Source organism: Bifidobacterium santillanense (genome assembly GCF_018555385.1).
GTDB lineage: Bacteria > Actinomycetota > Actinomycetes > Actinomycetales > Bifidobacteriaceae > Bifidobacterium > Bifidobacterium santillanense.
Window position 1 is genome coordinate 1 of the sequence record NZ_JAFEJS010000007.1, and the last position, 57,671, is coordinate 57,671.

Sequence of the window (57,671 nt, forward strand, 5' to 3'; positions counted from 1 at the left end):
CACCGGAGCGGACCCGATGACCTGGGTCTCGCCGCCGTCGCGCCCTCGTTCCCGTCGGCCGATTCCGGCTCCGAGACGACCGTGCTGCCCCCGCTCAACGTGAACGTGCCCGTTCCGGGGCGCGACGGCGGCGAGACCCAGGTCATCGGGTCCGCTCCGGTGCTCGCGAAGGGCGCGCTGAACCTCGGGAAGGTCGACGACGAGACGCCGCTCGAGGATCTCGAGGAGGTGTCGGACGAGCCGGAGGCCGAGGAGCTCGGTCCCGACGCGTTCGCGGCCCCCGCCTCAGGCGACGATTCCTCCGATCGCGGCGGATCGCGCGGCGGCCGCGCCGCGACGCGCACCGCCCCCAACCGCAAGCCGCTGTTCATCGGCATCGCCGCGGCGGTGCTGGTCGCGGCGGTCGCGGGCGGCGTGTTCGCCTTCCAGCGTCATCAGCAGCAGACGTCGTTCAACTCCGCGATCTCCGCGTGCGAGGCGGCGGCCGATTCCGCGACCAAGGCGAACGACACCCTCGCCGCCGCGCTCAAGAAGGCCGACGCCGCGTCCAAGCTGAGCGTCTCCCAAGTGGAGGACGCCACGACGATCAGCAAGCTCAAGAGCGCCGTTTCCGACGCGACCGGCACGGACAAGGCCAGCTCGTGCGATTCGAGCCTGTCGACCGCCGAGCTCAAGAGCCGCACCGATGAGAACACGAAGCTCGCGAGCACGCTCAACGACCACGCCGATACGGTGACCTCCGCGGTCAAGGCCGTGACCGACAGCCAGCAGAAGAAGACCGACGCCGACGTCAAGAGCGCGAAGGACAGCCTGCAGTCGGCCGTCGACGAGGCGCAGACGCTGATGACGAACAGCGAGGGCGCGGTGTCCGACGACTCGACCCGCCAGACCCTGCAGTCGGCCATCGACGCGGCGAACAAGCTCATCAAGGCGTCCAGCCCGAAGCTCGACGACCTCAAGACCGCGCTGAGCGCGATCCAGGACGCCACGAGCGCGGTCAACGACTCGATGAGCTCGTACTCGTCGTCCCGCAGCTACTCCTACTCGAACTCCGGCTCATCGTCGTCCGGCTCCTCGAACTCCGGTTCCTCGAGCTCGTCGTCGTCCGGCTCGTCGGGCAACCGCTACTACAACTCCAACCGGTACAACGGCTCCTCCAGCTCGGGCAACCGTTACAACGGCTCGTCGTCGTCCGGCTCGAGCTCCTCCCACTCGGGTTCGTCGTCGGGCAACTCCGGCACGTCGAACGGTTCCGGTTCCAACTCGGGCAACTCCGGCAATTCCGGTTCGGGAAGCGCTTCGGGCTCCGGCAGCGAGTCCGGTTCCGGATCCACCGGCAACGGCGGATCCGAGTCGGGCGGCAGCGAAGGCGGCTCGGGATCCGGCTCCACCGGCGGCACCGGCGAGTGACATGCATCGGGGCCGGGCGATTCCTCCGGGATCCGCACGGTCACCGTCCACTCATCCGCTCTGCAATGGCCCTTCCTCTCACGGGAAGGGCCATTTCACGTCCATACGCACCTCATGGCATCATCCATGCATCCCTTCCCCGCATCGTCACGGTTCCGACATGCCACCGCACCGGCATATCCCCGGTCAACGGATTGGCATGCGGTTCCATAATGCGGTCTCATTTCAAGGACGGACCACTAGCCCCCACGACGTCCTCGCCTCGGTCACGGCCCGTGACGATACCGATCGGCGACGGACATGCACCCCATTGCTCCCATCGAGAACCCCCGAGTCACGAAATCCACACCTGTGGGGTAAGATGATCGGCAGTATGTGAGATCGGCACCGTCACATCGCCGATCGGAATAACAGATGTGCCACACAGCGAACAGCTATCGGTTTAAGGAGCGTAATGGCGAATCATCGCAGGAAAACGCCTACACTGAAATCCCTGAGCAGGCGCCAGTGGATCCGTATCGTTGCCGTCATCGCGGCGGCGGCCATGCTGGTCGGCGCGGCGGTCGTCTCGCGCAACTTCTACCAGCAGACGCAGCACACCACGCCGGTCACCGAGTTCTCCGCCACCGACACCGCGGCCGCCTCCCGTGGCGGCGCACGCGGCTCGCTCGGCGACGACACCTCGTACGTGACCGTGAAGATCAACGGCAAGTCCCGCACCGTGCTCGGCACGCACTTCACCGACGTCAAGTCCGTCCTCGAGCAGGGCGACATCGTCCTCGACCCGAGCGACGAGGTCACGCCGTCGCTGACCACGAAGGTCACCGAGTCGACCGTCATCACGATCGAGCGCGCCGGCGCCACCCTCGAGACCAACGACACGGACATCGCGTTCAACACGGTCAAGAAGGAGACCGCAGCGCTGCCCAAGGGCACGGAGAAGGTCCAGCAGGAGGGCAAGGTCGGCACGATGGAGACCACGAGCCTCGTCACCCGCGCGGGCGGCAAGATCGTCGAGTCGAACGTGTTCGCCTCGTGGGTGAAGACCGCCCCGACCGACAAGATCATCCTCGTCGGCACCGGCACCTCGTCCTCGTCGTCCTCGTCGTCGTCCACCAGCTCGCTCGGCACGACCGTGCCCGCCTCCGAGATGCAGTCGTGGGCCCACGACTACCTGATCTCCAACGGCTACACGGAGAACGACTTCACCGCCGCCGTGTACATCATCAACCACGAGTCCGGCTGGAACCCAAGCGCGACGAACCCGTCGTCCGGCGCGTACGGCCTGCCGCAGGCCCTCCCCGGTTCGAAGATGGCCTCCGCGGGATCCGATTGGGCCACGAACTACCAGACCCAGTTCAAGTGGTTCGTCGGCTACTGCAATTCCCGCTACGGCGGCATCACCGGCGCCTACAACCACTGGCTCAGCGCCCACAGCTACTGATCCGCGTGGGTCTTCGCGTCTTTCGCCCCCGGCCGCCGCGACCCACACGCACCCCTTCCAAGCCCCGCTCCCCCACGAGCGGGGCTTTTTGGTGTCCGCGAGCGTCGCCGGACTGCCTCGCGGTCGCACGTATTCCCGTCCAATCCTGCAGGATGAGACGTTACGGGCCTTCAGCGTGCTCCCGAAACGTCCGATACTACAGGATCGGACGTTATAGCCCTTCAACGCGCCTTCGAAACGTCCGATCCTATAGGATGTGACGTTTCGGGCCGTCTAACTACCGCGCAAAACGTCCGAACCTATAGGATCGGACGCGCTGATTCCCCAATCCACTTCAATAACGGCCGAACCTATAGGATGTGACGTATCAGGCCGTCATACTACCGGCAATACGTCCGATTCTTCAGTATCGGACGTTATAGCTCTCCAGCGCGCCTCCACAACGTCGGATCCTATAGGATCGGGCGTAATGGGCGAAACGACCGATTCTATAGGATGCGGTGCTGTTCGATTCCGTATGTGACGCGGCCAAGGCCGCGGGGCGATCAGTGCTCGGAGGTTTCGCGCTTGTATTGGGCGACGACTTTGAGGAGGACGGCGTTCAGGAGGAGGCCGAGGGTCACGGCGGAGAGCACCGCGGGGGCGCCGACGCCGGTGACGGCCAGCTCGCCGTTCTGCAGGGAGCCGGCGACGGTGTCGGAAGCGGACCCGTTCGAGGCGGAGGCCGCCTCGGAACCGGTCGACGTAGAGCTGCCTGACTCGGAGTCCGCGGAACCGTTCGAAGAGGTATTTGATGCGGAAGATACGGAGCCGTTCGTCGCGGTCTGCGCGGCGTTGGTCACGGTGCCGGTTGTGCCGGACGCGTTCGTCACGGTCGAACCGGCGGCCGCGCCGCCGTTGAGACCGGAGCCGGACGAGAGCGAGCCGGACAGCGCGGCCTGAAGACTCTTGTGCCACTGGTCGCGCACGGAGACCCACTGCAGATGCTGCTGCTTGATGAGGTCGTGCTCGGTCCTGAGATCCGCGTGCAGCTGATTCAGATGCGTCTGGGTGTCGACCATGTCCTGATGGATGGTCTCGTGACGGTCGTGCGCGCGGTCGTAGGCGCCGTCGATGGCGTTCTTGATGTCGTCGTGCGCCTGCTGCGCGTCCTGCCACGCCTGTTCGTGGTGCTGGCGCAGGTCGTCCGCGTCCTGATGGATCTGGCTGTGGATCTGCTCCATGTGCTGGTGATGCGTGGCGATGTCCTGCCGGATCTGCTCGTTGGTGTCGTGGATGTGCCCGATCGCGTCGCCGAGGCCGCGCGTGGTGCCGGCAAGCCCGCTCGTTCCGGACAGGTCGACGTTCACGTCGATGGAGGCGCCGGAGAAAGTCGAGGACGTACCGGAGACGCCGGCGGAGGAGCCCGCAGGATCGGGCGCCGCATCCAGAGCGAACGCCGCGGACGGCACCGCGAACACCAGTCCGCACGCCCCGATGGCCGCGATCGCGGCCGTGACGACATGATGACGACGGCCGCCGTGGCCGTCGGTCAGCTGCGTTCCGTGTTCCCTGTCCTCGTTCATCCGATGCTCCACCGTTTCTCTGTGAACTTTCGATTCCCTTGCATCAACGCGCGACCACTCATCGGTCGCGTCGTTCGGCACCCACACATACTAGACGGGATGTCAACAAGGGTAAATCGACAACAGGTAGACAGGCTGTCTATATCGGAGCGAATACGAAATCCCGGATACGCGTCATCGCCCACCCGACCGGGCGGAACCGCGCCATGCACACAACGCCCGTGCGGCGATCAGAACGGGCCGCGTCCCGGGTGCAGGCCCTTCCATCCGAACCGGCGCAGGAATCGCCCGACCAACGCGCGGGCGTGCTTCCAGCACCATCGCGCGGGCCACAACGCGAGCCACGTACGCCAGTAAAGACGGTAGACGCGAGAGGAACCGCACGTCACGTGCCGCGAACCGCGGTAGAACTCGTCGAGCCGACCGAGCACCTGTGCGTCGCGCACGTGTTCGGTCGTGATGCAGTTGTCGCCGCGAATCGCGTACCATCCGTCATGCACGCCGACGACGCGGTGCAGCACGTACCGTCTGTGCCCGGCGATGTCCGCCCGGTAGAGCGGCACGTCGCCGACCGACAGTCGTTCGCCGCCGGGCAGCGGGCGAATGACGATGGTGTCGCGCCGGTTGCGCAGCATCGGCCACATGCTGATGCCGACCGTGGTGCTGACGAACAGCCCCTCCTCGCGCAGCACGCGTTCGATGTCACCGCCCGCGACGGAGGTCGATTCGGGGTCGCGACCGAACGCGTCAGTCATCCAGGAACCCGTTCTCCCGCATCTTGCCGATGAACGTCTCGACGTCGGCGGCGGCCTTCGCGCGTTCCACGTCGAATTCCGCGGTCACCTTGTCCACTATCTGGTCAACCGTCTGTCCGTCGGCCAGTCCGCTCCAGACGATCTTGCCGGTCTCGTTGACGCGGATCATGCCCTGGAACGTCTTCGACGCCTCGCCCGTGGCGATGATGACGGTCTGATCCGCCACATCGCGCATCACGAACCCCTGCTTGACCTTCATGACGGTTCCTTTCTCACTCGAACCATCGGGGACACCCCCGAAACGCACCTATCCCCATCCTACCGACGTCCGGGGCATGGCGGGAGACGGCACACGGCAACGAAAAATCCCCTCGAACCGAAGTCCGAGGGGATTTGCAAAGCCATGCGGCGACCGAATCGCAGATCAACGAATCAGCGGTTCAGTGCAGCGGGCGCATTCAGCGGGCGCTCTTACGCACCGCGAACAGCGCGGCGCCGGCGGCGGCCAGCAGCACGACGGCCACGGCGTACGGCATCACGTTCGCGCCGGTCTCGGCGACCGTGGCGGCACCGTTACCGGAGCCGTTGGAGGACACGGCGGCCTCGGACACCTTGCAGGTGGCCGGGAAGTGGACCGTGGTCTCGCCGACCTCGACCGCACCGGCATCCTGGGCGTTCTTGGCGGCCAGCACCTCGACCGTGGAGTCCTTGCAGTTGAGCGTGGTCAGCTTGACCTTGGCGGTGAAGGTGGAGGCGTCGGCCTTCCACCAGCCGTAGGTCTTCTGGGCGGCCAGCGTGACGTTGCTGATGTCGTCGGAGTTCACCGTGACACCAACGTACTGGTAGCCGGCGTTGTAGGTCGCGGCGTCCAGAGTGACGGTGATGGTCGCGGTGCCATCCTCGTTGGCGGCGGAGCTGATCGTCGCCGAGTAGTCAGCGGCCATGGCCGACGGAGCAAGCGCAAACACCGAAAGCAGCACCGTGGCGATCGCCGCGAAAACAGCGGAAATCTTCTTCATTTTCATTCCTCCCCAGTGCGTAATCCTCTTGCGCACAGACAAGTCTTTACACTGCAAGACGACCGTTGCCTTATCTCCCGCTTCTTTTGTGAAGAATACGGGCCGATCGCCTTGGCTACCCCCTACCGTAGCACGAGGGGGGACAAACGGACACCCCTTACGGTTAACGGCGGGGTAACATTGTACGGGAATCCCGCGGGATACGGCAACCGGCGATAACCGGTCATCGACAACGATGATACCCAAATACGCCGCAACCGGCGGCAATGCCGGACACACGACGGACACACGACGGGCAGGGGGAGCACACGTTGGCCAGCAACACCGATCACGGCAAGGACACGAACGACGCCGAACGGCTCGACACGCCGACCGCACCGGAGACGATGGACGTCTCGGATGGCACCGGCACCGAGGCCACGGACATCGAGAACACGTCGGTCATCGACCTCAAGGAGATCGACCAGGACGTGCCGCTCATCCACATCCAGGGCGCGAAGCACCGCAAGCACGGGCAGAAGATGAGCAAGGAGCACATCGCGCGCATCAAGCGCCGTCACCGCCGCGAGCGCTTCCTCGTCAAGCTGGATCTGGCACTGTTCGCCATCGTGTGCCTGGGCGGCGCGGCGGCGCTGATCGGCGTGCAGGCGCTGCAGTAGTAGGCCCGGCCGGTCCTTCCATCATCGCACTCGACCAAGGCGACCGTCTGTGCCTTGGCCGGACCGCACCTATGTCGATACCGTAACCGGACTTCGCCCATCCGCGCTACCGGATCGTCGGCGTCTGGCGCACGACCGTCTGACCGGCGAGCGCGCCCGGCGCGGTGTACACCGTCGCCTTGATCGTGTAGCTCTCCCCCGGCGCCAGTGAGATCTGCTTGGCGATGGCGGTGAGCCCGTCGTGGACCGCGTACGCGTCGCCCTTCTCGCCGTTGGGCCCGGCCTGGTATTCGGGCGCGGAACCGCCGGCGGGCACGTACAGGTAGTTGATGAACTGGATGTGGCCCTTGACGGCGCCGTTCTCGAGCGTGCCGATGATGTAGTCGGGCAGCGAGGCGACGTCCGCGTCGGACAGCGTGTTCCTCATGCGGATCGTGATCTCGTGCTGCTCGCGGCCGTTGGGGTACGTGGCGACGAGCTTGTCGTCGACGGAGCGTTCGAGGTACCAGTCCATCTTGGAGGCCATCGCGTCGTTGTAGTACACGCCGATCACCTGCTGCGGGGCGGAGCCGCCCATGTAGCCGTCGGACGAATCGGCCGTGACGAGCGTGCCGCCGACCGTGGTGCCGTCGAGCAGCTTCTGCTCGTCCTCGTGCGCGCTCCACACGTACAGGTGCCCGTCCTGCGCGGATTCGAGCATCCGTTTGGCGAGCTGCGTGGAGTTGGCGCCGGAGTTGTGCAGGATCTGGTCGAAGCTCGCCTTGGCGGCGGCGGCGAAGAACGCGTCCTGGTCGGCGTTGTCGGGGATGTCGAAGTAGACCTTGTTCAGGAGCGAGGAGGCGGTGTTGGAGCCGTCGAGCGTGACGTCGACGCCGGCGAAGCTCATCTTCACCGGACCGGCGACGGCGAGCATCTGCTGCAGGAACACCGGGTCCATGCTGATCACGCCGTCGATCGAGCCGCCCTGCTTGGCCTCCCACATGGCTTTGGCGAGCTGGCCGCTGCGCGCGAAGTCGGGTGTGAAGTTCACGTCCTGCATGAATTCGCCGAGTCGTTCGCCGAAGAGCGCCTGCTCGCCGTCGGTGAGTTTGGTGACGGGCTGGTCGAACGAGCCGAAGTCGGACGTGGACATGAAGTCGTGCATCTCGATCGCGCCGTTCTTCACCGTGACGAGGCCGAACGAGCCGGCGATGCCGCCGGTGGCGCGGATCTCGGCGTTGTTCTGCGCGAGCACGAGGTACGTGCGCGTGGCGTTCGGGTCGTTGAGGCCCAGCATGCGCGGCAGGAGCTGCGCCCCGCGCAAGACGCCGTCGCTCAGTTTGGCGAGCGTGATGAACTGCCCCTGCGCGGGCTCGATCTGGCGCCGCAGCGCGCCGAGCGCGAGGCTTTCGGCGTCGATCGACTGGAATCGTTCGTTCGCGGCGGCGATGATCGTGTTCGCCTTGGAGAGCTTGGGCGCGGCCTGCTCGATGCCGGGCACGGAGATGGTGCCGTCAGACACTGAGATGCGGGAGACGTCGACGTCGCCGGCCGCATCGGCCATGAGCGGCAGGGCGTCGTCGGCGACCTGATGCAGGACGTCGACCGACGTGCGCACGGCCTCGACGTCGCCGCCATACTGCGGCAGCTTGCCGGCGAGCGCCCAGATCGGATTGCTTGTGTGCGCGTACGCGGCGTCGGCATGCTTGCGCAGTTCCGCGGCGGCGGTCTTGAGTTCGCCGGCCGCGCCGTCGGCGGTGAGGTCGACCGATTTCAGGGTCGAGACGGTGGCGGCCGCGGCCCTGACGTTGGTCGCGACGATGACCGCGGAGATCGCGAAGTACGCGCTGACGGCGATGATCGCGGACAGAACCACCGCGATGACGATCAGGATGATGTCGCGGATGGTGCGCTTGACGCGATGACGCAGGTATCGTTTCGTGTCGAGCCCGCTGTGGTCATCGTTCCTGATGACGTTCGGTCCGCTCCCCGGTTTGATGTCAAGTTCCTCGATCTCAGCCACGTTGCCACTCTACTCCAAGGGGCCGTACCCCGATTCCGCATCTTCCGGCCGCCGGCCCGCGTCGGTCGCCGTGGACCAACGCTCCCGCCCGGCGACGGGCACTTTCCGAAACCCCGTGCCATGCACGCAGTGGAAACCGACTCCGTCCTTATCGGCACTTCGGTTCGGGATTCGGCTGCGGCGATCGTGACGGACCGCACACACGGGGTTACCGCGTCGAGATCGGTCTACCTCGCGCACGTCAGTGACGGACCGCACACACGGGGTTACCCCTCCTTTGTGCGGAGGGCTCCTACAATGGGCCGCATGCGTATCCTTTTTGTCTGCACCGGTAACATCTCCCGTTCCGCGATGGCGGAGCTGCTCGCCCCGCACATCTTCAAGGACGACTCGCTGACGTTCGAGTCGGCGGGCGCGCGTGGCCTGCACGATCACCCGATCTCCGAGGAGGCCGCGGAGCTGTTGCGCCGCGACGGCATCGACGGCGCGCTGATCGACGCGTTCCGTTCGCGCCGCGTCTCCCCGCAGGTCACGGCCGGGGCCGATCTGATCCTGTGCTTCGAGACGGCGCAGCGCAGCGACATCGTGGTGGAGTCGCCGCTCAAGGCGCGTCGCACGTTCCTGATCACCGATTTCGCGAACATGTGCGAGACCGCCAAGGCGCAGGGCTGGCTGACCGGAAGCACCATCGAGGAGCGCATCGACTCGGTGGTCGACAACGCGGGACTGCTGCGCCCGGAGCTGCCCGACGCCGAGAACGTCGACGATCCTCAAGGCCGCGGCATGGACGCCTTCGTCACCGCCCACAACGCCCTCGTCCGCGTCCTCAAGCACATCGCCACCGCGCTGGAGTAGGGCCCCGCCCGCTTCGTACGCTTCGCCCCCCTCGCGTCCGATCCTATAGGAACGGACGTTTTTGATGCGATACGAGCTCTCGGGGTGTCCGTTCCTATAGGATCGGCCGCCACAAGGCCGGATTCCGCACACGAAACGTCCGATCCTACAGGAACGGACGTTCATGACCCGATACGGGCCCCGGAAACGTCCGATACTACAGAATCCGACGCAATGAGGGCGGATTCACGCATGGAAACGTCCGATCCTATAGGAACGGACACGGAACGAACGCATCCGCACCGTCGCGACGTCACATACTATAGGATTGGATGTTTTTGGCGCGATACGAGGCCCTGAAACGTCCGTTCCTATAGGATCGAACGCCGCAAGGCCGGATTCCGCATACGAAACGTCCGATCCTATAGGAACGGACACCCCGACATCACACGGAACCGGCAAACCAACCGAGCACGCGCGCGCTTTGTTCCGCAAGCCCCGAACCGATGCGCCTGATCAGTTCACGTTTGTCAATCTCGGATTGCTTATGCGATAAGCGTCCCTTTGTTTCACCGGTCATACGCTCTCCGCAGAACCTCTTCCTACAATGAAAGAGGACAAGGAGACTCAAATGCACATATATGACTACTACGAAACCGGCGATGGGACCCACGTCACACATTCCGATGTCCAATCGGACGGTAGTGTGCTCGTCTTTTTCGACAACGGCAACAAGCACGCCGAAGTCAAACTGCCCGACGGCACCGTATCCGACAGTCATGGATTCACCAAGCAGGAAACAGCAAATTTTCTCCTCAGCACCGTTCGAGGCATGAAATCCATTATGCGCTACGCGCGAGAAGGCGGAATCCAGCATGCCTGGGCTGTTTAGAATCCACGGATTCCTGATCTACTTCTGGGCGAACGAAAGCAATGATCCCATTCATGTCCACGTTGCTAAAGGCCGTCAGTCACCTGCATCAGCCAAGTTCTGGATTCTTGAAGACGGCACGGTGAAACTTGCCAAGCAAGGGCTCGACATGACCAACAAGGAACAACAAGGCATCACGGAGTTCCTCCGGTCGGTCTCCCCGGAAATCATCATGGCATGGCAGGAGATGTTCGGATATGTCCGGTTCCATGACTGAGCTGCTGACGATCGGGCACTGCCGTGGATATGACCTACTGCTCAACCCCCTCAATCAGCGTATCATCGCCGAAAGGAAGGAGGATCTTGCGACGGCTCTATTTGAGAGTCCGTCTCTGATGCTGGTTCACCAATGGGGATGCCCGGACGAAGACGTTCAGGCGCTGAGAGAATACCTACGGCATTTGAGGCTCCGAGCCAACTCCGGTGCCACGTTGACACCATCAGAAAGCTCCGACCGCTGATACTGAGATCGGACCCTCACTCCACAATCCGCGTTCCGCGGAATCCATCACCGCGATTCGGTTCGCACCATGCGGCAGATAGGTACTGCCACATGAGTCTCCCGGCAACGGCAAAGGGCGGGATTCGCACCATATTCAGACCTGAAACCGAATATGTTGCGAATCCCGCCCTTGCATAGTGCGGCCAGCCGGATGACCGGGACAACGGCCACGCGCAGCCCGGCCGGGACTCCGATCGGCGGCCGGCAAATCAGCCGAACCGAACCAAGCCGAACCGAGCCGACGGAACCGTTACTTGGCGGCGGCGCGCTTGCCCTTGGAGGGCTTGGCCTTGCGGCCCTTCTTGCCGCCCTTGCCGCCGTCGGTGTCATCGGCACCGTAGCCGTACTCGCCGTAGTTGTAGTACGAGCCGTAGTAGTAGTACGAGCCGTAGCCGTTCTTGCGCTTCTCGTCGGCCATGTTGAACACGAAGCCGAGCACCGGCACGTCGAGCTCGCCGAGCTCGGTGACCGTACCGCGCAGCGCGCGCTTGAACGTCACGCCCTTGCCGGATACGAGCACCACGCCGTTGCCCTGCTGGCCGAACACGGCGGCGTCGTTGGCCACGGACATCGGCGAGGTGTCGATGATCACGTAGTCGTACTGCTGCACGGCCTGCTTGACAAGCGTGTGCATGATGGACGAGTTGAGCAGCACGGACGCGTTCTGGATGCGCGGGCCGGCCGGCAGCACGTGCAGGTTCGGCTTCCAGTAGCGCTGGACGACGTCCTTGACCGTGGCCTGGTTGGACAGCACGTGCGCAAGGCCCACGTTGCCTTCCACGCCGAGTCGCTTGGCGACGGACGGGTGGCGCAGGTCGGCGTCGATGAGCAGCACGGCCGCGCCGTTCTCGGCGAGCGTGGCGGCGAGGTTGCACGAGATCGTGGTCTTGCCTTCCTCCGGCATGGAGGAGGTGACGACGATGAGTCGGCCCTTGTCGCCGTCCTTGGACGTGGTGAACGACAGGTTGGTGCGGATGCGTCGGAACTCCTCGGCGATGGAGCCGTCGGGCTTGGACACGACGATCGGCTTGGTCTCGTTGAGCGATTCGTCCTTCGGGATGATGCCGACGATGGTTGCGTTCTGCGCGATGGTCTGCAGATCGGAGACGTCCTGCACGCGGCGCGACAGCAGGTCACGCAGGACGGCGGCGATGATGGCGAGCACGAGGCCCGCGGCGATTCCGGCGGCGAGGTTGAGCTTGACGTTCGGCGAGCTCGGGCCGGCGGGCTTCTGCGCCTTCTGCACGACGGACAGCTTGACGATCGACTTCTCGCCGGAGGAGTACAGCTCGGAGCCGACGACCTTGGACAGGGATTCGGCGACCTCGTTGGCGAGATCGGCGGCCTTCGCCGGATCGGGGTCGACCACGGCCACGCTCACCATGTAGGTGTCCTCGGGGTTGTCGGCGGTGACCATGGCAGCCAGCTTGCTGACGGTCAGGCCGTTGTCGTTCTGCTGGTTGATGACCGGCTGCAGCACGGCGGAGGTCTTCACGAGCGACGGGTAGCTCTTGAGCTGCGTGCCGATGTACGTGCTGGCCAAGTTCTGAGCACCGGCCACACTGTAGCTATTGCTGCCAGCATCCGACGAGGCCGACGCGCTGTTGTTGTAGCTGGCGAACAGCTGCGAGGTGGCCGTGTACATCTTGGTGCGGGTGAACGTGTACCCCGCGACCGCGGCCACGGTGATCACGAACACGATGACCGCGGTGAGCCAGTGCTTACGCACCGCCATGAGCAGATCGAGAATCGTCATGCCCTGCTCCTGGGATGCCGAATCGTCACGTTCGACGGGCTGGGCGGTGTTGACCACGATCGGACGATGCTCCGTAGCGATGATTTCTTTCTGTTCAGGGGTATCCGAAGCCACGGGCTTCTCCTCTTCCTCTATGTTCACAATTTGTTTTGCAGTATAGACGCAGGGGGATACCCCCTCATCGACGCTTCCGTTTGCGCAGCGTGAGGCCGATCTCCCGCCTCAGCTGCTTCGGCCGTTGGGATGCGCTCAGGTACAGCCGGTAGAAGATGGACAGGAACCGGGTGAACCCGTTGCGCGACCACTCCGGGTAGTATGCCTGCATCCATTCCTTCGAAGGGAACAGGCGACGCCACCAGTACCGCAGCAGCGACAGATCCTTGTCGTTCTCCTGCGCCATGCGCATGGCCACGCGATGTTCCAGCGAACCGTACACGCCTCCGGACACGATCTCCTCGAGCAGCACCTTCTCCGCGATGCTCGCACATTCGCACCATCGTCCGGTTCCGTCGCCGAACAGCGTCAGGGACAATCCGCGCACGGATTGCTCCAATTCCGACAGACCGAGTTTTTTCAGGGTACGCGCCACATGTTCGGAACGCACGGCATCGGGGAATTTCACACAGTACAGGTATTCGTCGGCAAGGAAACGCAGACCGAATCCGGCACCGTGATAATGCTTGGACATATGCGATACGTGGAAGATGTATTCCTCTTCGGAATCGAAGAGGAATTCCCCGGGAATCCCGTTCGACGGCTTCGCCAAACCCCAGGGATTATCGTAGTAGGCAACCTCCTTCGCATCGGACTGCCCCATGGTTGATTCGGCGGCGGACACCATCGAACGATGCATTTCAAAATACAGCGTTCCCTTCATGAACGAATGCTCGCGACCATGGTTGGATTTCTCCGCGAATCCATGCTTGTTCATGATGTCCGCCACCGTGGCATCGGCCTTGTTCAGCCATTCCCGGCGCTGCTCCCCCGTTTCGCCACGAGGCACGAAACCGCCGTTTTCCTCCCGGTCGACGTATCCGAAGACGATGTCCTGATCCCCCATAGAACGCATGCCGGGCCGGGGATAGTAGGTCGCCACCAGAATGCCCTTCAACGGCAGCCACGACAGGCCAGCCCTACGGAAATCGGCGAGAATCCCCTCGCGCTCGATGTCGAAACTCACCTGACGATACAACGCCAGTTCGGCATCATGACGCCATTTCCTAGCCATTTGCTCCGGCATATCCGCAAGCATATCCGGCGACAATGCCGGAAATACCAGCGATTGTATGGTATGACGGGCAATCAGACGGTACACCCGCTCCCACGTGATGCCCTCGGGCTTGGGCGATGCCGTGCGCCCATGCAGCGCGGCGGACATCAATTCGACGACATAATCTTCCAGCACGGTGCAAACCGCCTTCTTCATATCTGCGGCATCAGTTGGTCAATAGTGTACTAGAACGGCTCTATAAGAGCACTAAGACGTAAATTCGCACTCAATTCCACGGAAATGCATACACAAAAACGGCAGTCGACATCAGCATGTCATGGAAATACCCGTTACAATGAAAATCGAATACGTTCATCGAAATATCGCAATAAGGAGTCAATCATGGCATTCGCTCTCCAGGGATTCGAAGAGGTCAAGCTGGTCAAGCCGGTCGGCAAGATTGTGATGACTTTCACCGGCAACGCGGTGCGCTTCAACAAGGCCACCGCCCAGGCGCTGGGCTTCCCGGCGTTCGTGCGCGTGCTCGTCAACGAGAAGACGAAGCAGATCGCCCTCGCCGTGACCACGTCCAAGGCGAACAACGCGGTGAAGTTCAGCAAGACCGAGGAAAAGCAGAGCGCCTCCGTGAGCTTCAAGGAGAAGGCCGTGGTCGAGGCCGTCGCCCAGTTCTTCACGCTGGGCGAGGCCCCGGAGGGTGAGGTCGCCTACATCTCCGTGCCCGGCACCTACTACCCCGGCGACAAGGCCGTCATCTTCGACGCCGAGGACGCCACCGCCGGCACGATGAAGCGCCGCGGCCGCAAGAAGGCCTCCGAAACCGAATCCGCCGAGTGACGGCACGGATTCGCCGAACACCGATTCATGGGCAATGGGCTTGTGCCGAGAACGACTCTCGACGCAAGCCCATTGCCATAGGGCGCTGATCGCCCCCGCATATGTGCGAGAATGGACCGACGATAGACGAAAGGATGCGACGGGCATGGCATCGGTGAGACTTGTGGATTGGCTGAGACGGGAGCGGGACCAACGTACCGGCGGCGGGCTGTACTACAACACGCAGATCCTGTTCGCCTACAACTCGAATCACATGGAGGGATCGACCCTCTCCCCCGAGCAGACCGCCCAGTTGTACGACACGGGCGCGCTGCTGCCGAACGACGGCAGCGATCAGATCCGCGCCGACGACGTGGTCGAGACGCGCAACCATTTCCATGCGCTCAACTGGATCCTCGATCATGCCGACGAGCCGGTCGACAAGACCATGGTCTGCACGCTGCATGCGATTCTGAAACGCGGCACCAGCCAGGAGCTGGATCCCGACCGCAACGTGGGTGGGTACAAGATCCTTCCCAACGTGATCAACGAGCTCGTCGGCGTGCACACCGTGCTGCCGGCCGATGTTCCGCAGGCAATGGAACAGGTGTTCGCCATGTATCGCGAGCTCACCGATAACCCGTATGCGATTGCGAAGGCGCACTGGATGTTCGAGACCACGCATCCGTTCTCCGATGGCAACGGCAGAATCGGGCGGCTGATCATGTTCAAGGAGCTGCTGCGCCTCGACACGGTCCCGGTGATCGTACGCGACGCCAACAAGCTGCTGTATACGCGAGGACTGAGCCGATTCAGCGATGAACCCGGCTACCTCGTCGACACGCTGCTGACCGAGCGCGACTATTATCAGATGCTCATCGACCGGCTCGCCCCCGACCGCATCCGGTACTCGTACGTATCGCAGTGGGATCCCGACGCCGTGGAGGAACGGAGAGACCATCGGTCCATCGTCAACCCGTTCGTCAAGCGGAACTGGACCGACGACGATATCCGTTCCCGTGGGGTCACGAAATAAAGCGCGATTCCCGACACTTATCACAAACACGTGGAGGGTTCCGGCGATCGTTCACCGGAACCCTCCACACATCCGCAATCCGCGAAACTCAGTACTGGTTGGGGATGAGGACGACGCGGCCTTCGGCCACGTCCTTGAGGTGCTTGCCGTAGGGGGGACTTGCCGTAGCGGTCGGCGGACTCGAGGAGCTCGTCCTTGGTGATCCAGCCGTTCTCGTAGGCGATCTCCTCGACCACGGCGATCGGCAGGCCCTGCGCGCGCTGTACGGTGCGCACGAACTCGCCCGCCTCGTACAGCGAGTCCATCGTGCCGGTGTCCAGCCACGCGTAGCCGCGGCCGAGGGTGCGCACGTTGAGCGAACCGTCCTCGAGATACATCCTGTTAAGGTCGGTGATCTCGAGCTCGCCTCGCGCAGACGGCTTGACCGCCTTCGCGAACTCGGTGACGCGCTCGTCGTAGAAGTACAGGCCCGTCACCGCGTAGTGCGACTTCGGCTCCTTTGGCTTCTCCTCGATGCTCACGGCCTTCTTGTGCTCGTCGAACTCGACCACGCCGTAGCGCTCCGGGTCGTCGACGTAGTAGCCGAACACGCTTGCGCCCTCGCCGTTCTCGGCCTTGGCGACCGCCTTGCGCAGGGTGTTGCCCAGACCGTTGCCGTAGAAGATGTTGTCGCCGAGCACCAGCGCGCACGGCTCCCCCGCGATGAACTCCTCGCCGAGGATGAACGCCTGCGCCAGACCGTCCGGGCTGGGCTGCACCTTGTAGCTGAAGTTCACGCCGTAGTGCGAGCCGTCGCCGAGAAGCCTCTCGAAGTTCGGCAGGTCCTTCGGCGTGCTGATGATCAGGATATCGCGGATGCCGGCGAGCATGAGCACGCTCAGCGGGTAGTAGATCATCGGCTTGTCGTACACCGGCAGCAGCTGCTTCGATGTGACCGTCGTCAGCGGGTACAGGCGCGTGCCGGATCCACCGGCGAGAATGATGCCCTTCATGATGATTCCTTGCTTACTGCTCGTAACCGATGCTTACTTGTTGAGTTCCTTGGTGACGTAGGTCTTGAGGGATTCCTCCCAGTCGGCGGGCGTGTAGCCGGCGTCCGAGATCTTCGTCAGGTCGAGCGCGGAGTGCGTCGGGCGGGGGCTGACCGGGTTCTTGGCGTTGGCGAAGTACTCGGCGGTGCTGATGGGCTTGACCTTGTCACCGTTGCCGTTCGTCAGGTCGAAGACCTCCTTGGCGATGTCCGCCCAGGACTTCACCGCGCCGCTTCCGGTGAGGTTGTACGTGCCGTACGGGGCGTGGGAGTCGAGCAGGTGGAAGATCGCCTCCGCCATGTCCTTGGTGAACGTCAGGCGGCCGAACTGGTCGTCCACGACCGTCACCTGGTTCAGGCCGTCCTCCGGGTCGGAGACGCGGTTCGACAGGCTCATCATGGTCTTGACGAAGTTGCGGCCCTCGCCGATCACCCAGGAGGAGCGCAGGATGTAGTGCTCCGGGGCGTTGGCCACGGCGATGTCGCCCGCGGCCTTCGTCTGCCCGTACACGCCCAACGGGGCGAAGCTCTCGGTCTCCGTGTGCCGTTCGGCGGCGCCGTCGAACACGTAGTCCGAGCTCACGTGCACCAGCGTGATGTGATGGTCCCTGGCGACCTTCGCGAGCAGGGCGGGGCCCTGCGCGTTGGCCTTCCACGCGACCGGACGGCCCTCGGCGGTCTCCGCCCTGTCGACGGCGGTGTAGGCGCCCGCGTTGATGATCGTCCCGTACAGGCTCCAATCGTACCTGTCGTACGCCTTGGGGTTGGAGAAGTCGAACTCGTCGATGTCCGTGTACTCGAAGCCCTCCAGATGATGCGCCTCCGCGTACTGGCGGATCGCATGGCCCAGCTGGCCGTTGCACCCGGTCACCAGCGTGCGCTTGGGAGCCATGGGCTTGGCGTCCCTGAGCATCGGGTGGTGCAGGTCCGCCTCGGACCGCTCCGACTCCTCCAGCGGGATCGGCCACCGGATGTCGAGCTCGGGGTCGGCGAGGTTGACGAACGTGTAGGTCCTCTTCTGCTCGAGGCTCCAGTGGGCGTTGACCAGGTACGTGTACACGGTCCCGTCCTCGAGGGCCTGGAAGCTGTTGCCCACACCACGCGGCACGTAGATCGCCCTCGACGGGTCCAACCGGGTCGTGAACACCTGGCCGAACGAGTCGCCCGGACGCAGGTCCACCCACGCGCCGAAGATCTCGCCCGCCGCGATCGAGATGTACTTGTCCCACGGCTCCGCATGGATGCCCCTCGTCACGCCCTTGGTGGCGTTGAAGCTGATGTTGTTCTGCACCGGACCGAAATCCGGCAGACCCAACGCGGTCATCTTGGCGCGCTGCCAGTTCTCCTTGAACCAGCCCCGGTTGTCCCCGTGAACCGGCAGATCGAACACCAGCAGGCCCGGGATGTTCGTCTCCGTGACCCGCAGTTCCTTCTCGAACTCAAAACCCATCATCGTTCCTTCCGTCTTGATTCCCTATGACGTCCTGGCCATGCCGCGGCCCCGCATATGCGCACGGCTCCCCTCACGCACGTAAGGGGAGCCGAAAGCGCTCACTGGCCCTGCTGCTTGTACTTGGCCTCGGTGGCGGCCTTGGCGGGCTCCCACCACGCGCGGTTGTCCGTGTACCACCTGATGGTCTGCTCGAGGCCGGACTCGAAGTCGGTGTGCTTCGGCCTCCAGCCCAGCTCGGTCTGCAGCTTGGTCGAGTCGATCGCGTAGCGGCGGTCGTGGCCGGGACGGTCCTTGACCCAGTCGAACGCGTCCTCGCTCTGTCCCATCATCCTGAGGATCATGCGCAGCACGGTGATGTTGTTCCTCTCGCCGTTCGCGCCGATCAGATACGTCTCGCCGATGCGCCCCTTGGTCAGGATCGTCCACACGCCCGTCGAGTGGTCGTCCGTGTGGATCCAGTCGCGCACGTTCAGGCCCTGACCGTACAGCTTCGGACGCAGCCCGTCGAGGATGTTCGTGATCTGACGCGGGATGAACTTCTCCACATGCTGATACGGGCCGTAGTTGTTCGAGCAGTTCGAGATCGTCGCGCGGATCCCGAACGTGCGGTGCCACGCGCGCACCAGCAGGTCCGAGCTCGCCTTCGTGCTCGAGTATGGGCTGGACGGATGGTACGGGGTCTCCTCGGTGAACTTCGCCGGATCGTCCAAAGCCAGGTCGCCGTACACCTCGTCGGTGGAGACGTGGTGGTACCTGACGTCGTACTTGCGGCACGCCTCGAGCAGGCGGAACGTGCCCTCCACGTTGGTCTTCAGGAACGGCTCCGGGTTGGCGATGCTGTTGTCGTTGTGCGACTCGGCCGCGTAATGCACGATCGCGTCATGCCCCGGCACGATCCGGTCCAGCAATTCGGCGTCGCAGATGTTGCCGTGCACGAACTCCACACGATCGCCCAGGATCGAACGGATGTTCTCCAGATTGCCCGCGTACGTGAGCGCGTCCAGGACCGTGATGTGGACGTCGGGATGGTTGTTGTACACGTAGTGCACGAAGTTCGAACCGATGAAGCCGCAGCCACCGGTCACAATGATGTTATGAGGAGTGAACGTATCTTCAGCCATACCCCCATAGTCTACAAGGGGGCATTCTCCGCACACGCACACGCAACCAATAACGCGAACGAATAATTCAGGCTCGTCGTCGCCCATGTGGACGATGACGGAACACCCGTTCACACACAGACTGCCGTGCACCGTAATATGCCTTATCCCGATCCCCAGCAGGCACCCGGATTCGACAATGGCATTGCCCCTCCCCTACACTGGTGTTCACAACGTCGTGATCGCCAAACCCCTCGTCTTCCCTGATTTTTCAGCGATTTTCAGCACTTCATAGACACCTCTCACACCCTTAAAAGCCGATAACGGCGGTTATGTCAGTTTTGCCTCTGCACACCTCGATCGGAGACGTGTGCGATGATGAAACCGTTACGAGTAGTACAGGTGGTCGGGCGCATGATGGGTGGTGGCGTCGAGGCCACGGTGATGAACCATTACCGGCATATCGACCGTGATCGTATACAGTTTGACTTCATAGCGCAGGATGATTCTACGTTCATTCCCGTCGATGAGATCACCTCATTGGGTGGTCGCGTGTTCACAATTCCTTCCTATAAGCGATTGCCGCAGTACATGAAGGCCTGTGAAAATCTGTTCCACGAGCTGAACCCTATAATCGTGCATTCTCATATGAATGCACTGAGCGTCTTTCCGTTGAAGGCTGCCAAGTCCGCCACTGTACCTATACGCGTGGCGCACAGCCATTCAACAAGCAATCCGCACGAGTATGTGAAGACCGCCATGAAGATGGCTCTGCGTCCTTTCTCGAAGATGTACCCCACCCATTTCGCGGCATGCTCTACATACACCGCACGCTGGTTGTTCGGTGATAGTTTGGTCGATAAGGGCGAAGTACGGATCATACGTAATGCCATTGAACCGCGAACGTTCTCGTTCAACGCCTCTGTTCGTGCTGTCAAACGAGCAGAACTTGGAGTGTCTGACAATCAGCTGCTCATCGGACAGGTTGGGCGTATGTGCTTCCAGAAGAATCAGCTATTCACGCTGGATGTGTTTGCCGAACTGCTGCGGCGGCGCCCAGACGCTGTGCTTGTCCTTGCCGGTGACGGTGACATGATGAATGAGGTCAAAGCACGCATCCATCAACTCGGTATCGAACGTTCTGTTCAAGTGTTGGGAATGCGTACTGACATGAATGAATTGTGTCAGGCGTTCGACGTACTGGCTTTGCCGTCCACGTACGAGGGTCTGTCGGTGGTGGCGGTCGAGGCGCAAGCATCTGGCCTGCCGATTCTCACCTCAGATCAAGTATCCAGAGAGACCTCAATAATTCCGGGACTGATGCAGTTCCTGCCCATTACCAACACCGAACCATGGGTGAGCGCATTACTGAAGGCACGGCCCACTCCTATTCGCCCCGATAAGCAGGCTGCAATACAAAGTGCCGGATACGACATCACAGACAGTGCTACTCAACTCGGCAAATGGTACATGCAACTTGCCGGCTGACATCGCTTTTGCGGACGTCATTCGCAAGCACCATCACCTTGCACATCACCATGGCGAAGGGATACCCACTTATATGACTGGCAATATAGATAAACGCCCCCTGATCACAGTGGTAGTTCCCGTGTACAACGTGGAACAAGTACTTCATGAATCTATCGACTCACTAATCGATCAGACTTACACCAACATAGAAATCATTCTCGTCGACGATGGGTCCACCGATTCCAGCGGATCCATAGCAGATGACTATGCCCGTAAGGACTCGCGTATCACTGTGATCCACCAAACCAATAGCGGCCTATCCGAAGCACGCAACAGTGGTATCCGCAAGGCGTGTGGACGATTTATCACGTTCTTGGATAGCGATGATGTGCTAGCCAAAGAATATGTCGAACATTTATATGACACCATGATTGAGACCCATGCCGATATCTCGGTTTCAGGTATTCTTCCATTCGATGACTCAAAAGGTGTCGCGTCCGCGTATGCAAGAAAAAAGCGCGATACAGCACGTAACAACGGGACAATCATTACATTCGATTCGGAAACCGCTCTTATCGACATCTTGTATATGAATCACATGGCGGTCAATGCATTCGGCAAACTCTACAAAATTGAGCTCTTCGATGATATATGCTACCCACCAGGGAAACTCTATGAAGACATTGGCACGACCGTTCGTCTGTTCAACAAAGCGCATTGTATTTCCTTCGTAGAGTACCAAGATTGTTTCTACCGGATACGCAAAGGCAGCATCCAACATTCCGGGTTCTCCGTTAAACAGTTAGATCTTATTGACAACATTGAGGATTTTTATCCTCTCATCAGAAAACAATATCCAAAAGCTATACCCGCGTATAAGTCAAAAATGGTTTCAGCGGCATTCAACATATACATGAAAACAAGCGAGCACAGTACGGAACAACGTCTCTGGCGTAACCGACTTTGGACCATTATCATGACCTACCGCAGAGCAGTCATTCGTGATGCTGACGCAAGGCCTCTCGCGCGTATTGCGTGTTTGCTTAGCTATCTAGGCCCTCACGTCACACGCATGGTTTATCTCCTGACTCGCTGAGAGTTGTCCCCACCCATGCCGACATACGCTCACTCTCATTTTTATATAAAAACTAGGGAACGAGATTCAAAACAAAGGATTTGCCAGAAACGCCCATAGTAGATTATCAAGAAATCTCAATTTGATGTCATCTGCAATTTTAAAAGAGAAGCGGGACGAATCACATCAGTCACCCCTCATATGGATCCTACCGCAATGCGGAATCTATATAAAATAAATCATAAGTACATTTAGATGGAGTGATTCATGCTAACAATATTAGGCACCATATTCATAAGCGTATTGTGCATTCTCTTTAAAAGAAATAGAGCCATATTTATATTAGCATTAGTATGGCTCTGGATATTGATGGCATTCTCAAGCGGAAACGCAGACGCAGGAATCAACGAATATCGATATAACGATTATGAAGAGACCAAGGGGATAACCGAAGCTGGGTATTACCTTCTTATGAAAGTTTTCTCTGGTTCCGGGATACCATTTGCCACATACAAGCAAATCATAGCAGCGATTGAATTATCCTTAATAGGAAGTACGATACTCAAGCTGGCGACTAACACTAATGTAGTATTAGCATTATATATATTATACCCATTCTGCATGGATGTTGTTCAGATGCGCTATACACTCGCGCTCTCTATCGTAATTTTTTCCTTCCGTTTCCTGTTGGATAACAAGAACAAAATAAGAAATAGCATCCTGTTTGCAATCCTTATAATCGTCGCATCGTTATTCCACTCTCTTTCGATATTTTATATTTTCCTACTTGCGGTAAAAGTGCTTTCCGTGCGCAATACAGTTTTTATCGCAGCAATTATTGACTGTGTTGGAATTGCTATCTTTAACCCGTTATCGTTGCTAACGATTGCCAATGCGATCAATATGACCGATAAGCTTAACACCTATCTTGCCAACCCAACAACATTTGGAGCATATAGAGGCGCAATCATACTGATTTTTTCATTTTTGCTGACGTTTGGATTTGCATATGCATTTTCAATAAAAAGAATACCTCTGCATGAAATATCGGATTTTGACATAAGTGTCATAAAAATAAACATTTTGGCACTGTGTATAATACCTTTCCTCACTCTTGCCCCGGATTTCTTTAGAATTCAAATCGGGATTTCGTTATTAAACTATATAACCATCACCAATCACCTATCCAAGACGTCTTCGCACGAGTATTCAATACTGCTTAAACCAGTCAAAAATATATATATGATTTGCCTTTTATATGTAATGGCGTTTATAAATCTTTATATTCTCGTATTGGGAAACACTAATATCGACACTGTATTTATTCCGCTATGGTTTAGTAATACTTTACTGAAATAATAAGATTAAGGGAAACCCATTGAACCTCAATAAGCTTTTCAGAAATTTTGGTTTTGCCACTTTAGCGCAAGCCCTATCAATGGTATTAAGTTTTGTCATTTCGTTTCTGGTTCCCAAGCTGCTGGGAGTGGAGGAATTCGGCTACTGGCAGTTGTTCATCTTCTACATTAGCTATTGCGGATTCTTCCTACTTGGATCTAATGATGGTGTATATCTGATTCACGGTGGCAAAACCTATGATGAGCTGAATAAGCGCTCCGTTGCGTCCCAGTTCATGGTCACATTGGTGCTGCAAGCGGTATTTGCCTTGGCTATCGCATTATGTTCGCTGTTCTTTATGCATGAAGAAAAGCGAATGTTTGTCATCATTTTTACCGGAATATATTTAATCTTTAACAATTTGACTTATTATTTTGGATATATATTCCAGGCGGTCAATGAGACAAAGACCTTTTCATTCCTGAACGTTATCGACAAACTTATTTTTCTTGTTGTCCTTGTTCCGCTCCTGTTGTTGGGAACTGATGTCTTTTACCCCTACGTCATTCTATATACCGTAGCCAAAACTATAGCTTGTGTATGGAGTTTCATGCTTAGTCGCCAATTGTTCTCATGTGGTTTTCTCCCAATCCGTGAGGCAATACGAGATACATGGGAAAGCATGACTGTAGGCATCAAACTTACGGTTGCGAATATCGCGGGCATGCTCATATTAGGTGTTGCGAGATTCGTAGTCGACGCACAATTCGGCATTGCTGAATTCAGCCAGTTCTCGTTCGCTATCACCTTAGAGAACTTCTTTATCACATTCATCACGCAGCTCTCCATGGTGTTATTCCCTGCTTTGCGCCAAACTTCGTCCGAGGAACAAAGGCGTTTCTTCTGCCATCTTAGAGATTTATTATCTATAACACTGCCAATTGTGTATGTTCTCTATTTGCCCGTCAGCATTATTATCGCTTGGTGGCTCCCTGCGTATAGTAAAGCTCTGCAATATTTAGCAATTCTTATGCCGGTTTGTCTATTCGAAAGCAAAATGGACCTACTTGGAACCACTTATTTCAAAGTTTTGAGAGAAGAGCAAAAATTACTTCGAATCAACATTGGTTCCGTAGCATTGAGTACAGTGGGCATCGTCATTGGAGGAGTGATAATGCATAACATGAACATCGTCATCATTGCCGTGTTGTGTGCAGTAATATTCCGAAGTATTTATTCGGAATTCACAATCTCGGGAAAGCTGGGCGTCGGCAAAGCATCCATGTCCATTCTGGAAATTGCGCTGGCGGCGGTATTCATCTTCTCCTACAGGTACCTCCCTACCATTGTCGCTTTAGTCGCTGTTGTAATTGCATATGTAATGTTTATATTGTTGTATCGAAATACTGTTAAAGAATTTATTGACATTCTCCAAAAACTATTCAAGAAGTCACATCCCCATCACAAGCATTGACCGCAATGTACCACAACCCAAGATAAGGAGAAGATAAATGATTATTGATGCATATGCTGCCGGTATTGTACTCTATAAGCCTGATTTAGATAGGTTGAAGGATAGCCTGAATGCTATAACGCCACAAGTGAAATTCGTCTACTGTTTTAATAATGGATTGGGAGATAATCCCGGGGCCATTAATACGGTGCTCCATACATATAGCAATGTCATCGTGATTGGTGATGGACAAAATATAGGTATTGCCAGCGCGTTGAATGCACTAGTGCAGCGTGCTCATGATGATGGCATGACTTGGATTCTGACCTTGGATCAAGACTCAGTCGTAAGTGAAGACACAATAGCATCTTTGGCAAAGCTCACCAGCGAAGACAAGGTTGCCATCATTTGCCCGCAAATTGAGGATGAGCGACGGAAAAACGAGCCAATTTCACACGATTTTCCACCAATTGAGGATATCGATGACTGTATCACCTCCGGAAGCTTTATGAATATCGATAAGACACTTTCCGTCGGTGGCTTCGATAGTAGGCTATTCATTGATCTTGTCGATGATGAAATCTGCCATCGTATCAAATTATCGGGATATAGAATTATTCGCAATAATTCCGTTATCCTAAATCATGAATGCGGCATCTTGGCGCCCTCCAAGTATGAACATTTCTGGCTCAAAATGGGCATGCTCATGCATAGTGATATTTTACAAAGGCTATCTCACAAACGGGAAGTTAACCCAATGAGACTTTATTACGTCACTCGAAACATGGTGTATCTTAATAGAAAATATAGAAAAAATTCTAATCCAATGTGGTCGACAAAACGTTTGATTCGTAATTCTATTTCCAGTATCTTAAGAGGTAAAAACAAAATTGTGCTGATTAAAAACATAATTATTGGCATAAGAGATGGTAAGACAATGAATATTGAATACTGATTTCAACTAGAATGGTGGTAACATGCGGCATGCATATATGATCATGGCTCACGGTCAGCCAGAATTACTTCAAATTCTTTTACGCCGTCTTGATGATGAACACAATGATATCATTGTTCACATTGACAGCAAAAGCCCCCTCACACCCGAAAGCATTCTTGAGACAAATCCGGTAAAGAAGGGGCATATTCGCTTCATTCATCGAATACCCTCAACTTGGGGCGGGTACAGTCTGATTCAGGTAGAGCTAAATTTACTGCGAGAAAGCCTGAAAATGGGTACTCATTCGTATTATCATCTCCTTTCTGGAAGCGATCTCCCACTGTATCCGATATCGCAAATAAATGCTTTTTATGAGCGTCGTCAAGGAAAGGAATTTCTTAATTTTTTTGACAAGGAAGAATGCTTAAAGCAGTATAATCTGCGTTTGAAATATAAGCATTGGTTCCGTGATAAGTGTGGACGAGATAAGAATGTTTACACTATATTAAACAAGCTTGGTTTATGTATTCAGCAATTACTAAGAATTAAAAATTCAATTCCGTCTGAAAATTTCTATTGCGGTAGCCAATGGTGGGATATTACAGAAGATTTAGCACGCTATGTTCTTGATCATGAATATTCTATACGTCGAACATACCAATATTCCAGCTGCTGTGATGAGGCTTTTGTGCAATCTCTTGTGTGGAACAGTAAGTTCCGAGAACAACTATTTGTGCCCGAACTCGGCAACGGCACCAAGGGCAACATGCGCTGGATCGACCTTGCTCGAGGAATTAACTCAGGTGCCTACGTTATTAAGACAGCCGACCTACCGAATATTATGGAATCCGGTATGCTTTTCGCGCGAAAATTTGATTTCGAGCATCACCCTGAGGTAATTAATGCTCTTCAATCATTTTGCGCTTCATTGAAAGATTAAGGCTATGACAAACGAATTGGTACTCGCTGGAATTGTTCTATTTAATCCGGAAATTGATAGGTTAAGAGCTAATATCCAAGCGATAAGCCCGCAGGTTAATACTGTTCTTCTCGTCAACAATGCTTCCTCCAATATGTCTGAGGTTCGGACATTAATTAGTGATTTCCAAAATATTGAAGTACTTGACAATACTTCCAATATGGGCGTTGCTCATGCGTTGAAACAAGTTTTGGAATACGCCATGGAACATGGTTATTCTTGGGCTTTGACGTTAGATCAGGATTCCGTTTGCTACCCGGGATTGATTAATACATATTCCAAGTTCTTCGGATTGCCCAAAGTCGGTATTCTGACCTGCAACATCATCGACCGCAATTTTGCGGAGGATAACGGATTTGCATCAGGACAGCAGTATCGTGAGATATCGCAGTGTATTACTTCGGCATCCCTGATTAATGTGGATGCCTATAAACATACGGATGGATTCGATGATAAGTTATTCATCGATTCCGTTGATTTTGACATCTGTATCAATATGCGTCTGCATGGGTATCGAATCATTAAGGTAAACTTTGATGGATTGCTGCATGAGGTAGGTCACGGCAAGAACGTTAAGCTACTGATGAAGGACTATATAGTCTATGGTCATTCACCATTCAGACAGTACTACATTGCCAGAAACCACATGTACCTCGTAAGAAAATATCCAAGTCAATTCTCAGTTTTAAAAGAATGGCTTCGTGAATTTCGTGATGAATTACTCATCATACTCTATGATAATAGCAAATTCGCAAAGCTTGCAAAGCGCTGGCGTGGATTACATGACGTACGTCATATGTAGCAAATACTTCATCTCGCATAGCTTTTCCTTTACAAGGATTAAACATATGAGATTCACAATTGCATCTGTTGTTTCCACTGCAAGAGATACTCGTTTCGAATTACTGCGCATTGTCGCGATGTTTCTTATTGTCAGTTGTCATTTTGTTGCTCATATTGATTGGAATCTAGAAAACGCTGGTGGTTCTACTCAAGCGATTGCCTATACAATAGATCAATATGGTGGACAAATAGGCGTCTGCATATTCTTTATACTCTCAGGATATTTTCTCATCAATAAGCCGTTTCGCATCCAGCGTATATTGCGCACCGTATTGCAAACGCTTGTTTACGCGATGCTAATGTTTGTCATTTCATTTGTTGTACCATTGGTTGGCTTATTCCCAAGACCGATGTCCATTGTCAGAGAGATTTACTTATCCGCACTTCCTGTCTTCAACGGCACATATTGGTTTATTACGTCATACGTATTTCTATTACTATTTTCTCCTTTTATAAATACAACTTTTCATTACATGAGCAAGGGAGATATTTCACGCATGCTTGTCCTTCTTCCCTTCTTGGGAATTATGGCAACCTTTGCATTAGGTCCATTAATGTGGACGAATTTAACATATGCAATAACCGCGTATATTTATGGCGCATACATCAGGCTCTATGGGTCAACAATCCAAATAGCCAAGAGATTGAATATGTTCGTTGAGGCTATATTGATTGTCGTTTCATTTACCGTAATGTCAATCTTTTATTATATATTAGACATATTCACCGATAGTAAACAATTTATACAGAGCGCTCATCATATTACCGGAACTTTTCCGATTCTGGCTATATTGTCAGTCTCAGGCATTTTTCTAATTCTTCATAATTCCGGCTCTTCGCGACATGCATTGAGGACATCGCCAAGGTTTTCAAATATTTTTTCCAGGCCGGCCAAATATGTATTTGGCGTTTATTTAATTCACGAAAACCCGTGCATCAAGGATACACTTTGGAATACCGTTTCGTCAATCACGCCGTTCCCTCAATCCGGAATTATGATGATTTCGATTGGTGTTATCTGCATCCTCATACTTTATGTTCTATTATTATTTGTGGCATTCGTTATAGATTCGATATTGGTGCACCCTCTTGAGAGTCTTATGATTCCGGCTTTATCTCGGTATTTTCAATAAATACGATATCAAGAAAAGTGTCATATGCCGTATCTTTATTACCCAATATCTATGATGAGTCAGTACAAGACTTTCGGCATATTACGACTCAACTAAGCGTCGCCGTTATTTCCTTGTTCATCTTGCCATGAGGAGTCCTTCATGGGCTCACATTCCAAGAAAACGGCATCATCTCACGCCATACAATACCGCAATCATCTTCTTGGACCGGCCTCCCATCAGTCCAACAAAATCCCCTATTGATGCTCGTGAGTGAGTGCCCATATGAGTAAGGGTATGGCAACAAGGCAGTATCCTTCGAATTGGATATAGAGGTATACGACTAGGACGAGCCAACACACGGTGCGTTTGGTCCACATGTGTTGGCTCGTAATGAATCGCAGGGCAATAATCAGGAACTGGACTAGTCCGATGGCCCCGTATTCTGTGATGAAGCTGGTGTAGACACTCATCGTCCATATGGTGTCTGGATTCATGGATTGATACCAGCCGGATGCGGCATTCATGTTATCTGCGGACGTACCTGTTACTCCGAGCAGCCATGTCGCCATGTTTGAACCAATCTGGGTGGCGGCATTAATATTGCCTGCGCCGAAACCGGTAAGCAGGGTCCACGGCCTCTCGACCAGCCCACACAATGGTCCAAGCGACTGGTAGATGCGTGCGAAGAACGAGCCATCGCCTTCGGCTCCGTCGTTGATGATGGCGCTCAGTCGCGAGTTCGCGATGAAGCAGACAACGGTTGCCGCGAACGTGCCGAGCAGCTGCCAGATGCCCCGTCTGCGCTGCGCGGCATCATGCCACCGGTTATGAATGACGATGATCACCGCGAGCGCGACGAGGCAGTCGAGCACGATCCTGGTGCCCGCGCCCATGACCACACTGCCCGCGGCGAACACTACAATCAACCACTCGAGTTGTTTCCGGTACACGCTATCACGGTCCCGCATCATCCAGGACAACGGCAGCAGAACGCCGAACAGGTGCATGCCGATGTAGCTGGGCTCGGCGAACAGGAACTGCGGGCGTAGTCCACTTCCCGCCCATGGCGAGTCAGGTGTGAGGTACGAACGGTACATGAGATGCCCGAAGTACCCCTCCACGTCGGACAGGTCCAGCCGGATGGCCAGCCACTGGAACACGCCCACCGCGAACGCGAACCAGTACGCCGCGAGGATCGTGCGGATCATCCACCGCCAGTCGAGTTGCTTGTACACGAGCGCGATCTCCAACGCCGCGATCGTCAACGGCACCGCGATCACGCCGCTTAGGGACATGAGCACCGCGTTGGGATGGAACCCGAACGCCGCCCACCCCGGCGCGGACAGGTAGACCAGCACCACGGGAAGCACCATGAACGGCGCATACCGGTGCGCGGCCCGACGCAGCGGACGCGGATTGCACAACGCGTACAGGGCGAACAGCCACGGGCTGATCGGCGTCCAGAACGGCTGGTAGACGCCCAGCACCGTGCCGTCCACCGGCAGCGTGAACAGGGCGAACAGGAACAGATAATCCGTGACATCACGCGGCGTGAACCAACGCGGAGTCAACGCGGGAACACCACAACCCCACCGGACATGCGCGACATCGGTCGCCGCTTCGGCGACGTATGCGGATTGTACGCTTGACTCGTTTCTCGACATCCCACCAACCCCAAACCCGTACTCTGCGATCGTCCGTACGGGGGACGGCACGGGTTACGCACCCATACCCCCTAACGCGGAACCGCAACGACCATACCAGCCCCACAAGAACAACCAATCCCCGTCATCGAGACAAGAAGCATCGAAGACCGGCTCAGCGCGTCTACTGCGCTATTGTGGATAGCGAAGAATCGTCGTCGATGGAAACAGGAGGACAATGGTGGATATCCCAGTTGATGTCGGACAACTTCTTCGTGGTCGTGTGGTGGAGCAGGCGCGTATAGAGTACAAGCAAGGATGGAACCCGAGGTGGTGCTGCATTCGCTATGTGCGTTCGCGAACGACATTAACAACCTCGGTGGAGGCTATCTGGTCATTGGTGTCGATGAACATGAGGGGATGCCGGTATTGCCACCTGCCGGGTTGCCGAAGAACTCTCTGGATCGTATTCAGAAAGAGCTCATTTCCCTATGCCACCGCATCGAGCCGTTGTACATGCCCGTGTGCGAGCCGGTTGAGTTCGAAGGTCAATGGTTGCTGCTGATATGGGCTCCTGGTGGGTATGACCGTCCCTATCGTGCACCAATTGAAATCACCAAGAAAGAAACCGGCAAAGCGTATTACGTACGACGATTTTCCAATTCGGTCCGAGCCTCGAAATCCGAGATCGAGGAACTAATGGACATCGGGGGCAGCATCCCATTTGATGATCGCATCAACTATCAGTCCTCCATGAATGATTTGCGTATTGGGCTGATGATGGAGCATCTGGGCAAAGTAGATAGTGTGCTTGCTCAGGAGGAACTTGATAGTCTGTCGATGGCGCTTGATCTGCGTGTAGCCGATGGACCGAGGGAGAACCGGCACCCTCTGAATGTCGGCCTGATGTTCTTCAACGAGGATCCGGAACGATTCTTCCGCGAAGCGCGCATCGAAGTGGTCGACATTCCAGATCCTACTGGCGAAGGCATGACGGAACGCGTATTTCATGGTCCCCTGAACCGTCAATTATCTGATGCTCTGCAGTATATCCACAATACTGTGCTCGCTGAGAAGATTTTCAAACTCGAAGACAGGGCCGAAGCGATTCGTGTGTTTAACTATCCGTACGCAGCGGTGGAAGAGGCATTATCCAACGCGGTTTATCACAAGAGCTATCAGATTCCAGAACCGATCACTGTACGAATCGAACGGGACAGGATGATTATCCTCAGTTTTCCAGGGCCAGATCGGTCAATTTCGGATGAAGATCTCAAGAAGCACAGATTGGTGTCCCGTCGCTATCGAAATCGTCGAATAGGTGACTTTCTCAAGGAACTGCATCTGGCTGAAGGCCGCAACACCGGTGTGCCAACCATGCTGAAGGCGCTGCGGGACAATGGATCGCCTCCTCCTGTTTTCGAAACCGATGAAGATCGCACATTCCTGTCGGTGACGTTCATGATTCATCCGTCATTTATGTCGGACGGTTCTGAAGAGGCGCAGAGTGCCGGATTCAACCCGCAGAGTGCCGGATTCAACCCGCAGAGTGCCGGATTCAACCCGCAGAGTGCCGGATTCAACCCGCAGAGTGCCGGATTCAACCCGCAGAGTGCCGGATTCGACCCGCAGAGTGCCGGATTCGACCCGCAGAGTGCCGGAGACTCTCGCAGCTCGACGCAGCCAATTGGACTTAAGAAGACCAAGCTAGCCGAACAACAGGCGCTTATCATTACATACCTGCGGCATCATGATCGAATCACTTCCTCGACGGCTTCGGATTTGTTGCGTCTACAGCCTCGTCGTGTGCGTCTGATCTTCAACAAGATGCAGGATGCCGGAATGATTCAGCGCATCGGAGCGGGACGTGGTACCTACTACACGCTGCAGCAGCAATAAAAAGTTTCAAGAAGCCACTCTCACCAAGCCGGCAAAACGGTACTGCTCCGCCCTTCCTTGATGTGCTGTTGAGTGTTCAGAGTGCAGGATCCAACCGGTTCCGTATTCCGTGTATGAGTTCGATCCTGCTTGTCATGGTCACGCAGACGGCGTCGATGACGGCCGGCGCCATTCGCGCGTTCGTCGTGAGCTGGTCGCGGATGAGGTCGGGGACCTGGTCCAGCACTCCCAGATCGTACCGGTCCCAGTCGCGGATCGACTCGAGCTGTCGGTGAGCATCTCGTCGCACACGAACACAACCTGTCCGTCATGCCAGTCCTTCCTGTAGCGCCGTCGGGTTCCAGTCTAACGGAGGTGCCGTAGGCGTTATCCTCGTCAGAGGGAGGTGCCCGATGGAACGTCGCGTGATCATGTGCCGTACCCGGCCGGTATTGGAGTTCGACTACGACCGCAGGTCCAGCTATGCCGTGGGTGTGGGCACAATCATCGACCATGCGCGTCTGCCATTGGAGCTGATCACACACGGCAAGGACGCGGTGTACGCGCGACGCATCGACGCATGGTGGTCGCATCGCGCCATCCCCACAACCAGGGACGGCATTCGCCGGGCGTTGGACGTCATGGGCATCCCCAACCGCGCCGTCAACTGCGCCTGGTCCGCTCGTGGGACCGGTATGATCTGGACGCGCTTGCCGACTGGCCTGACGAGGTCGCGCACCGACTGTCCCTCACCAACACGTATGGCGCCGATACGCATCGACGCCATACGTGATGTACTGGCGCAACGCGTTGAAGACGTTATTAAGGCCGCCGGGAGACCTTAATGGGTGAAAATGCGTCAATATGATAAATTTGTCACATAGTATTTCCAATGAAATTAGCCAGTTTTAACAATATGAACTTATCTTTTCTGTAGTCAAATTTTCTGGCAAAAAACATATCGCAGCATACCAATTCATCAAAATCATTGACCGTAAACACATAGGGAGTTCCTCGTTGCCAGTCAATATATCTTAGGCATGATTTAGGTGAGTCATCTTCATAAAATCGGTAAATTCGCTTTTTGAAACCAACGTTATTGAATGCTAGAGTTTGCATGAAGAACTCATCAGGGCTTCGCGTATTCGCGAACTGGCGTTCAATGACGGGTTGCATGTCGATGACATATCTAGCAAAGTCATCGGGGATGCTAAACCAATTCGCTCCTTTCTTGATTGTAAGATTAAAAGGTATGCGATTAATATGAAAAATTTTTTGAACAAGCAGTAATGCTTTGTTGAAAACCTTGTAAATAGAGAATGTATGATCTCTATTTACAATAGATAGCTGTTTTTGGAATAGGTGATAATACTTCACAAACGATAAAGTTGCATCAACATTTTCGGGTGTTGTGAAGTGAATGAAAAGGTCATTTCGATCCGCAAGCAAGGCATGGATTTCCCGCTGGCTCTTAAGCGGGAAATCCATGCCAGATATCAAATGATAGTAATGATATCTGCCTGTCCGAGTAGCAAGTCGTAGCAAGCTTAACTCACACTGTACTTGACTGTATTCCGCCCAATAGACATTGATAGGGTCACAGAAGTAAAGGTGAGAGAATATAGGCTTGACAATCTCTTCCTTTTTGATTGACGACTTCGCGTCAATATGCAAAAAGATATCATTAAACTCAGAATCCAAGTTTTGGATTAAAAAGTTTAGTTGATCGAGATTATTATGCGCCATAAGCAGGTACGCATGCTTATCGGATTTATCAATCATTGACTATGCTTTCAATAAAAGTGAATGCTTCTTCGCGGAGCTGGGAAAGGGCTGTGTCTGATTCAGTGTAGTCAGGAGTGATTGAAAGGTTGGTGTGCAGCAGTGCCGGAATGGTCTTATATCGCTGGGTAAGCTGCAACTGAGTCAGGAAAGACACCGCTCGATCGTCCTTGGAAAGGTCATTATGACCGGAATCGATATACCAGAAGTTCTTATGGAATATCGTAGAGAAGGCGGTGCCATGGAATGATGTAGTAAACACCATTTTGGCATACTTCATATAATTGAGGAAAGCTTCAGGACCATACTTCCTGACCAGACGAATCTTGTTCTTCCAGCAGCAGCGCAATGCCCACTCCTTCGGTTCAAAGAAGTAGACAGGCATTCCAGTTTTCTTGGAGACTTGGTGCAGGAAGGCCGCGATTTCCTGAGAAATGCTGAAGCAGTAATAGAAAATGTAATCCCCGGGAATAATAGGGGCATCACCGATATGGACAGTTCTCTCCCATTCTTCCTGCGAAAGAAGCATAGTTGGATCCACGCAGAGTGAAACCTCACGTCCAGTGGCTTCAGTCACCCATTTCCTAGCATTTTGCTCGCGAACGGAAATTCTGTCAAACTTTCCGACAAGATTCAGATAATGGCTTTTGAGTGCATCGTCCGCAAACGGGTTATTGGCACCAAAGCTGACGGCGTATGCATATCGTTTATTGGCATCGGAAACAAAATTCAAATAATATGCATCGTCCGCATCCATGCAACGGATATTCCACACCTGATCGCTGCCGGTGATAAATTTCGAATACTCGTTGTTAGTTACATCTAATTCCTTATTGGATGCATAAGTCTTCGAAGAAAGTCGGAAATATTTATGCTCAAATGCCTCATAGGAAACAGCCTGTTGTTTTACCTGAGGATACACCGTTGCCCAGAGAGCATTCTTCACAAGAGATTTAATTCCAGTCACTTTCCAGAATGGGCTGTACATAGCTTTCTGCCCTTCATTGGAAAAATCAAGAATTTCATTATCGGCATCAAACCGTTCCCTAAGAACAGTCTGTAATGCCAATGCCTGTAGCATCGACCCACAGTTGTACGAGTTATGGAATGTTATCGTGGCGATCTTGTCATTGCGCGACATGATTCCTCCTTGTGTTGTTGGTTAATCAAACAGCTTTGTGCCTTGGTTTATTCAGCTTAAGCTTATTTCCAAATAGTTTATTTATAAAGGAAAGCAGTATCTCGTCATTGATCAGCAAAAGATACACAAGTGATCCGATGCCGTACAACACAGCTCCAACGATAAGCTGTAAGAGCAGTGTTTTAATGGATGTCCCCAAAGAATATCCGACTATCCATATGGCGATTCCCATGAAACTCCCAATCAAGAAGAACATAAGTCCGGATCGCAGGTACCGCAATACGGGGAATTGCTTTCGTGTTAAAATTAGTTGGACAAAGAAAACGGAGAATTCCGCCAATATTGTTCCAATCATCGTCCCCAATGCCTGAAGATATGGAATCAGCATGATGTTAATTCCAATATTGATAACAGCTCCGATCAATGTCGAAACAACATAAGGCATATCTTTCTGATTAGGGATTAAATATTGCGTACGTATAATGTTTGCCCAAATCATGAAAATAAGGCTAAAACTTAAGCCGAAGATCAAAGGTGAGCTGCCGATGAATTCATCACCAAAGTATACAGGGGCCAAAACGTTGCTAATACCTGCCAAGCCAAATGCCGCACCGCACACCAGCATCGTAAAGTATCGAAAAGATATTGCATTATATTTTTTGATCTGTGCGGAATTTCCATCTGCTATGAGATTCGAGATTCGGGGCAACATTACCGTGCCGAATGCGGTGATGAGACTAACAGGTATATTAACTATGCGTTCCGCATTGTCAAACAATCCGACCTGCGTCATATCCGACATCGCGCCGAGCATGATCTTGTCAAGAACCTTATAGATGCTATATGCAATAGCTGGTATGAAGAGAACAACAACAGGCTTAATGTTTTTCTTTACCTCCTGCCAATCAGGTTTGCAGAAAGGAACGAATTTATGCACATTCAACCACAGATAGATCTGGCTCAGAGAGGCACCAAGAGCCATGATCAATGTATACAGCCACAGATCATCACGACTCTTCACGAAGATGAAGATACAGGCTGCCGTGGCTACCTTAATGATCGTATTTCTTATGACCGTAATCCTAAACTGCTCAAGCCCAAAAAACAGCCAATTTATGTCAAGCAAGTAGGATACAACAAAGAGTATATTAATATACGCTACGATTTTGTTTCCATTGAACAGCAGTAAGGCAAACAGTGTATATGCCACAACTGCAATTCCAGTGCTAATGAATTGAATAAAGTATATATTCCAGAATGTTTGTGCGGTTTTAGCTCTACTTGATCTGTATAACGCTATGCTTCGGCTTCCGTGATTCGTGATGCCAAGCATACCGACAAGTCCAAAGTAATAAGAAATGGAATACACATATGAATATGTGCCAAGTCCTGCAGCGCCCAGCACTCGTGAAACGTAAGGGGCAGTTATTAGTGGTAGTAGAATGACCAAAATCTGGTAGGCCATGTTGTATATGAGATTTTTCTTTAGGCTGGTCATAGAGCTGCCTTACTACCCTCTTACTAGGTGGTTCTTCCGAATCGATTGCTCCAATATGCCCATGTACGCGAACATCAGGAAAAGACAATAGTTGGTTGTGTATATCTCTACAATCGACGCAAAGAGATATATAACAACTCCCCACCAAATGAATGTCTGGTAGCGCACATTAATTAATTTCTCATACGATCGCTTTACTGAAATGATGAGGACAATAAAGATACATAAAGCCGGGATACCTCCCATAAGTAAATAATCAAGATAGATATCATGAGCAAAGATATCCTTAGTTAAATAGTTCAATTTTAAGTGTACATTTCCGGATAAGGATTCAGTAATGCCTGTTCCTATAATAGGATTCTTTCGAATACTTTCGAATGCGGTATCCCATATATAGGTTCTATCGGAGAGGGTTAATGACTTATGCAAGACTCCAACAATAATGAAGCTAAAGATATTCTGCACTCTGAATATTACAATTGACGCGAATGAAATGATTAAAACAACAAGTGCCATATTGGAGTTTGCGTTTCGATTCTTTAGCTGAAGAATAACCAGGATAATGAAGGCGAAAAGAACGATAAGGCCTGTGCCACTTCCTCCAATATAAAGTTCTATGGCACAAATAAAGAACATGAATAATGCCGACTTTGTTACCTTCTTATAACGTCTATACGCAAACTCAATATTAAAGAATAAGCATGTCATAACAGGAGCCACCATTTGGTTTTTTGCGCCAAATAGGTAATAGCGGGAAACTGTATCCGAGCTAATTGTCTGAAACAATCCTTGTGGCATCAGAATCATAATAAGCAGATTTAACAGCACGAGGATATTTAAACCATACGTCAATCCCCTGCAAACATCTTCAGTCTGAGCAATTCTCCACGACCAGGAAGCAAAGAGCAAAAAGGGATACAACATGTATAACGCCAGCTGGAAAACCGCGGCAACATCAGTCTTATTTATTGATGCAGAAATAAAAAGTACAAGAATCAGCGCTATCGTCAAGTAGAACTTAGTGTTCTTGATTAATGAGCGAACTGTGTTTCTATTTATTAATATCAGAAAGATACTTGCAGTGAAAAATAGATAGCGGCTATACTGAACGATAAGTCCCATGATGGGATATTTATATCCAATGGCATTTTGAAAGAATGGCATTACTGCCAACGCAATAAATGCCGTCTGAAGATTTCTACTTATTTTCATTTATTCATCTCCAGCGGAAATTCTTTCCTTGCATTTTTTTCATTAATTTAAAAAGATTAATTGCTGTATATGCTATCATCCTATTGTTTTTCCGCAAAATATTGAGGAAAACCGTATATTTTGCAGCGGTATTCGATTTTTCTAGTTTAATGTCGTCGAGATATTTGTTTTTACGTATCATGTCAAGATCATTGCGTACGTCATTCGATTCCAGCAATGAGGTGTAGATGATCCGCAGCTTCTCTTTGCTTATGGCTTGTTTTGGATAATTGCGTTGGGTAAAAATATCGTCTAATATTTCAATTTGATCCAACCTGCGTTCAAGATTGCCGTCTCTGTTTGCAGTAACCTGTAGGCCATCTTGAGATAAACTATATATATATAAATTATCGGCTAACGTTTTATATCCACCGAGGCACATATTGCAATAGTTTACGATGAATAAATAATCTTCTCCCATATTTACCATAGTATCCATATGGAGATTGTTATTTTCAATAATGGACCGTCTAAATATTTTGTTCCACAACGGATTGAATGCTTTAAACTCTTGTGTTTCTTCTACAAATTCGTAGAAATGATCATTTGAATATGACCGTTCTTCTAGATTTTGATCAAACGCATGATCGCCATTATCGGATCGAACTGTATATCCGCAGGTGACCAAATCCGTGTCGTCAGTCATATTCGATACCAACTGAGATATCATTTTCGGCTTCATCTCATCGTCGGCATCCATAAAGCAAACGTAGAGCCCCTTGGCTTTGCTTAGAGCATAATTGCGGGCTGCGCTTGGTCCGCTGTTCTTTATGGTAAAGATTTTCGCTCGGCTATCTTTTTCTGCTAAATCCCTGCAGATGGATAACGTTGAATCAGCAGAACCATCGTCAACCACGATCACTTCAAGATTGGAATAATCCTGAAGCAAAGCGGATTTTATTGTTCGTGCAATGGTATTCTCGGCATTATATGCAGGTATAATAATAGAAACTAGGGGCATTATGGTTCTTTCCATGCAGATTCCAATCGAATCCATAATAATTGGTTTCGTTAGCGTATTCTCGGTCGCAGTATCCTATTTCTTTTATCTAAAATAACGCTGTAATCAGGGACATCTTTTGTGATGAGGGTGCCCGCCCCAATGATTACATGGTTCCCTATTTTCACGCCATCGAGAATTATTACATTGCTGCCAATCCAACAGTCACTACCGATGGTGATGCCTTTTTGTTGAACGCCCTGACTCTTAATACTTTGTTCAGTATTGTCAAACACATGGTTTTCCGCAAACAAGCTGCACTTCGGCCCAAGCATTACATTGTCGCCAATGCGAATCGGGCCGGAGCATCCTACGTATCCATGAGGTCCAATCGAAGAGTTGTTCCCCATGGTCAGCCCGTGGCCAAGATCTCCGCCATAATAGCTTGATGGGCGAATCATCGTACCGCGACCGATTGTGACATTATCACCAAAAATTAGGCCATCCGAGCATAACCCATGAATCTCTGAATAATCTTCGAACTTCACGTTTTTTCCGCATCGTATGTGACTAGCATGAGAAATTGTTACATGCTTCCCGATTAATAGAAGTCCATGTGATTCGCGAAGAAACACGCGTTTCCATAAGCCGCGGACAAACTTTAGGCCTGTACGAATTAATATAATCGCCCTATCATGGCCATTGATATCCGATGCGAAGGCCATATTATCACCTCTTCACCGCATCTTGATAGATGCCAATAAGTTGTTGGTAGTTGTTTTCGGGTGTGTATTTGTCCTCGTAGTCCCTGCGGGCGTTCGCGCCCATCTGCCGGCACAACTCCGGCTGTTCCCATAGACGCCTTATGGCCTCGACCCAGCCGTCCAGATCACCCAACGGGACCTTCACGCCGTTGTAGCCGTCACGCACCGCCTCGGCCGAGAAGCCCAGATCCGTCGCCACGAGCGGCAGACCGAGACTCTCCGACTCGATCTCGACCATCGAGCACCCCTCGTACCAGATCGAGGGAAATACCACGAACTCGCCGGCCTTCGCGATCGCCATGCACTGCTCGTGCGGCGTGTACCCCAGGAAATACACATTCGAACGCTTATCGGCCCACGCCCTGAACTCGTCCTCCAACGGACCGCCGCCCATCACCACCAACGGGATGTCGTCGATCCGGTTCCAGATGCGCTGAAGCACGCGGATGCCCTTCTCCGCGCCGATGCGCCCGTAGAACACCGCGTACCGCTCCGGCAAGCCGGCCACCCGCTCGGCGGCCATGTTCGCCTGCGCGTCCGGGACGAAGTTGTACTTCTTCACCATCCTCGACGCATCGAAGCCGATGCCCCTCAACAGATCCATCTGATTCTCGTTCAGACAGATGTACCGGTCGATCTGCCGGTAGAAGCTTCGCCGCACACGGTGGTACTTGAAGATCCCCGCCACCAGCAGGCTCTGCAGACGAGACCCCTTGAAGCACGCGTGGCGCGCCATGCGCAGGTAATGCCCGTCGCCGCACTCGTTGCAGATCTTCCCGTCGCGCAGCGAGGTCGCCACCGGGCACACGAAACGAGTGTCATGCAGCGTGGCCACCACCGGAACGCCCATGCGCTTCGCGGCATACAGCACCGACGGCGACAACAGCGGGAAGAACGTGTGCACATGCACCACATCCGGGCGGTGCTTCCCGATCAGCGCCCTCACCGCGCGATAGTTCCGGAATGACCACAGCATCCCGAACGTCGCCGCGAGCTTGCCGACCGCGCCGGCCTTGTCGAACTCGTCGTTCGAGACCGTGTAGCGGACCACCTCATGACCATGCTCCTCGAGCATCCCGGTCTCGCTCTTGAACACCTGATCATCACCGCTCGCGGACCCGGAACGATGGAAATTATGGATGGCGAGGATTCTCATAGTCTCGCCCCTCTATTTCGTGCCGTTGAGGAAGAGCTGCTTGTACTGGTCGGCGATGTGCTGCCAGCTGTACGCCTGCGCAATGCGCGCCTTCGCCCTCACGCCCAGATCCCGGATCTCCTCCGGATCCATCGCATCCGCCCTGTCGATCAGAGCCGCCAGATCACCCGGCTCCTTCGACCAGTACAACGCCGCGTCCTCGGCGACCTCGCGGTTGAACCCCACGCCCAGCAGCAGGTTCAGATCCGTGCTGCCCAATGCCTCCAACAGACTCGGATTCGTGCCACCGACCTCATGACCATGGAAATACGCGTACGCGTTCTCGCGGATCTTCATCAGAAGCTCCTTGTCGTACACGGTTCCCACGAACTTGATGCGCGGATCGCGGTCGAAATGAGTCTTCTCCCTGAGCTCCTCCAGGAACTTCTCCGACACGTTCGTGATCAGGGCGAAATCATGCGTCGAACGGCTCCTCATGAACTCGCGGATCATCGTCTCGTAGTTGTTCTCCGGCACGAACCGGCCCACCACCAGGTAATACGACTTCGGAGCCAGACCCTTCTCCCGGAACCAGTCCAGCAGCTTCGGATCATCATCCGCCAGACGGCTCGGACGGGTCTCCGCACCATACGAGATGAACGTCGTCTCCGGACGGTACTCCGCATACTCCTCGCGGATGTACTTCTCCATGTTCACCGAATCGCACACCATCAAATCGGCATGCTTCGTCATCATCTGCTCGGAGATCTTCCAATACTTGCGCACCGGAGCGCTCCACTTCGCGCGCATCCACTCATGCCCGTCCGGATTCACGTACAGCTTGCCCCCAAGCTTGTGGATCACACGCTCGAAATGCGCCGCGAACGGTCCGATGCGGCACGCCAGCACATACACGATCGGATGCGGGATACGGTTCCTGCGGATATATTTCACGCACGCCGACAACGCGGCAACGTCATACCAGATCGCCTGCGCCGGACCGATCTGGGGCACCTTCACCCGGAAACAACGCGCGTTGTGATACGAGAACACGCCCGACTCGGAATCCGACTTGCACGCCACATGGTACTTCAGGCCCTTCTCGCCCTCGTGGTACTCCGTCAGACGGTCCACGAACGTCTCGTACCCGCCGTAACTGCCCGGAATGCCCTTCGAACCGACGATAAACACATGCTGCGGTCCAAAACTGACATAACCGCCGTTATCGGCTGAAAGGCTCTTCTCCACTCTCTTCCTCCTGCTCGCTTCGCGTTTTCCGTAAGGGGGTAACGCGCCTCGCAACAAACTTGGCACCACTATATCGCAAGGGGGGTAACGAGAATCATTGCCCCGTCCAGTCGGCGAGCGCGGATGCGCCCGGAAATCGCGAGGCATGGACCATCATCCCGAGCTACCTGTTTGCGAGCAATGCGTCGTCGACGGCCTGACGCAGGAACTGGCTGCGAGTTTCGCCGTTGCGCCTGGCACGGGCGTCGATGGCGTTCACACGGGACTTGGGCAGCCGGAACGAGATGGTCTCCAACTCCTCATCGTAGATGCGCGGACGACCGGGGACGACGGGTCCCACGCCGCCCTTCCACTCTCCGGATTCGTATTCTTCGGCCATACGGTCGAGTTGCTCATCGGTCACCCCGAACAGCTTGTTGATTTCCTCTCGGTTCATGATTCCTCCTTGTAGCGCCGAGCTCCTTCATGGTCTTCCTCATTGATGTCCGGATGACGTTCATGCACTCACGGATGGACGATGACGTTCCCCATATGCGTTGAACCTCCATATATTTTTGTAATACAAAATTGTATTGCAAAATCATCGTTCCGTCTAGTGCCAAACAGCAACAGGACGGTACGCTCCTCTCTGCCTTCGACGACCAGCCACCCGCGGACTCTCACCATCCATCCGAATGTCAGCGACATCTAAATCCCCACAGACAAATTGCGCAAATCTTATCATGTGCAGAGATTAATCTCTGCACATGATAAGATTAGAGAAGATTGGCGAGATTGGAGACGCACCATGCAGTTGCCGACAAAGGAATCCCTGCGGACCGAATTCAAGAGCGAAAGGTCCGGCCCCGTCGACGATTCGGTAATCATCAACAACGTGGTCGCGCTCGCGAACACGCATGGCGGAACGCTGTATCTCGGCATCGAGGATGACGGTACGGTGACCGGCGTGAGCCGTCAGCACCGCAACATCAATCAGCTGGCCGCATACGTGTTCAACAATACGGTTCCGCCAACGCAGGTTCGATCATCGGTCATTGATTCGGACGGACAGAGCGTCGTCTCCATAACGGTGGATGAATCGACGCAATTGACGTGCACGAAAGGCGGACGAGTCCTCCATCGGGTGCTGAAGGCGAACGGCGAGCCGGAAAACGTCACCATGTATCCGTACGAGTTCATGTCGAGACTCTCCAGCATCGGACAATACGACTACAGCGGGCAACCGGCCCCTGATTCGTCATTGGACGACCTTGACCCCACATCCCGCGACCTGCTCCGGGAGGGAATCGCGCGCACCCATGCCGACGACCAGCTGCTTTCCCTGTCCGATGCGGAGTTCGACGGCGCGATGGGACTGACGGTGCGCAATATTCCGGCCGGCGACATCACGCCAACGGTCGCGGGCATATTGACCATCGGGGAAAAACAGGCATTGCGACGGACGATGCCGACGGCGAGCGCGACATTCCAGGTCATGCGGGGCGGATCGCCGGTGGTGGACAAGACCCTTCGGCTGCCCCTGGTGACGATGTTCGCCCGACTCGAGGAGTTGTTGGCTCCTTGGAACACGCAAACGGAAGTCATGTTGGGATCAAGGCACGCCAACTTCTTCGACGTGGACCGCGACGCGTTCCGCGAGGCAATGGTCAACGCGTTCTGCCACCGCGACTACACCATCCTCGGCCCCGTGCGCATCCAATTGGATGAGTCGGGATTGACGGTGGCGAATCCCGGGGGATTCGTGAGAGGAGTCAACTTCGACAACCTGCTCACGGTCTCCCCCACTCCGAGGAACCGGCAGCTCGCGGACATCCTCAAACGCTGCGGATACGTCGAACGAACCGGCCGCGGCATCGACCGCATCTTCGCAAGGACCGTGTCCTCCGGACGCCCGTTGCCGGATTATTCGCAATCGACGACGAACGAAGTGGTGCTGTTCCTCCGCAAAACCGAGGTCGACGAGCGCTTCATTCGCCTGCTGGATGCATTGACCGAACGACGCCGGTCTCCACTGCCCACAGAGAGCCTGATCGTGCTGGCCGCCCTGAACCAATACGGCCAGCTGCATATTGATGAGATTCCCGCAAAAACCAGTCTTGACCGGGAACGTGTACGTATGGCGTTGGATGACCTTCTCTCGTCGCGCTCCGTCGTAAGACGCGGCACGGGATATGCGATGGCCGACGACGGACACGACGCCACATCACGGAACCGCACGGCCTCCGGAGCCCAACCCCTCGCCCTTCGGAGTGATGTCCGCCAAACGCTCGACCATATCCGCGAATCAGGCGGAGAGGTCTCGGTATCGCAGGTGGCCGAACATCTCGGTGTGAGCTATGCGACCGCTTCCCGCCTACTGAAACGCATGCTGGCGGATGGATTGGTGCAGCACAGGGGATCCACCAGGAACTCGAGATACTTCGTGGAGTAATTATCGCCGCATGAAATCATCGGATGCTCCCGCCGTAACAACGAGAAGGGTCCGGCGCACGAGCGCCAGACCCTTCAGGAATCCGGAAGCCGAATCGACAACCGATCAGTACGCGCCCTTGTGGCTCAGGACGGCGCCGACGGTGCGGAACAGGAGCACGATGTCGCCCAGGATCGACCAGCTCTGCACGTACGCCACGTCCAGCGCCTCGCTCTCCTCGGCCGACAGGTCCGACCTGCCCGACACCTGCCACGGACCCGTGATGCCCGGCTTGACCAGCATGCGCGTGGCGTACAGACGGTTGTAGCGCGCATACTCCTCCGGCAGCGGCGGACGCGGCCCCACCACGGACATATCGCCCAGCCACACGTTGATGAACTGGGGCAGCTCATCGATCGAGAAGCGGCGGATGAAGTGGCCGACCTTGGTGATGCGCGGATCGTCCTTCATCTTGAAGATGAAGCGGTCCTTCTGGCCGGTCTCGGCGGCGAGCTTCGCCTTGAGCGCGTCCGCGTTGACCACCATCGAACGGAACTTGAGCATCTCGAACGGCTTGCCGCGCAGGCCGATGCGGGTCTGCTTGTAGAACACCGGGCCGCCGTCGGTGAGCTTGATCGCGATGGCGACCGGCAGCGTGATGATCAGCGACAGAACGATCGCGATCGAGGAGACCACGATGTCGAAGAGGCGCTTGACGATCGTGCGGGCGGGCGTGTACTGGGCGAGACGCTGCGTGATGATCGTCGTGCCCTGGATCGAGCGCACCTGGATCTCGTGGTTCGTGGTGTCCGCGGCGGAGGCGATGAACGCGATCTCCAGACCGAGCGTCTCCATGCGCGCGGAGAAGATGTTGAAGTTGTCCGAGAAGCGGCGCAGCACGTCGGAGATCATCACGGTCTGCGCGTTCGCGTCGACGAACCGCTCGGCGAGCGTGTGGTCGTCGTACTGGATGACGGGCAGCGTGTGGCCCCACGCGGCGTCGACGACGTCGTTCAGCGTCGCAAGATCGTGGTCAGGCTCGACCAGACCGGTGCGCTCGTCGAGACGGACCGGGCAGACGGCCACCGGACGGTAGTTGAGCTGGTCGCGGCGCGCGAGGAACCTGAGCGTGCGGGCGATGCCCTCCGGCGAGCCGACGACCACGGTGCCGTACGCGTAGCCGCCCTTCTCGCGCGTGCGGATGATGATGCGGCGCATGACGATGCGCTCGAGCAGCGTAAGGACGCCGGCCGCGGCCATGATCAGGCACAGCGTGCTGAAGTACAGGCTCAGATCGAACACGAAGCACACGGCGCACAGCACGCCCCACGTCTGGACCGTGCCGATGAACAGCAGGGAGTTGAGCTGGTAGCCGTCGCCCATCACGTGGCGATGGTAGACGCCCACCGCGTGCAGGCACAGCACGAAGATCAGGGCGGCGAGCGTGAGGTAGGCCGACAGGTCGAATTCGAAGCCGCCGAACCGGTCGGCGTACAGCGGCATCGGCTGGCGGTGGTACAGGTTGATGACCGTGGCGCCGGCGATGATGAACATGGCCGCGTCGATGAGCATCAGGGCGAGGTTGACGAAGAACCGCCAATACATGACGTGCGACAACTGACGTTGGCGGATGTCGCTCAGCTGCTCGTCCGTGCGGTGGGCCGCGGTCGTGCGCGGCGTGTTCGCGCGCGGCGCGGACGACGGCGATGTTCCGTTCGTGAAGGATTCCGAACCCATACTCCTCTTTCGCTCCTCTTTCCGCTTCCGCTGGTGCTCTGCTCTGCTCGGCGGCGGTTCTCTCTGCTTGTCTCGTCTCGCATCTCGCGGGGTCTCCAATCGGGGGTACCCCTTGACGTCATACTATACGGGAGCGTTCCCCAATGTGAAGAAAACGTTCACGCCCGGGGTTTCGCGAGCGGGACGGGTGAGGTTTCGATATCCCCGTCACTCGATCATGGCTTCGGCGTTCACGAGATGGAGGTCCGTTCCCAGGAATTTCTCCTTGGTGACCTCGCTCACCGGATGCTTGGTGAACAGGTAGTAGCTGCGCTCCCCCTTGACGCGGATCAACGGCGAGCGGGCCTTCAGCCTGTCGACGGCCTCGGTCTCGTTGAACCGCTCACGCCATTTGCATTCGCCGAGCGCCACACGGTGATGAATCGCATCCTCCATCACCACGTCGATGTCGGTCTGTTCGCGGGCAATGGGGTCGTTGCCCCACCATTTGCCGAACCGCGTGGGCATGAAATCGATGCTCCCCGCAGCACACTGGCGCAGCAGCCATTGCAGGCACATGCCCTCGAACTGCTGACCCACATACGTGTCGAACACCGGCCCGGAGGTTCCCGAAGCGCTCGCTGAGGCCCCCAGCCCCATGTCGATCGCCGCCGTGACGGGACTGACGAACTTGTACCAATAGGCGAAGAACGGATCCCTGAGCCTCCACAATCCCTTGCGCGAGTGCTTGGGATCCTCCCCGAACGGCACCAAGCGCTCCACCAATCCCAGATGCTCCAACGTTCGCAGGTACGAGCCGACGGTGTTCTGCTCCACCCCCGCGTATTCGCCGATCTCCTTCGGCTTGGTCCGCCCGGCTCCCAGAGCGTCAAGGACCGAGCCATACAAGGAGGGTTCCCTCAGTTCCTGACGCAGCAGCAGCATCGGCTCCTCATAGAGAATGCCCGACTGGCTGAAACACCGGAACTGGATGTTCTGCCGGAACGTCAACGCCGAATCGATCTGCTCCAGATAATAGGGAGTGCCGCCGAGCACGGCGTAATACTCCATCTTCTCCAGCCAGCCGGCGTCCGAAGGCATCATCCGGCACGCATCGAACAGATCGAACGGCTTGAGATGGATCTGCGCCGTACGACGACCGTACAGGGGGCTCTTGTAACCGAGCACCTTGCCTTCCATGAACCCCTCGTTACTGCCGCACAGGATCATCATGACGCCGGTGTTCTTGAAACGGTGATCGATAGCGATCTGCAGGATGGAGGGCAGGGCGGGTTCCGTTGCGGCAGCGTACGGGAATTCATCGAACACGAACACGAACGGATGGGACGAATCGGCTTCGGCCTTGTCTGCGATGAATCCCAGAGCGGAGTCCCAGCTCTCGAAGCCTCCGGCGAAGGCGGTTTCGCCGAAGAACTCGAGAGTCTTTCTGGAGAATTCACGCAGATTCGCGGTGGCGCTTTGTTCCTTCGCCGTGAACCACAGCGTTCGATGCGATTCGCAGAACCGCGCGATGAGCGCGGTCTTGCCCACGCGGCGACGCCCGTACATCACCACCATCTGGAATGTGCCAAGCGACCGGAGACGCTCGAGTGCCTCCAGCTCATGTTCTCTGCCGACGAAAACCATGACGCACCGCCTTCCTCCACGCTCTTACCGACAATGTGTTCCAAAACAAGTTGTTCATGCGTAAGTTGTTTTAGAACACACTAATACTACCCTGATGAGTGAATGCAAGCGGAAACATGCCGTTCGCCGGTGGCCAATGGCGAGGACGTTCCGGACGGCATCGATCTTCGCCGAGCGCGGATATGCACAATGTATCGATGGCACCTCCGGCCTCGGAAAATCGCCCGTCTCCCTCGTGACGAGCAGCCATCCGGGCAGCACGAGTATCTCGGACCGGCCATCCAACACACATCCGCAATCCCAATCGTGGTACTTAACGCGGAATCGGGCGCCCGACGCATTGAGTGCCACGGATTCGCGGGACTCAGCATGGAATCAGGCGGTTTCGATGCTGAGTACCACGAACCAGGCCGGATGGAGCCCGGCGCCGGTATTGATACGATGCCAAATCGTTGATTTTCCAACGATTCTTGAATCCGGATACGACTTGCGCAACCGGACATGCAGCAGGAACGTGGTACTTAACGCGGAATCGGTCCGCAAATGCACTGAGTACCACCGATTCGCGGGACTCGACACAGCAATCGGCCATCACGCCGCTGAGTACCACGGAGGCCTTCGCACTCCACCGCCAACGGGAGGTATCCGCCATCGACAGGCGGTTTTCTCTCGCCGAGGGCGTGGGCAGCGAGAGAAAACCGCCACCAACCGGCATGGATCGCTCGCCGAATCCGATCAGCGAGAGATTCGCGCCAGTCGATGGCACACATCTCCCACCGAGGCCAGGCCAAGCGAGAGATATCTGCCACCATCCGGCACGTATCTCCCGCCAACTCGCTCAGCGAGAGATTCGTGCCGGTCGACGGCGCACATCTCCCGTCAGAACATGACCAAGCGAAAGAAAACCGCCACCGTCCGGCGGGAACGGCACGATACGCGCTCAGCCCATCGCACCCAGATAGCATTCGTCGGAGGTCTTGCCCCAGGGTTGGTTCTAGTGATCGTTGCACCACCTGATGATCCGAGAGGAGAAGTCAGGTGTTGCAACGAGCACTAGAACCAACCCCAGGCGCCCCCCTAATTCACACAACGATCAGGCAAGGATTCGTACATCCATCTGACTGCAACAGCATACCCAACACCGCTGCCCGGACCCACAAAGTCGAGCCCTATGTACATAAAGAATGCTATTTAGGTATAAATGTGTATAAATTAGCATAAGTCAATAGGGAGGAGACCTTGGAACCGGAACACGACCCTACAGCAATGATGCATGCGCTGAATCCGTTCATGCCCGGAGCCGGGCGCAAACCACGCGAGCTCGCGGGCAGGGAACCGGAATTGGAGATCATGGACCGCATCATCGCCCGAACAAAGGCGGGATACTCGGATCGCGGTCTCATCTGCAGCGGCCTTCGCGGAGTCGGAAAAACCGTATTATTGCTCAGGATGAGGGACATGGCGCTCGCGCAGGGATTGATGGCCGTCCGCATGGAAGCGACGTCGGACGCACGACGGGACTACGAGCTGCTGCTCGGGGGATTGTCCAAAGCTGTCCTGCGCGAACGCAATAAATCCCTGAGGGAGCGACTGCTGGACGTACTGAAACACGTCAATGACGTATCCATCGAGCTTGGCGCTTTTGGCATCTCCCTCAAAACCGCGGACGACGCCCCCGCATCCTCGGATTCGCTGCAACTCGAGATGATGGTCGAGGAACTCTGCAGGGAGCTCAAGAAGAGGCATTCGGGACTGCTGCTGTTCATCGATGAGTTCCAGGAAATGCCGAACGATCTCATGGGAACCATTATCGGGCTGCAGCATGCGATGGGGCAGGACGACCTGCCGTTCTATGTCATCGCCGCCGGACTCCCCAATCTTCCGGGAGTCCTCACCAAATCCCGATCCTACGCCGAGCGGCTGTTCCAATACAGAAAAATCGGACGGCTGACGGAGTCTCAGACGAAGGAGTGCTTCATCGACACCATGAAGGGCGTCAGCACATTCGAAGACGACGCGCTCGACAGGCTCATTCAATTGTCACAGGGATATCCGTATTTCATCCAGGCATACGGATCCGCCGCCTTCGAAGCATCCGATTCATCGCCCATCCCCCTGTCCGCGGTGAATCGCGGCGAGGCCACCGCCCGAGCCTCAATCGATGATGGACTGTACGAATCACGCTGGCAGCGCGCCAGTCAATCGGAACGTACGTATATGCGGGTCATGGCCGAACTCGGCAAGGAGGTATGCTCCTCTTCCGAGATAGCCGACAAAGCGGGGAAGACCACTCCGGAACTCTCCAGAACCCGGAAAAGGCTCATCGAGGCCGGCCTGGCGTATTCGCCGGAACGCGGACTGATCGCATTCACCGTTCCGGGCATGGGAGAATACATCCGGCGTATCTCGCCTTCCGAGGAACAGGCGTATGGGAGCGACCGGGCGGACGCCCGCGCTAGCCGAGGGTGATGACGGAGTCGCAGTAGTCGAGGACCTCAGGGCGGTGGGTGACGATGAGGACGGTGCGGTCGCGCAGGGCACGGATGCGTTCGAGCATCGCGTGCTCGGTGGCCGAGTCGAGCGCGGAGGTCGATTCGTCGAGCAGCAGCACCGGCGCCTGGCTGTAGAGCGCGCGGGCGACGGCGATGCGCTGCATCTGCCCCTCGGACAGGCCGGCGCCGCGCTCGCCGAGCCGGGTGTCGTACTTGTCCGGAAGGTTCTCGATGAAGCCGGACGCGTCGGCGATGCGGCATGCCTCCTCGACACGCGCGTCGTCGATGGACGCGGGGTCCGGGTCGGGATCTGAGAACGCGACGACCTCGCGGATGGTGCCGCTCATCAGGTTGTTGCCCTGCGGCACGTACGCGAAGAATCCGCGCGGGATGTCGTGCGGGGGGATGAGAGAGGCGGACGGCCTCGTTCCGCCCACCGCCACGCCGAGGCGGCCGGACTGGGGCTGGTAGGCGCCGAGCAGCAGCTTCATCAGGGTGCTTTTGCCGATGCCGCTGCGGCCGGTGATCGCGACGAAATCGCCCTTTCGGATGTCTGTGGAGAAGTCGTCGAGGACCCGGTTGCGGCCGTACGTGAAGGTGACGTGGTCGAAGCGGATCGCGTCGGCGCGCGCGTAGAGGTTGCGGGCGGAGGGCACCGGTACCGACCCCGTAGGAGGATGCGGCCGGCCGCCGTCCGGGGCAGCATCCGTCATCCTGTCGATCGCCCCGCCCGATGCGGCGTACCGACCGAGGGATCGTGCGGACGGGTCCGTGTCGCCGCAGACGGCCATGAGGCGTTCGGCGCTGGCGAGGAGGGCGGCGTGACGCGGGAACATGCCGCCGATCATCGCGAACGGCGACTGGATCTGGCCGATCAGCTGGATGACGGCCATCATCGTGCCGTAGCTGATCCGCCCGTGCAGGATGCCGAATCCGCACCAGATGAATCCGACGAGATAGCCGAGGTTCATCGCGCTGGACAGGCCGGTGCTGGCCACGGCCGTGACCTTGACGCGGCGCATGCGGGCGCGGCGGTGGTCGGCCATGCGCATGTCGGCGAGCGCGCGCACCTTCCCGCCCACGCCGAACGCCTGGATGACGAGGAGCGATTCGAGGCATTCCTGCATGAACGAGCGGACGTTGCCCTCGGCCTCCTGCACGCGCTTGTGAAGTCGCTTGAGGATGCCGCGCAGGAGGAAGGAGGCGCCGGCCATCAGGCATCCGCCGATGATGAACACGGCGGTGAGGACGGGCGCGAGGACGATCATCACGGCGACGACGCCGACGATGCGGATCGCCATGGACACGGCGTTGGGCACGATCGACGCGGTGGCGCCGGAGACGACGGTGACGTCGGAGGTGAGGCGGTTCATGAGTTCGCCGGAGTGGTACTGCTGGGATCGGGCGACGGGGGCGTCGAGGATGCCGGCGAAGACGCGTGAGCGCATGCGGTTGTCCATGGAGCTGCGCGACCACTCCCCCACGAGCACGTTGACGGCGCGGATGGCGATCTGCACGGCGATCGCGATGGCGAAGACGGCGGCCTCGCGGATGAAGGCGGGCTCGTCGCGGGCGACGGCGGCGTCGATGGCGCCGCGCATCATGAGCGCGTAGCCGACGCCGATCGCGGCCATCGCGGCCTGGAACACGCACAGGGCGACGACGAGCCACAGGGCGCGGCCGAACACGTCGTACAGCCATCGGTAGGTGCGCCAGGTGGAGGGGGATGGTTCGGTCGCGTCGTCGCGAGGGGTGGGGGTGTCCGCAGTCATACCAGCCATCGTACAGGGCGGGCGGATGCGCGGGGAGCCGCTTTCTGCGTTGCGTGGGGTACTTCCGGGGGTCTGCGGATGTCCATCTCGTTTGCGAGGGGTACTCGACATGGGTATCACGCCCGGAAAACGGCTTGGTCTCGTTGTGGTCAAGCCGTTTCCCGGGGCTTATACCCACGATGGGTACCCCTCGTAGGCGAGATGGACATCCGCGGACCGCCGAAAGTACCCCCGGTAAGCCGAGTACCCCTTCGGACGATTGAATCCGGCGTCGCTCCGGGGCTCAATAGCTTCGAGCCCGCATCGGGAAACCTCAACGGCCAAACGCTCGACCGGTATCCCGTGAACAGCTTCGAGCCCGCGTCGGGGAACAGGCATATCCCCATCCGCCGATCGGTGGTACAACTCGACGGCTCGGGTGATTTCGAATCGTCGTACCAACCGCCTCGAATCGCGCTTCGGCATCCTTCCGCGGGGAATGGCGGAATTCCGGGGATCCGCGAATCATGGCGCTTGGCACATCACCCGATTCCAGGCGGATGCGCCGCGTTGTCCCAAGCGGTCTTGGTACGGCTCCCGGAAAGAGGCCGAATGCTCGCGTCGCACCAAGAAAATTTGGGACAATCGTCTGGAAAGGCCCGATATCCCGCGTAGTACCAAGCAACGTGGCCAGGTGGCCAATTCCGCGGGAGCACCCGTGCATAACGGTTGGTCCGAGGCGCGCGTTCACGTAACAAGCGAGTTCACGCGCTTTCGGAATGAGCAAAGGTTGAGGGTTCACCATGCCGGACCCTCAACCTATTGAAAGGGGCGCACCTGAAAGCACCCACCGGTATTGGCCATCCCCGCGCACCCGCCTTGGAATCGGGAAAGTTAGCACGTCTCAACCGGCATTTTCTCACAGCCACTAGGACGTTCCCGTCTCGAAGCCTTGTGACACGAGCGTAATCGACCGTCCGACACAAGCCGGACGACGTTGCCGCGTCACATACGCGGCGCGGCCGGAGCGCTTCATGCGCAACTTGGATGGAGCCGCGCGGCGGCTCGATGCTCGGGTACATGACGGCGATGTTCGTCGTAGCCTCCGCCAGGATCGACCCGATCACGGCGGACATCATCTGCGTGAGTCTGACGGCCTACGCGATGTGGCAGTACCACACGGAGAACCGCGAGTAGCGGCACACTCAGCCCTCTTGGCCCCAGAGGCCGGGCGGGTCGAACGCACGCGCGACTCTCCGGTCACGGTCAGCGAATGCTGATGTCACGAACAAGGGATGGGTTTGCCGGTCACCCAGTCCTCGCACTCGCCAGTGCCGGTTTCATGACTGATGAGGATGGTGTTCACGTCCTCGGACAGGACGATGATCTCGAAATTCGGGGATTCGTAACGTGAGTGTCGTTGCATGCGGCATTCCCAACTGCTCGTGTCGCATCGCGGCTCGCGATGAATGGTCAATTATCAAGGACCGCCCACCGTATCGGGCCGACGGGACATTGAGCGAACAACCGTCTCCACACTCTTGAAATGAGTCATACAAACGCATTTTTTGCAGAAAATTTCTTTTTTGCGCATTTTCTGATATGATTGATGCGTTAATCAAACGAAAGAGTGTGCTATGCTCATCGATTTCAGCTTTTCGAACTACAGAAGCTTCAAGGGGGAACAGGCCTTCTCGATGACGCGAGACACCCGCTTCCGCAGCGGGGCGTTCGCCGACGAGTCGACGATCACCGCAATCTACGGACCGAACGCATCAGGAAAGTCGAACTTTCTCAGGGCACTATGGTCCATGGCCGTCATGGTGCGCACCAGCTACAGCCAAGGCGATACCAATACCAGCATCCCCAGAGATCCATTCCTGCTGAGTCCCAAAGGACGGTCAGAGGAATCGTCGTTTTTCGCGGAATTCATTGCGGAGGACGGGCAGCGATACCGGTATTGGTTCCGATTCAATGACGACGTTATCTTGTACGAGGAACTGTCGGTGTTCAAAGCCATCGGCGACCGAACATCCTCTCATTCCTCAAAGTTATTTTCGCGCGACGAGAACGGCATCAGTTTCGGCAGCTCGTTCCGCGGTCCACGAGCGCAGATAAGACGGACCATCGAATTGCGTCCGAATGCTCTGGCCCTATCTGCAGCCGCAGCCGCAGGCATCGAATGCACACAACCCGCCTTTGACTTCTTCGCATCGTCAGTGACCTACTGCGACGCACAAGGATATCGCGACGAACAGCCACGTATCCTGAGCGAGTTCAAGCGCAAGACGTCGTTCTCGAAGCACCTCGCAATGCTGATACGATATGCCGACTTTGGCATCGATGCAGTACGAAGCGCCCCCGTGATCATCGATGAGGAGATGCGCGAATCGTTGAAGACGCAGCTTCAGCAACAATTCGGCGCTGATCCAGAAAAGGTGGATCGCATGTTTTCCTCCCCTCTGCAGGAATCGTCCGAACTGCAGTTCGAGCATGCGGGAGATGGAATCACCGCCACATTCGACGAACGTAATGAGTCGCAAGGAACAATCGCGGCGCTATCGTTCTTCTCCCTGGCACTACGGCAGCTTCTACACCCCACATTGACGCTGATCGACGAAATCGACACCAGTCTGCACCCGACGCTGGTGGAGGAATTCATCAGGCTATTTACCGACCCCGCTACCAATCCCCACAGGTCACAACTCATCTTCACCACACATGATTCCTCGTTGATCAATGTGTCGGGAAGCAAGGAGCGTATCATCGCCCCCGATCAGGTCTGGCTGGTGGAGAAATCCCCGACCGGATCCTCGGAGCTCTACCCGGTAACCGACTTGAAGGTTCGCAGAGAGGAGAACATCGGCAAGAACTATCTCAACGGTGTTTATGGAGCCATTCCGAAACCCAGTTTCCACACGGCCTTCGCGAGAATCATCGAGGAAGGCGATGCCGCATGAGCCGAAAGAAGACCACGCTCCCACCTCATGGACGTAAGACCAGGCGCTCCAATCGCGTAAGAGCAAGGCGATACCTTGTCGTATGCGGAGGCGAAGTCACCGAGCACCAGTACTTTGAATATCTGGAAACGACCATGAAAGACGTCGTCATCACGGTGATATCCAAAACGCTTGCACCGGCCCAACTCGCGGATTACGCCATGGAACTGAAGCATGACGACGAACGCGACAACGACGATCCACGGGATCGATACGCTTGCGTCTTCGTGGTCGTGGATGTTGACGACTTCCACGATCACGCTCAGGCACAGCGCACCTGCACCCGAAGCGGCATGCATCTCGTTATCTCCAACCCATGTTTTGAGGTATGGCTCATCGATCATGTGCGCTCCTGTCCTCCGTCATATACCATCACCGCCGATGTGGAAAAATACGCGGCCAAACTGCAGGTGACCACGGGGCCTCGCAACAAATACATCAATCTGACTCTCGTAGAGGGCCACATCCAAGACGCGATCGGCAACGCCCATCGACATAATTCCAGCGAGAAGGCCGTACTACGACATCAGTTGATTCCAAGGAAGGCCTCGGACTACGCCCCGTGGACGGATATGGCGGGTGTCATCGAAATCCTCAATGCAGATTCCATGTAATGGCAAGACACGGAGTGCGGGTATGGGGTAGATCTTGGCAGTGATTGCAACCTCCTTGCCTTGACATCACACCCCGACGGGACATCAAGGCAGAAGGGCGGTGGAGCTGGCCTGGACGGCGGCCTGGCTGATCGTGCAGGTGAGGCGGTGGATGGGGACGGTGCGCAGGAGGGTGTCGAGCAGACCGAGCGTGGCGGCCGCGGCGAGCGGGTCGGCGGGCATGTAGGTCTGGCGCAGGACGACCGGGAGCGCCTCGTCGACGGTCAGCCGCACGCAGGTGTTGGGCACGCCGTCGTCGTCGAGGAACGCGGGTCCGTTCGGGGTCGCGATCTCGGGGATCGGGTCGCGCGCCGCGTCGTGCAGGAGAATCGATTCGGCCACGCGCGAGGCGGTGGCCGGGTACGCGTGCGCGGCCGAGTCCCTGAGCGCGGATGCGTCGGCCGGGACGGCGCGCTCGACGACGCAGATGCCGCCGAGGGGCGCGCTCACGTTGCGCTGCCATCCCTCCTTGCCGGCCCACGGGGTGCCGTACGCGACGACGCGCGGGGCGCCGCCGGACGAGTCGCGTTCGATGCGCAGGATCGGCTTGTCGCCGTTGATGATGGCGACGCGATCGCCGAACACGCGCCGCCACAGTCGGATGTGGGTGCTTTTGCCGGTGCCGGACGGCGCGGTGAAGATATACGCGCGTCCGTCGACCTCGATGGTGGCGCCGTGGAAGACGAGCCGGTCGTGCATGGGTCCGTATTCGGCGATTCTGCGGAAGACGGCGAGGGTCTCGAGATAGTCGTCGCGCCAGTCGCCGGGTTCGCCGATGGTGCGTTCGTGGTCGATGTCCGACTGGGTGGTCGCGACGGCGAGGTCGGCCTCGCGCGCGTCGGCGTCGAAGCCGCGGGAGGCGATGAGGTAGTCGGCGCACTGGATGCGGATGCGGTCGTGGATGGACCGGACAGCCACGTCGAGCCCGGCCACGCGCATACGGAAATCAGTCATACGGCTATCTTAGCGGGGCGAGGGTGCAGTGCGTCCGAGCGGGTGCGGTCGGACATGGTGATGGGGCGAGCGGGGCGAACAAGAGCGGAATCCTCAATTGCCAAATCTATTACAAGAAAAGGGCGAAGCGGCAGTGCCACATCGCCCTTAATCTCCTGTAATCCGCGCAAAGCTCATTGGCCGCTACTCTGTAGGGCCGTCAATCCCAGTCGATGCTGCCACCACCGTTGCCGTTTTCGGTACCACAGGGACCCACATGATTCGGACCACACGCGTTGTTCATATTAGACTCACAGATAACATCGTTGGATGTCACCATAAGCAGTTCCAAAGAAGGCTCTTTATATAGCTTCATGATAATCTTCTTTCCCACCCTGTGAAGGGTTATCTAAATTTCAAATATCTGTATCCGAATGTCAACTTATGGGTCAACATCCGGATACAGAAGCTAGGACTCCGGCAAAGCCGAATTACTGCACATCACCGAAGCCCATGGAATCGGATTCGGGATGAGATGCGCCCGAACCATCTTGGGATGACGAAGTCCTGCCGGATCCCGTAGTTCCCTTCTGAGACGATTGCGAATCACTGTCAGAAGTTGAAGAACCATCGGACTGCTCCTGTAGGGCTTTATCAAAGTCCAAGGATCCTTCGCCGTCAGGGCTGATACTGGTGGCTGAAGAGCCATCGGTATCAGTCTGCGACGTACTAGTGGATGTATCAGCGGCAGGATTATTCCTAACACCATCAGCTTGGCGATTACCGACAAAGACCAATGCGCACACGATGCAGATGACTGCAATGACCGCGATAACCGCGATAACCACCGTACGATGATTACGCAGTACAGCCGCGCCACCTACACCATGACGCGCATTGGTTTTCTTCTCTCCCATCATTGAATCCGATCAGCCGGTCACTCAGGCGATGGTACCGTCTTTTTGCAGAGTAACCTGATACGTCGAGCCAGAGACCGTAACACCATCCAGAGTCGTCCAGCTGGGGGTAATGTCCAGAGT

48 protein-coding genes and 1 pseudogene (1 of these 49 running past the window's edge) are annotated in these 57,671 nt (G+C 56.2%); 22 read left to right on the forward strand and 27 right to left on the reverse strand.

What is annotated here, in order from left to right; all coding sequences use genetic code 11:
• Positions 1-1,410 (forward strand): hypothetical protein (locus JS528_RS07195; protein ID WP_214358410.1); only part of this gene is annotated, 1,410 nt, incomplete at its 5' end.
• Positions 1,411-1,864: 454 nt separating this feature from the next.
• The gene (locus JS528_RS07200; protein WP_214358411.1) at positions 1,865-2,854 is read left to right on the forward strand and encodes an aggregation-promoting factor C-terminal-like domain-containing protein; all 990 of its coding nucleotides are present in this window, start codon (positions 1,865-1,867) and stop codon (positions 2,852-2,854) included.
• A 545-nt stretch (positions 2,855-3,399) separates the two neighbouring features.
• Here the strand turns inward: JS528_RS07200 and JS528_RS07205 are convergent.
• From JS528_RS07205 to JS528_RS07220, 4 genes are all read right to left on the reverse strand, one after another.
• Positions 3,400-4,419: a hypothetical protein gene (locus JS528_RS07205; RefSeq protein ID WP_214358412.1), complete on the reverse strand. Its 1,020-nt coding sequence runs from the start codon at positions 4,417-4,419 to the stop codon at positions 3,400-3,402.
• Between the two features lie 230 nt (positions 4,420-4,649).
• Positions 4,650-5,174, reverse strand: a complete 525-nt coding sequence (locus tag JS528_RS07210) for a S26 family signal peptidase (protein WP_214358413.1) — start codon at positions 5,172-5,174, stop codon at positions 4,650-4,652.
• Complete coding sequence (locus tag JS528_RS07215; RefSeq protein ID WP_214358414.1) at positions 5,167-5,433, reverse strand: PqqD family protein; 267 nt, start codon at positions 5,431-5,433, stop codon at positions 5,167-5,169. Before JS528_RS07215 ends, JS528_RS07210 begins: the two co-directional genes overlap by 8 nt.
• 199 nt (positions 5,434-5,632) lie before the next feature.
• Positions 5,633-6,193 (reverse strand): hypothetical protein, encoded by a 561-nt coding sequence (locus tag JS528_RS07220; RefSeq protein WP_214358415.1) that lies wholly within the window; start codon positions 6,191-6,193, stop codon positions 5,633-5,635.
• A gap of 311 nt (positions 6,194-6,504) precedes the next feature.
• Between JS528_RS07220 and JS528_RS07225 the strand changes: the two genes are divergently transcribed.
• Positions 6,505-6,852, forward strand: coding sequence for a hypothetical protein (locus JS528_RS07225; protein WP_214358416.1), 348 nt, complete (start codon positions 6,505-6,507; stop codon positions 6,850-6,852).
• A gap of 106 nt (positions 6,853-6,958) precedes the next feature.
• Here JS528_RS07225 and JS528_RS11795 read toward each other — a convergent pair whose 3' ends face one another.
• Positions 6,959-8,854, reverse strand: a complete 1,896-nt coding sequence (locus tag JS528_RS11795; RefSeq protein WP_214358417.1) for a DUF4012 domain-containing protein — start codon at positions 8,852-8,854, stop codon at positions 6,959-6,961.
• A gap of 306 nt (positions 8,855-9,160) precedes the next feature.
• Between JS528_RS11795 and JS528_RS07235 the strand changes: the two genes are divergently transcribed.
• Positions 9,161-9,709 (forward strand): arsenate reductase/protein-tyrosine-phosphatase family protein, encoded by a 549-nt coding sequence (locus JS528_RS07235; RefSeq protein WP_214358418.1) that lies wholly within the window; start codon positions 9,161-9,163, stop codon positions 9,707-9,709.
• Positions 9,710-10,133: 424 nt separating this feature from the next.
• Here the strand turns inward: JS528_RS07235 and JS528_RS07240 are convergent, their stop codons facing one another.
• Positions 10,134-10,565 (reverse strand): hypothetical protein, encoded by a 432-nt coding sequence (locus JS528_RS07240; protein ID WP_214358419.1) that lies wholly within the window; start codon positions 10,563-10,565, stop codon positions 10,134-10,136.
• Here JS528_RS07240 and JS528_RS07245 point away from each other — a divergent pair.
• Positions 10,564-10,836 carry a DUF4160 domain-containing protein gene (locus tag JS528_RS07245; protein WP_214358420.1) on the forward strand — a complete coding sequence of 91 codons (273 nt, stop codon included), beginning with the start codon at positions 10,564-10,566 and terminating at the stop codon, positions 10,834-10,836. The two genes, JS528_RS07240 and JS528_RS07245, sit on opposite strands and share 2 nt — an antisense overlap.
• Entirely contained in the window at positions 10,829-11,080 is a 252-nt protein-coding gene (locus JS528_RS07250; RefSeq protein ID WP_214358421.1) for a hypothetical protein, read from the forward strand. The genes JS528_RS07245 and JS528_RS07250 overlap by 8 nt, the downstream gene beginning before the upstream one ends.
• A gap of 291 nt (positions 11,081-11,371) precedes the next feature.
• Here the strand turns inward: JS528_RS07250 and JS528_RS07255 are convergent, their stop codons facing one another.
• Entirely contained in the window at positions 11,372-12,877 is a 1,506-nt protein-coding gene (locus JS528_RS07255; RefSeq protein WP_217626161.1) for a tyrosine-protein kinase domain-containing protein, read from the reverse strand.
• 178 nt (positions 12,878-13,055) lie between these two features.
• Positions 13,056-14,303, reverse strand: coding sequence for a nucleotidyltransferase family protein (locus JS528_RS07260; RefSeq protein ID WP_214358422.1), 1,248 nt, complete (start codon positions 14,301-14,303; stop codon positions 13,056-13,058).
• A 186-nt stretch (positions 14,304-14,489) separates the two neighbouring features.
• Between JS528_RS07260 and JS528_RS07265 the strand changes: the two genes are divergently transcribed.
• Both JS528_RS07265 and JS528_RS07270 read left to right on the forward strand, forming a co-directional pair.
• A complete protein-coding gene (locus tag JS528_RS07265) occupies positions 14,490-14,942 on the forward strand; it encodes a hypothetical protein (RefSeq protein WP_214358423.1) in 453 nt (150 codons plus the stop codon).
• Positions 14,943-15,087: 145 nt separating this feature from the next.
• Complete coding sequence (locus JS528_RS07270; RefSeq protein WP_214358424.1) at positions 15,088-15,957, forward strand: Fic family protein; 870 nt, start codon at positions 15,088-15,090, stop codon at positions 15,955-15,957.
• An 88-nt stretch (positions 15,958-16,045) separates the two neighbouring features.
• On the opposite strand, the pseudogene rfbA reads toward JS528_RS07270, so the two are convergent.
• The 3 genes and pseudogenes from rfbA to rfbB form a co-directional block, all read right to left on the reverse strand.
• Positions 16,046-16,949: pseudogene (gene rfbA, locus JS528_RS07275) on the reverse strand (glucose-1-phosphate thymidylyltransferase RfbA).
• Between the two features lie 33 nt (positions 16,950-16,982).
• Entirely contained in the window at positions 16,983-18,437 is a 1,455-nt protein-coding gene (locus JS528_RS07280; RefSeq protein ID WP_214358510.1) for a sugar nucleotide-binding protein, read from the reverse strand.
• A gap of 101 nt (positions 18,438-18,538) precedes the next feature.
• The gene (gene rfbB / locus JS528_RS07285; protein ID WP_214358425.1) at positions 18,539-19,561 is read right to left on the reverse strand and encodes a dTDP-glucose 4,6-dehydratase; all 1,023 of its coding nucleotides are present in this window, start codon (positions 19,559-19,561) and stop codon (positions 18,539-18,541) included.
• 393 nt (positions 19,562-19,954) lie between these two features.
• On the opposite strand from rfbB, the gene JS528_RS07290 reads away from it, so the two are divergent.
• From JS528_RS07290 to JS528_RS07325, 8 genes are all read left to right on the forward strand, one after another.
• Entirely contained in the window at positions 19,955-21,028 is a 1,074-nt protein-coding gene (locus tag JS528_RS07290; RefSeq protein WP_240541394.1) for a glycosyltransferase, read from the forward strand.
• Positions 21,018-22,106 (forward strand): glycosyltransferase family 2 protein, encoded by a 1,089-nt coding sequence (locus tag JS528_RS07295; RefSeq protein ID WP_214358427.1) that lies wholly within the window; start codon positions 21,018-21,020, stop codon positions 22,104-22,106. The genes JS528_RS07290 and JS528_RS07295 overlap by 11 nt, the downstream gene beginning before the upstream one ends.
• A gap of 246 nt (positions 22,107-22,352) precedes the next feature.
• Positions 22,353-23,444 (forward strand): EpsG family protein, encoded by a 1,092-nt coding sequence (locus JS528_RS07300; protein ID WP_276312624.1) that lies wholly within the window; start codon positions 22,353-22,355, stop codon positions 23,442-23,444.
• Between the two features lie 19 nt (positions 23,445-23,463).
• The gene (locus JS528_RS07305; protein ID WP_214358429.1) at positions 23,464-24,897 is read left to right on the forward strand and encodes a lipopolysaccharide biosynthesis protein; all 1,434 of its coding nucleotides are present in this window, start codon (positions 23,464-23,466) and stop codon (positions 24,895-24,897) included.
• A gap of 37 nt (positions 24,898-24,934) precedes the next feature.
• Positions 24,935-25,831, forward strand: coding sequence for a glycosyltransferase (locus JS528_RS07310; RefSeq protein WP_214358430.1), 897 nt, complete (start codon positions 24,935-24,937; stop codon positions 25,829-25,831).
• A gap of 43 nt (positions 25,832-25,874) precedes the next feature.
• Positions 25,875-26,753, forward strand: coding sequence for a beta-1,6-N-acetylglucosaminyltransferase (locus JS528_RS07315; RefSeq protein ID WP_214358431.1), 879 nt, complete (start codon positions 25,875-25,877; stop codon positions 26,751-26,753).
• A gap of 4 nt (positions 26,754-26,757) precedes the next feature.
• A complete protein-coding gene (locus JS528_RS07320) occupies positions 26,758-27,594 on the forward strand; it encodes a glycosyltransferase family 2 protein (protein ID WP_214358432.1) in 837 nt (278 codons plus the stop codon).
• A gap of 46 nt (positions 27,595-27,640) precedes the next feature.
• Complete coding sequence (locus tag JS528_RS07325) at positions 27,641-28,768, forward strand: acyltransferase family protein (RefSeq protein ID WP_214358433.1); 1,128 nt, start codon at positions 27,641-27,643, stop codon at positions 28,766-28,768.
• Positions 28,769-29,004: 236 nt separating this feature from the next.
• Here JS528_RS07325 and JS528_RS07330 read toward each other — a convergent pair whose 3' ends face one another.
• Complete coding sequence (locus tag JS528_RS07330) at positions 29,005-30,414, reverse strand: hypothetical protein (RefSeq protein WP_214358434.1); 1,410 nt, start codon at positions 30,412-30,414, stop codon at positions 29,005-29,007.
• Between the two features lie 297 nt (positions 30,415-30,711).
• On the opposite strand from JS528_RS07330, the gene JS528_RS07335 reads away from it, so the two are divergent.
• Both JS528_RS07335 and JS528_RS07340 read left to right on the forward strand, forming a co-directional pair.
• Positions 30,712-32,292: an ATP-binding protein gene (locus JS528_RS07335; RefSeq protein WP_214358435.1), complete on the forward strand. Its 1,581-nt coding sequence runs from the start codon at positions 30,712-30,714 to the stop codon at positions 32,290-32,292.
• 392 nt (positions 32,293-32,684) lie between these two features.
• Positions 32,685-33,116, forward strand: a complete 432-nt coding sequence (locus JS528_RS07340; RefSeq protein ID WP_214358436.1) for a hypothetical protein — start codon at positions 32,685-32,687, stop codon at positions 33,114-33,116.
• Positions 33,117-33,147: 31 nt separating this feature from the next.
• Here JS528_RS07340 and JS528_RS07345 read toward each other — a convergent pair whose 3' ends face one another.
• The 9 genes from JS528_RS07345 to JS528_RS07385 all read right to left on the reverse strand — a co-directional run bounded on the left by JS528_RS07345 (position 33,148) and on the right by JS528_RS07385 (position 42,466).
• Entirely contained in the window at positions 33,148-34,053 is a 906-nt protein-coding gene (locus tag JS528_RS07345; RefSeq protein WP_214358437.1) for a beta-1,6-N-acetylglucosaminyltransferase, read from the reverse strand.
• A complete protein-coding gene (locus tag JS528_RS07350) occupies positions 34,046-35,194 on the reverse strand; it encodes a polysaccharide pyruvyl transferase family protein (protein ID WP_214358438.1) in 1,149 nt (382 codons plus the stop codon). The genes JS528_RS07345 and JS528_RS07350 overlap by 8 nt, the downstream gene beginning before the upstream one ends.
• A 25-nt stretch (positions 35,195-35,219) precedes the next feature.
• The gene (locus JS528_RS07355) at positions 35,220-36,692 is read right to left on the reverse strand and encodes an oligosaccharide flippase family protein (protein WP_214358439.1); all 1,473 of its coding nucleotides are present in this window, start codon (positions 36,690-36,692) and stop codon (positions 35,220-35,222) included.
• 12 nt (positions 36,693-36,704) lie between these two features.
• The gene (locus JS528_RS07360; RefSeq protein ID WP_214358440.1) at positions 36,705-37,814 is read right to left on the reverse strand and encodes an O-antigen ligase family protein; all 1,110 of its coding nucleotides are present in this window, start codon (positions 37,812-37,814) and stop codon (positions 36,705-36,707) included.
• 94 nt (positions 37,815-37,908) lie between these two features.
• Positions 37,909-38,919, reverse strand: a complete 1,011-nt coding sequence (locus tag JS528_RS07365; RefSeq protein ID WP_214358441.1) for a glycosyltransferase family 2 protein — start codon at positions 38,917-38,919, stop codon at positions 37,909-37,911.
• A 35-nt stretch (positions 38,920-38,954) separates the two neighbouring features.
• Positions 38,955-39,431 carry an acyltransferase gene (locus JS528_RS11800; protein WP_214358442.1) on the reverse strand — a complete coding sequence of 159 codons (477 nt, stop codon included), beginning with the start codon at positions 39,429-39,431 and terminating at the stop codon, positions 38,955-38,957.
• A gap of 181 nt (positions 39,432-39,612) precedes the next feature.
• Complete coding sequence (locus JS528_RS07375) at positions 39,613-40,743, reverse strand: glycosyltransferase family 4 protein (protein ID WP_214358443.1); 1,131 nt, start codon at positions 40,741-40,743, stop codon at positions 39,613-39,615.
• Between the two features lie 72 nt (positions 40,744-40,815).
• Positions 40,816-42,030, reverse strand: a complete 1,215-nt coding sequence (gene cps2T, locus JS528_RS07380) for a beta 1-4 rhamnosyltransferase Cps2T (protein WP_338069781.1) — start codon at positions 42,028-42,030, stop codon at positions 40,816-40,818.
• Positions 42,031-42,193: 163 nt separating this feature from the next.
• Positions 42,194-42,466: a ribbon-helix-helix protein, CopG family gene (locus JS528_RS07385; RefSeq protein ID WP_214358445.1), complete on the reverse strand. Its 273-nt coding sequence runs from the start codon at positions 42,464-42,466 to the stop codon at positions 42,194-42,196.
• Between the two features lie 351 nt (positions 42,467-42,817).
• Between JS528_RS07385 and JS528_RS07390 the strand changes: the two genes are divergently transcribed.
• On the forward strand, positions 42,818-44,461 hold the full coding sequence (locus tag JS528_RS07390) for an RNA-binding domain-containing protein (RefSeq protein ID WP_214358446.1): 1,644 nt from the start codon (positions 42,818-42,820) through the stop codon (positions 44,459-44,461).
• A gap of 105 nt (positions 44,462-44,566) precedes the next feature.
• On the opposite strand, the gene JS528_RS07395 is transcribed toward JS528_RS07390, so the two are convergent.
• Together JS528_RS07395 and JS528_RS07400 are read right to left on the reverse strand one after the other, a co-directional pair.
• Entirely contained in the window at positions 44,567-46,177 is a 1,611-nt protein-coding gene (locus JS528_RS07395; protein ID WP_214358447.1) for a sugar transferase, read from the reverse strand.
• Positions 46,178-46,384: 207 nt separating this feature from the next.
• A complete protein-coding gene (locus JS528_RS07400) occupies positions 46,385-47,803 on the reverse strand; it encodes an ATP-binding protein (RefSeq protein WP_214358448.1) in 1,419 nt (472 codons plus the stop codon).
• Positions 47,804-49,042: 1,239 nt separating this feature from the next.
• Here JS528_RS07400 and JS528_RS07405 point away from each other — a divergent pair.
• Complete coding sequence (locus JS528_RS07405) at positions 49,043-50,272, forward strand: ATP-binding protein (protein WP_240541396.1); 1,230 nt, start codon at positions 49,043-49,045, stop codon at positions 50,270-50,272.
• Here the strand turns inward: JS528_RS07405 and JS528_RS07410 are convergent.
• Positions 50,259-52,067: an ABC transporter ATP-binding protein gene (locus tag JS528_RS07410; RefSeq protein WP_214358449.1), complete on the reverse strand. Its 1,809-nt coding sequence runs from the start codon at positions 52,065-52,067 to the stop codon at positions 50,259-50,261. The genes JS528_RS07405 and JS528_RS07410 overlap by 14 nt on opposite strands.
• Positions 52,068-53,683: 1,616 nt before the next feature.
• Here JS528_RS07410 and JS528_RS07415 point away from each other — a divergent pair.
• Complete coding sequence (locus tag JS528_RS07415; protein WP_214358450.1) at positions 53,684-55,006, forward strand: AAA family ATPase; 1,323 nt, start codon at positions 53,684-53,686, stop codon at positions 55,004-55,006.
• Positions 55,003-55,659 carry an RloB family protein gene (locus JS528_RS07420; RefSeq protein ID WP_214358451.1) on the forward strand — a complete coding sequence of 219 codons (657 nt, stop codon included), beginning with the start codon at positions 55,003-55,005 and terminating at the stop codon, positions 55,657-55,659. Before JS528_RS07415 ends, JS528_RS07420 begins: the two co-directional genes overlap by 4 nt.
• A gap of 84 nt (positions 55,660-55,743) precedes the next feature.
• Here the strand turns inward: JS528_RS07420 and JS528_RS07425 are convergent, their stop codons facing one another.
• From JS528_RS07425 to JS528_RS07435, 3 genes are all read right to left on the reverse strand, one after another.
• Positions 55,744-56,652 (reverse strand): hypothetical protein, encoded by a 909-nt coding sequence (locus tag JS528_RS07425; protein WP_214358452.1) that lies wholly within the window; start codon positions 56,650-56,652, stop codon positions 55,744-55,746.
• Between the two features lie 470 nt (positions 56,653-57,122).
• Positions 57,123-57,551, reverse strand: coding sequence for a hypothetical protein (locus JS528_RS07430; RefSeq protein WP_214358453.1), 429 nt, complete (start codon positions 57,549-57,551; stop codon positions 57,123-57,125).
• Positions 57,552-57,572: 21 nt separating this feature from the next.
• Positions 57,573-57,671, reverse strand: partial view of a hypothetical protein gene (locus JS528_RS07435; protein WP_214358454.1) — the 3' portion only. 2,163 nt of this gene lie beyond the right edge of the window; only the last 99 of its 2,262 coding nucleotides appear in the window; its start codon lies beyond the right edge, outside the window; its stop codon occupies positions 57,573-57,575.

Bases quoted from the DNA above. Each gene is read 5' to 3' on its own strand.
- JS528_RS07410 (WP_214358449.1), bottom strand. From the start codon at position 52,067: ATGACTGCGGACACCCCCACCCCTCGCGACGACGCGACCGAACCATCC.
- JS528_RS07390 (WP_214358446.1), top strand. From the start codon at position 42,818: ATGCAGTTGCCGACAAAGGAATCCCTGCGGACCGAATTCAAGAGCGAA.
- JS528_RS07200 (WP_214358411.1), top strand. From the start codon at position 1,865: ATGGCGAATCATCGCAGGAAAACGCCTACACTGAAATCCCTGAGCAGG.
- JS528_RS07365 (WP_214358441.1), bottom strand. From the start codon at position 38,919: ATGGAAAGAACCATAATGCCCCTAGTTTCTATTATTATACCTGCATAT.
- JS528_RS07240 (WP_214358419.1), bottom strand. From the start codon at position 10,565: ATGCTGGATTCCGCCTTCTCGCGCGTAGCGCATAATGGATTTCATGCC.
- JS528_RS07360 (WP_214358440.1), bottom strand. From the start codon at position 37,814: ATGGGACTTATCGTTCAGTATAGCCGCTATCTATTTTTCACTGCAAGT.
- JS528_RS07245 (WP_214358420.1), top strand. From the start codon at position 10,564: ATGCCTGGGCTGTTTAGAATCCACGGATTCCTGATCTACTTCTGGGCG.
- JS528_RS07330 (WP_214358434.1), bottom strand. From the start codon at position 30,414: ATGTCGAGAAACGAGTCAAGCGTACAATCCGCATACGTCGCCGAAGCG.
- JS528_RS07355 (WP_214358439.1), bottom strand. From the start codon at position 36,692: ATGACCAGCCTAAAGAAAAATCTCATATACAACATGGCCTACCAGATT.
- JS528_RS07395 (WP_214358447.1), bottom strand. From the start codon at position 46,177: ATGGGTTCGGAATCCTTCACGAACGGAACATCGCCGTCGTCCGCGCCG.
- JS528_RS07385 (WP_214358445.1), bottom strand. From the start codon at position 42,466: ATGAACCGAGAGGAAATCAACAAGCTGTTCGGGGTGACCGATGAGCAA.
- JS528_RS07205 (WP_214358412.1), bottom strand. From the start codon at position 4,419: ATGAACGAGGACAGGGAACACGGAACGCAGCTGACCGACGGCCACGGC.
- JS528_RS07350 (WP_214358438.1), bottom strand. From the start codon at position 35,194: ATGTCGCGCAATGACAAGATCGCCACGATAACATTCCATAACTCGTAC.
- JS528_RS07420 (WP_214358451.1), top strand. From the start codon at position 55,003: ATGAGCCGAAAGAAGACCACGCTCCCACCTCATGGACGTAAGACCAGG.
- JS528_RS07235 (WP_214358418.1), top strand. From the start codon at position 9,161: ATGCGTATCCTTTTTGTCTGCACCGGTAACATCTCCCGTTCCGCGATG.
- JS528_RS07255 (WP_217626161.1), bottom strand. From the start codon at position 12,877: ATGACGATTCTCGATCTGCTCATGGCGGTGCGTAAGCACTGGCTCACC.
- JS528_RS07260 (WP_214358422.1), bottom strand. From the start codon at position 14,303: ATGAAGAAGGCGGTTTGCACCGTGCTGGAAGATTATGTCGTCGAATTG.
- JS528_RS07345 (WP_214358437.1), bottom strand. From the start codon at position 34,053: ATGATTGATAAATCCGATAAGCATGCGTACCTGCTTATGGCGCATAAT.
- JS528_RS07250 (WP_214358421.1), top strand. From the start codon at position 10,829: ATGACTGAGCTGCTGACGATCGGGCACTGCCGTGGATATGACCTACTG.
- rfbB (WP_214358425.1), bottom strand. From the start codon at position 19,561: ATGGCTGAAGATACGTTCACTCCTCATAACATCATTGTGACCGGTGGC.
- JS528_RS07280 (WP_214358510.1), bottom strand. From the start codon at position 18,437: ATGGGTTTTGAGTTCGAGAAGGAACTGCGGGTCACGGAGACGAACATC.
- JS528_RS07265 (WP_214358423.1), top strand. From the start codon at position 14,490: ATGGCATTCGCTCTCCAGGGATTCGAAGAGGTCAAGCTGGTCAAGCCG.
- JS528_RS07300 (WP_276312624.1), top strand. From the start codon at position 22,353: ATGCTAACAATATTAGGCACCATATTCATAAGCGTATTGTGCATTCTC.
- JS528_RS07315 (WP_214358431.1), top strand. From the start codon at position 25,875: ATGGCTCACGGTCAGCCAGAATTACTTCAAATTCTTTTACGCCGTCTT.
- JS528_RS07400 (WP_214358448.1), bottom strand. From the start codon at position 47,803: ATGGTTTTCGTCGGCAGAGAACATGAGCTGGAGGCACTCGAGCGTCTC.
- JS528_RS07340 (WP_214358436.1), top strand. From the start codon at position 32,685: ATGGAACGTCGCGTGATCATGTGCCGTACCCGGCCGGTATTGGAGTTC.
- JS528_RS07310 (WP_214358430.1), top strand. From the start codon at position 24,935: ATGATTATTGATGCATATGCTGCCGGTATTGTACTCTATAAGCCTGAT.
- JS528_RS07320 (WP_214358432.1), top strand. From the start codon at position 26,758: ATGACAAACGAATTGGTACTCGCTGGAATTGTTCTATTTAATCCGGAA.
- JS528_RS07325 (WP_214358433.1), top strand. From the start codon at position 27,641: ATGAGATTCACAATTGCATCTGTTGTTTCCACTGCAAGAGATACTCGT.
- JS528_RS07220 (WP_214358415.1), bottom strand. From the start codon at position 6,193: ATGAAGAAGATTTCCGCTGTTTTCGCGGCGATCGCCACGGTGCTGCTT.
- JS528_RS07210 (WP_214358413.1), bottom strand. From the start codon at position 5,174: ATGACTGACGCGTTCGGTCGCGACCCCGAATCGACCTCCGTCGCGGGC.
- JS528_RS07415 (WP_214358450.1), top strand. From the start codon at position 53,684: ATGCTCATCGATTTCAGCTTTTCGAACTACAGAAGCTTCAAGGGGGAA.
- JS528_RS07430 (WP_214358453.1), bottom strand. From the start codon at position 57,551: ATGATGGGAGAGAAGAAAACCAATGCGCGTCATGGTGTAGGTGGCGCG.
- JS528_RS07270 (WP_214358424.1), top strand. From the start codon at position 15,088: ATGGCATCGGTGAGACTTGTGGATTGGCTGAGACGGGAGCGGGACCAA.
- JS528_RS07290 (WP_240541394.1), top strand. From the start codon at position 19,955: ATGATGGGTGGTGGCGTCGAGGCCACGGTGATGAACCATTACCGGCAT.
- JS528_RS07425 (WP_214358452.1), bottom strand. From the start codon at position 56,652: ATGACTGATTTCCGTATGCGCGTGGCCGGGCTCGACGTGGCTGTCCGG.
- JS528_RS07335 (WP_214358435.1), top strand. From the start codon at position 30,712: ATGGAACCCGAGGTGGTGCTGCATTCGCTATGTGCGTTCGCGAACGAC.
- JS528_RS07215 (WP_214358414.1), bottom strand. From the start codon at position 5,433: ATGAAGGTCAAGCAGGGGTTCGTGATGCGCGATGTGGCGGATCAGACC.